This window comes from Streptococcus troglodytae (genome assembly GCF_002355215.1).
Taxonomy (GTDB): domain Bacteria; phylum Bacillota; class Bacilli; order Lactobacillales; family Streptococcaceae; genus Streptococcus; species Streptococcus troglodytae.
In genome coordinates this window covers 1,038,084-1,095,754 of record NZ_AP014612.1, presented here as the reverse complement: position 1 = coordinate 1,095,754, position 57,671 = coordinate 1,038,084, and the positions used below count along the sequence as shown (strand labels likewise).

42 protein-coding genes and 4 pseudogenes (2 of these 46 cut by a window edge) are annotated in these 57,671 nt (G+C 32.4%); all 46 read left to right on the top strand.

Features of this window, described 5'->3' with window-relative positions:
- Positions 1–721: pseudogene (locus SRT_RS11340) on the top strand (KR domain-containing protein); it begins 722 nt to the left of the window's first position.
- 10 nt (positions 722–731) lie between these two features.
- Positions 732–1,897 (top strand): annotated as a pseudogene (locus SRT_RS11335) (beta-ketoacyl synthase N-terminal-like domain-containing protein); the annotation flags it as partial.
- Positions 1,898–1,921: 24 nt separating this feature from the next.
- A complete protein-coding gene (locus tag SRT_RS10495; protein ID WP_197702783.1) occupies positions 1,922–2,380 on the top strand; it encodes a ketoacyl-synthetase C-terminal extension domain-containing protein in 459 nt (152 codons plus the stop codon).
- The gene (locus tag SRT_RS05350; protein WP_128833317.1) at positions 2,365–2,763 is read left to right on the top strand and encodes a KS-MAT linker domain-containing protein; all 399 of its coding nucleotides are present in this window, start codon (positions 2,365–2,367) and stop codon (positions 2,761–2,763) included. Before SRT_RS10495 ends, SRT_RS05350 begins: the two co-directional genes overlap by 16 nt.
- Positions 2,760–3,887, top strand: coding sequence for a polyketide synthase (locus tag SRT_RS05345; protein ID WP_128833316.1), 1,128 nt, complete (start codon positions 2,760–2,762; stop codon positions 3,885–3,887). Before SRT_RS05350 ends, SRT_RS05345 begins: the two co-directional genes overlap by 4 nt.
- An 84-nt stretch (positions 3,888–3,971) precedes the next feature.
- Positions 3,972–6,389 carry a beta-ketoacyl synthase N-terminal-like domain-containing protein gene (locus SRT_RS05340; RefSeq protein WP_223213910.1) on the top strand — a complete coding sequence of 806 codons (2,418 nt, stop codon included), beginning with the start codon at positions 3,972–3,974 and terminating at the stop codon, positions 6,387–6,389.
- Positions 6,390–6,451: 62 nt separating this feature from the next.
- Positions 6,452–9,673 carry an SDR family NAD(P)-dependent oxidoreductase gene (locus SRT_RS10750; RefSeq protein ID WP_223213909.1) on the top strand — a complete coding sequence of 1,074 codons (3,222 nt, stop codon included), beginning with the start codon at positions 6,452–6,454 and terminating at the stop codon, positions 9,671–9,673.
- The gene (locus SRT_RS10745; RefSeq protein ID WP_308417629.1) at positions 9,670–12,783 is read left to right on the top strand and encodes a beta-ketoacyl synthase N-terminal-like domain-containing protein; all 3,114 of its coding nucleotides are present in this window, start codon (positions 9,670–9,672) and stop codon (positions 12,781–12,783) included. The genes SRT_RS10750 and SRT_RS10745 overlap by 4 nt, the downstream gene beginning before the upstream one ends.
- A 26-nt stretch (positions 12,784–12,809) precedes the next feature.
- Positions 12,810–13,718, top strand: a complete 909-nt coding sequence (locus SRT_RS10740; protein WP_223213908.1) for an acyl carrier protein — start codon at positions 12,810–12,812, stop codon at positions 13,716–13,718.
- A gap of 39 nt (positions 13,719–13,757) precedes the next feature.
- On the top strand, positions 13,758–14,459 hold the full coding sequence (locus SRT_RS10735; RefSeq protein ID WP_223213907.1) for a beta-ketoacyl [acyl carrier protein] synthase domain-containing protein: 702 nt from the start codon (positions 13,758–13,760) through the stop codon (positions 14,457–14,459).
- Between the two features lie 68 nt (positions 14,460–14,527).
- The gene (locus SRT_RS11035; RefSeq protein ID WP_252120203.1) at positions 14,528–15,886 is read left to right on the top strand and encodes a CurL C-terminal domain-containing protein; all 1,359 of its coding nucleotides are present in this window, start codon (positions 14,528–14,530) and stop codon (positions 15,884–15,886) included.
- 20 nt (positions 15,887–15,906) lie between these two features.
- Positions 15,907–16,491: a polyketide synthase dehydratase domain-containing protein gene (locus SRT_RS11115; protein WP_252120202.1), complete on the top strand. Its 585-nt coding sequence runs from the start codon at positions 15,907–15,909 to the stop codon at positions 16,489–16,491.
- Positions 16,481–16,690 carry an acyl carrier protein gene (locus SRT_RS10725; protein ID WP_223213906.1) on the top strand — a complete coding sequence of 70 codons (210 nt, stop codon included), beginning with the start codon at positions 16,481–16,483 and terminating at the stop codon, positions 16,688–16,690. The genes SRT_RS11115 and SRT_RS10725 overlap by 11 nt, the downstream gene beginning before the upstream one ends.
- 202 nt (positions 16,691–16,892) lie before the next feature.
- Positions 16,893–19,979 carry a type I polyketide synthase gene (locus tag SRT_RS10720; RefSeq protein WP_230401475.1) on the top strand — a complete coding sequence of 1,029 codons (3,087 nt, stop codon included), beginning with the start codon at positions 16,893–16,895 and terminating at the stop codon, positions 19,977–19,979.
- 65 nt (positions 19,980–20,044) lie between these two features.
- Positions 20,045–20,863: an SDR family NAD(P)-dependent oxidoreductase gene (locus SRT_RS10715; protein WP_223213905.1), complete on the top strand. Its 819-nt coding sequence runs from the start codon at positions 20,045–20,047 to the stop codon at positions 20,861–20,863.
- Complete coding sequence (locus SRT_RS10710; RefSeq protein ID WP_223213904.1) at positions 20,833–23,943, top strand: beta-ketoacyl synthase N-terminal-like domain-containing protein; 3,111 nt, start codon at positions 20,833–20,835, stop codon at positions 23,941–23,943. Before SRT_RS10715 ends, SRT_RS10710 begins: the two co-directional genes overlap by 31 nt.
- Before the next feature lie 17 nt (positions 23,944–23,960).
- Complete coding sequence (locus tag SRT_RS10705) at positions 23,961–26,183, top strand: type I polyketide synthase (RefSeq protein WP_230401474.1); 2,223 nt, start codon at positions 23,961–23,963, stop codon at positions 26,181–26,183.
- A gap of 59 nt (positions 26,184–26,242) precedes the next feature.
- Positions 26,243–27,241, top strand: coding sequence for an acyl carrier protein (locus SRT_RS11030; protein ID WP_230401473.1), 999 nt, complete (start codon positions 26,243–26,245; stop codon positions 27,239–27,241).
- A gap of 135 nt (positions 27,242–27,376) precedes the next feature.
- The gene (locus SRT_RS10695; protein ID WP_223213902.1) at positions 27,377–27,715 is read left to right on the top strand and encodes a hypothetical protein; all 339 of its coding nucleotides are present in this window, start codon (positions 27,377–27,379) and stop codon (positions 27,713–27,715) included.
- Positions 27,658–28,749, top strand: a complete 1,092-nt coding sequence (locus SRT_RS10690; RefSeq protein ID WP_323130067.1) for an SDR family NAD(P)-dependent oxidoreductase — start codon at positions 27,658–27,660, stop codon at positions 28,747–28,749. Before SRT_RS10695 ends, SRT_RS10690 begins: the two co-directional genes overlap by 58 nt.
- Positions 28,750–28,781: 32 nt before the next feature.
- A complete protein-coding gene (locus tag SRT_RS10685) occupies positions 28,782–29,252 on the top strand; it encodes an acyl carrier protein (protein ID WP_223213900.1) in 471 nt (156 codons plus the stop codon).
- Complete coding sequence (locus SRT_RS10680) at positions 29,204–30,658, top strand: type I polyketide synthase (RefSeq protein ID WP_223213899.1); 1,455 nt, start codon at positions 29,204–29,206, stop codon at positions 30,656–30,658. Before SRT_RS10685 ends, SRT_RS10680 begins: the two co-directional genes overlap by 49 nt.
- Before the next feature lie 26 nt (positions 30,659–30,684).
- Entirely contained in the window at positions 30,685–32,139 is a 1,455-nt protein-coding gene (locus tag SRT_RS10675; protein ID WP_223213898.1) for a polyketide synthase dehydratase domain-containing protein, read from the top strand.
- A complete protein-coding gene (locus tag SRT_RS10670) occupies positions 32,132–33,610 on the top strand; it encodes an SDR family NAD(P)-dependent oxidoreductase (RefSeq protein ID WP_223213897.1) in 1,479 nt (492 codons plus the stop codon). The genes SRT_RS10675 and SRT_RS10670 overlap by 8 nt, the downstream gene beginning before the upstream one ends.
- Positions 33,611–33,642: 32 nt before the next feature.
- On the top strand, positions 33,643–35,544 hold the full coding sequence (locus SRT_RS10665) for a type I polyketide synthase (protein WP_223213896.1): 1,902 nt from the start codon (positions 33,643–33,645) through the stop codon (positions 35,542–35,544).
- An 8-nt stretch (positions 35,545–35,552) separates the two neighbouring features.
- Positions 35,553–37,268, top strand: coding sequence for a KS-MAT linker domain-containing protein (locus SRT_RS10660; RefSeq protein WP_223213895.1), 1,716 nt, complete (start codon positions 35,553–35,555; stop codon positions 37,266–37,268).
- Positions 37,268–38,650, top strand: a complete 1,383-nt coding sequence (locus SRT_RS10655) for an SDR family NAD(P)-dependent oxidoreductase (protein WP_223213894.1) — start codon at positions 37,268–37,270, stop codon at positions 38,648–38,650. Before SRT_RS10660 ends, SRT_RS10655 begins: the two co-directional genes overlap by 1 nt.
- A gap of 20 nt (positions 38,651–38,670) precedes the next feature.
- A complete protein-coding gene (locus SRT_RS10650) occupies positions 38,671–40,527 on the top strand; it encodes a beta-ketoacyl synthase N-terminal-like domain-containing protein (protein WP_230401472.1) in 1,857 nt (618 codons plus the stop codon).
- A gap of 19 nt (positions 40,528–40,546) precedes the next feature.
- Complete coding sequence (locus SRT_RS10645) at positions 40,547–41,278, top strand: polyketide synthase dehydratase domain-containing protein (RefSeq protein WP_223213892.1); 732 nt, start codon at positions 40,547–40,549, stop codon at positions 41,276–41,278.
- Positions 41,275–42,093 (top strand): phosphopantetheine-binding protein, encoded by an 819-nt coding sequence (locus SRT_RS10640; RefSeq protein WP_223213891.1) that lies wholly within the window; start codon positions 41,275–41,277, stop codon positions 42,091–42,093. The genes SRT_RS10645 and SRT_RS10640 overlap by 4 nt, the downstream gene beginning before the upstream one ends.
- Before the next feature lie 86 nt (positions 42,094–42,179).
- Positions 42,180–42,821, top strand: a complete 642-nt coding sequence (locus tag SRT_RS10635) for a Rossmann-fold NAD(P)-binding domain-containing protein (RefSeq protein WP_223213890.1) — start codon at positions 42,180–42,182, stop codon at positions 42,819–42,821.
- Positions 42,815–45,658, top strand: a complete 2,844-nt coding sequence (locus SRT_RS10630) for an alpha/beta fold hydrolase (RefSeq protein ID WP_223213994.1) — start codon at positions 42,815–42,817, stop codon at positions 45,656–45,658. Before SRT_RS10635 ends, SRT_RS10630 begins: the two co-directional genes overlap by 7 nt.
- Before the next feature lie 195 nt (positions 45,659–45,853).
- Entirely contained in the window at positions 45,854–46,084 is a 231-nt protein-coding gene (locus SRT_RS11110; protein ID WP_252120201.1) for an ATP-binding cassette domain-containing protein, read from the top strand.
- Between the two features lie 79 nt (positions 46,085–46,163).
- On the top strand, positions 46,164–47,426 hold the full coding sequence (locus SRT_RS11105; protein ID WP_252120211.1) for an ABC transporter ATP-binding protein/permease: 1,263 nt from the start codon (positions 46,164–46,166) through the stop codon (positions 47,424–47,426).
- Complete coding sequence (locus tag SRT_RS11100; RefSeq protein WP_252120210.1) at positions 47,390–47,914, top strand: ABC transporter permease; 525 nt, start codon at positions 47,390–47,392, stop codon at positions 47,912–47,914. The genes SRT_RS11105 and SRT_RS11100 overlap by 37 nt, the downstream gene beginning before the upstream one ends.
- A 209-nt stretch (positions 47,915–48,123) precedes the next feature.
- Complete coding sequence (locus SRT_RS05295) at positions 48,124–49,002, top strand: ABC transporter permease (protein WP_223213980.1); 879 nt, start codon at positions 48,124–48,126, stop codon at positions 49,000–49,002.
- 1,094 nt (positions 49,003–50,096) lie between these two features.
- Positions 50,097–50,948 (top strand): ribosome biogenesis GTPase YlqF, encoded by an 852-nt coding sequence (ylqF, locus tag SRT_RS05290; RefSeq protein ID WP_128833314.1) that lies wholly within the window; start codon positions 50,097–50,099, stop codon positions 50,946–50,948.
- The gene (gene rnhB / locus SRT_RS05285; RefSeq protein WP_128833313.1) at positions 50,935–51,717 is read left to right on the top strand and encodes a ribonuclease HII; all 783 of its coding nucleotides are present in this window, start codon (positions 50,935–50,937) and stop codon (positions 51,715–51,717) included. The genes ylqF and rnhB overlap by 14 nt, the downstream gene beginning before the upstream one ends.
- Before the next feature lie 225 nt (positions 51,718–51,942).
- Positions 51,943–52,881, top strand: coding sequence for an ABC transporter permease (locus SRT_RS05280; RefSeq protein ID WP_128833312.1), 939 nt, complete (start codon positions 51,943–51,945; stop codon positions 52,879–52,881).
- Positions 52,878–53,849, top strand: a complete 972-nt coding sequence (locus SRT_RS05275) for an iron chelate uptake ABC transporter family permease subunit (protein ID WP_128833311.1) — start codon at positions 52,878–52,880, stop codon at positions 53,847–53,849. The genes SRT_RS05280 and SRT_RS05275 overlap by 4 nt, the downstream gene beginning before the upstream one ends.
- The gene (locus tag SRT_RS05270) at positions 53,846–54,652 is read left to right on the top strand and encodes an iron ABC transporter ATP-binding protein (RefSeq protein ID WP_128833310.1); all 807 of its coding nucleotides are present in this window, start codon (positions 53,846–53,848) and stop codon (positions 54,650–54,652) included. The genes SRT_RS05275 and SRT_RS05270 overlap by 4 nt, the downstream gene beginning before the upstream one ends.
- Before the next feature lie 47 nt (positions 54,653–54,699).
- Positions 54,700–55,708, top strand: a pseudogene (locus tag SRT_RS05265) (siderophore ABC transporter substrate-binding protein); the annotation flags it as partial.
- 76 nt (positions 55,709–55,784) lie between these two features.
- Positions 55,785–56,066, top strand: a complete 282-nt coding sequence (locus SRT_RS05260; protein ID WP_128833309.1) for a hypothetical protein — start codon at positions 55,785–55,787, stop codon at positions 56,064–56,066.
- Between the two features lies 1 nt (position 56,067).
- The gene (locus tag SRT_RS05255; protein ID WP_128833308.1) at positions 56,068–56,619 is read left to right on the top strand and encodes a sugar O-acetyltransferase; all 552 of its coding nucleotides are present in this window, start codon (positions 56,068–56,070) and stop codon (positions 56,617–56,619) included.
- A gap of 3 nt (positions 56,620–56,622) precedes the next feature.
- Positions 56,623–57,585: an ROK family protein gene (locus tag SRT_RS05250; protein ID WP_128833307.1), complete on the top strand. Its 963-nt coding sequence runs from the start codon at positions 56,623–56,625 to the stop codon at positions 57,583–57,585.
- Between the two features lie 67 nt (positions 57,586–57,652).
- Positions 57,653–57,671, top strand: a pseudogene (gene dprA, locus SRT_RS05245) (DNA-processing protein DprA) (it continues 823 nt past the right edge of the window).

The following is a 57,671-nucleotide window of genomic DNA, read 5'->3' as shown; positions in this document are numbered from 1 at the left end:
ATACAACCTAAAATAAAAGGTGTAATTAATCTGGATGAATTAACGAAAGAAGATAATTTGGAATTTTTGTTTGTTTTTCAGCAATTGCATCAGTATTTGGAAATGTGGGACAATGTGATTACTCATATGCGAACAGCTTTTTGGACTATTTTATGGAAGAGAGAAAATCTCTTGTAAACAGAGGTAAGAGAAAGGGAACTTCAGTTTCAATAAATTGGCCTTTATGGGAAACTGGTGGAATGAAAATTGATAATGATACGAAAAAAAGGCTTTTACAACACCTTGGAATGTTAGCGTTAGATTCGAGTGATGGTTTTCAATTCTTTGAGTATTTACTAAATACACAAGGAGGTCAGTTTATGATTATGAATGGCATAAATGAAGCAATTAGAAACAACGTTAAAGTTGTAAACAATGAAAATCGGACTCAGGATATTTCTAATGAGAACGAGGACATAGAGAGTGATTTCTATGAATTCAGAAATAGGGTTGAAAAATACTTTATTAATATTATTTCAAAAGTAATTAAAGTGTCTGCTGAAAGAATTAAGCCAGAAGTTGATTTTGATAAATATGGAATTGATTCACTCATTATTATTAATATTAACGAGGAATTAGAAAAAGTATTTGGCAAATTATCGAGTTCATTGTTATTTGAATACAGCAATATACGAAAGCTATGCGCTTATTTCATGGAAGATTACAGAGAAAAATTAGTTGAATTAATTAGGATGAATAAAAAGAATAGTCAGAGCGATGAACAAAATTCTGAACCAGATATCAGAATAAGTAAAGGAAGAATTGATTCAATAGAGTATCAGGAGTCAGTGGATCACAATGATGATATTGCTATTATCGGAATAAGTGGAAAGTACCCAATGGCAGAAAATATTGAAGAGTTCTGGGAAAATCTAAAACAAGGAAAAGATTGTATAGAAGAGATTCCAAAAGAACGTTGGGATTATCGCAAGTATTTTAATCCAGATAAAAATAATAAAGGAACAACATATTCAAAATGGGGTGGATTTATTAAGGATGTTGATAAGTTTGATCCATTATTCTTTAATATATCACCAAAAGAAGCTGAATTAATGGATCCTCAAGAACGCTTATTTTTAGAGACGGTTTGGAACTGTCTGGAAGGATCGGGTTATCCTAAAGATAGGCTTGCAGGAAAAGATGTAGGTGTATTCGTAGGCGTAATGTACGGAGGGTATCAACTATATGGAATTGACGAGTGTAATAAAGGAAATATGATTGCGTTAAATTCATCATTTGCATCAATTGCAAATCGTATTTCTTATTACTTTGATTTGCACGGAACAAGCTTATCAATAGATACGATGTGTTCCTCTACGCTTACTGCATTACATCTGGCATGTGAGGATATTCAAAAAGGAAAGAATCATATGGCTTTAGTTGGAGGTGTGAATTTAATTTTGCACCCAAATAAGTATTTATTGTTAAGCCAAGGTAAATTTATATCAATAGATGGAAGATGCAAAACATTTGGTGAAGGTGGAGATGGATACGTACCAAGTGAAGGTGTGGGTGTTATTCTGTTAAAACTTTTAAGTGAGGCAGAAAGAGACGGAGATCAGATCTATGCAGTTATTAAGGGAACAGCACTAAATCATGGAGGAAAAACAAATGGCTATACAGTACCAAATCCGAATGCACAAGCAAAAGTAATTGAAAAGGCATTAAAAAAACAGGGATTGATCCTAGAACTATTAGTTATGTAGAAGCGCATGGAACGGGGACATCTCTGGGAGATCCAATTGAGATAACGGGACTCACTAAAGCATATCAATTATTTACAGATAGTAAACAATATTGTTCAATTGGTTCAGTAAAATCAAATATTGGACATTCTGAATCAGCAGCTGGGATTGCCGCACTTACAAAAGTAATTATGCAAATGAAAAATAAAACATTAGTTCCATCCATTCATTCTGATATAATAAATTCAAAGATTGACTTTAAAAATTCACCTTTTTATATTCAACATACGACTGAAAAATGGAATCGACCCAAAGTTATGATTGATGGGGAGCATGTTGAAATTCCAAGAAGAGCAGCAATTAGTTCGTTTGGAGCAGGAGGAACGAATGCACATGCTATTCTTGAAGAATATACGAAAAAGGATACAAAGCGTGATGAAGTAATTAGTGATGATCCTGTAATTATTATTATTTCTGCAAGAAATGAGCAGAGATTAAAGCTATATGTAAAATCTATTAGTGATTGGCTAGAGAATAAGAAAAATACTAAAGAAGATAATAAGTTCTTCTTTGCTGAGTTTAAGGAAACGTTGTTGAGAGAGCTTGCTGAATTATTAGGTGTAGAAGATAAACAAATTGATTGTGCAGAAAAATAAAAGGATACGGCGCAGGAAAGGTTGAAATAAATCATTTTATTGAAAAATTAAATAAGATTTATAGTATTAATATTGATCCGGAAATGTGCAGTGTTGAAGATTCGATTGACAGTATCACGGATTATTTATGGGAGAATAGGAAGAAAGATATTGTGATTCAATTGAATGATGCGAATCAAATAAGTGAAGATGAGTATCGATGCACACTTAGTAACATTGCTTATACATTAGCAGTAGGAAGAGAGGAAATGGAAGAAAGAATTGCTTTTTTAGCAGAGAGTATATCTGAATTAAAACAAAAATTAGATGAGTATAACAACGGCACTTATTCCAAAGAGGATATATATCATAGCAATACGAAGAAAAACAGCCTGATACAATGATTTTTGATAATAAAGATAGTCAGGAATTTTTAAGAACTATAGTAGAGGAAAAGAATCTTTCTCAAATTGCTAAGTTATGGGTTCAAGGAGCAAAATTCGATTGGACAAAACTGTTTAATGAGACACAATCGAGAATTATTAATGTTCCAACACATCCGTTTGTTAATAAAAGATATTGGATTGGAAGTTATAACCATGGAGAAATAGCTGAGAAAGAGAGCAAAAAGGTGATACCTACTCAAACAATAGAAAGAGTAGATACAGAATTATCTCAAGTTCCTTCAGAATGGTTAGATAATATAAAGGAAAGAGTGCGTTTATGGGAGAAAAAAAGTGAATCTTATGATGGAGATGAAGTCTGTCTGAATATTATTGAAGATGCTATAGCAGTTGTGACCTTAACCGATCGGGAGAATACAAATACATTCTCAGACAAATTGGTTATGAGTCTGGTAAATAAGTTTAATAAAATCAATACAAATCCAAATATTAAAGCAGTCATAGTAACTGGTTATGACAATGTTTTCTGTATGGGAGGGACACAGAAACAACTTATTGATATATCAAATCAGAAAAGTAAATTTACAGATACACCATTTATGTTCCTTGGTTTATTACAATGCAATGTACCGGTAATTTCAGCGATACAGGGACATGCATCAGGAGGTGGATTATTATTTGGATTATATGGAGATATTGTTGTCATGTCCAAAGAAGGTGTCTATAATGCTGTGTTTACAAAATATGGATTCACACCAGGAATGGGTGCAACGTTTATATTAAAAGAAAAACTTGGTGGAAATTTGGCAACAGAGATGATGTACACAGCAAAATCTTTTAGAGGTGAAGAATTAGAAGAGAGAGGTGCTTCGGTTATCTTCCGTCCTCAAGAGGAAGTATTAAATAGTGCCATTAGAATAGCAAAATTAATAGTAGATAAACCGATACATTCGTTAAAGATCTTGAAGAAAGAATTGGCTACACATATTAAAGAACAGCTATTGAAATATATTTATAAAGAAGAAAAGATGCATGATCTTACCTTCAACCAGCCAGTTGTAAAGGAAAGAATTATGCGTTATTACAAAATCGGTAAGACAACAGAAAATACAAAAATAAATTAACCTTAAAGAAAATGCAAGGTAAAACAAACAAAATAATGATGTAGTGGTTAATCAGATAATGACGGTAATCCAAAAATCTTACATTTGGAAGAGGATTCTTTGGATATCAATATGGGATTTAAAGATATGGGAGTAGATTCAATAAGTGGACTCGAAATTGTTAGAGAAATCAATAAAGTCTTTAAACTTGAACTTGATTCAATTATTATTTATGATTACCCAACTATTGGTGAATTAGCTAATTATATTGAAGAAATAGTAAATAAAGAAGTACTGGCATCCTTACCGAAGAATTTGAAAGCAGATAGTCATGTCTGGGGAATAAAGAAGAAAAGTCTCTCATTGAAAAAAGATAGCAAACATAATGATAACGAAATAGTTGATAAGAAGATTGAGACAGAGTACAATAGTCAATCAATAGTTGAGAGTGTTACTAATATTGCAAAAGAAATTCTCCACATAAGTCAGGATAAAATTGAAACAGAAATTGGGTTTAAGGATTTAGGTGTAGATTCCATTAGCGGTCTTGAAATTATTAGAGAAATCAATAAAGTCTTTAAACTTGAACTTGATTCAATTATTATTTATGATTACCCAACTATTGGTGAATTAGCTAATTATATCGCAGGATTATTAGATCACGAAGAAATAGTAATTAAAGATGCAACACAGACTCAAGACAAGCCTAAAGAAAAGACGCATGGAGTTTGGGAGATTAACAAGAAAGGGCAACAATTTGTACAAAAAATTCAAGATCGTGAGTCGATTAAACAAAGGATTAGGAGTATTGTGGGGAAGATTCTGAATATTCCTTTAGATGAAACTATTGCAGATTCGCAGTTTAAAGAATTGGGCGTAGATTCTATCAGTGGCATTGAGATTATTCATGATATTAATAGACAATTTAAAATTGATTTAGATACAATTATTATTTATAATTATCCAACGATCGAAGATTTATCTGAATATATCGCAAATAACTGTAATGTATTACAGTTAAAAACCCCTGTAGAGAAAGTAAAAGAGGAACACAATTTAGTGAGAGCTAAGATGGTCTTGGTGAAAAAGGAAAGTAAAAAAGTTGTTATGGAAGAGAAATCCCCTAATAAAATTGGATTGAAACTAAAGAAAAAAGCAATAGTTCAACCTGAAAAGAAAGAAGGTATAGATGTAAAGAAAACAGAAAACAATAATTCTAAGGAAAGAGATGGTATCGCAGTAATTGGAATGTCTGGGCGATTTCCAGGTGCAAAAAATTTAAGTGAGTTCTGGGATAATTTATGTCAGGGAGTATGCAGCATTAGTGAAATACCAAAAGAGAGATGGGATAATAGCAAGTATTATGAAACTGATATTACAGTCCCAAACAAAACATATTGTAATCGAGGTGGCTTTCTTACCGGTATAGATGAATTTGATCCTTTATTCTTTAATATATCACCTTTGGAAGCTGAATACATGGATCCTCAGCAAAGAATATTCTTAGAGGAGTCATGGAAAGCATTGGAGAATGCTGGATATGCAGGAGATTCGCTCTCCAATATAAAATGTGGAGTTTTTGTAGGTACAACACAAGGCGACTATAGTAAAAAAATGAGTGAAGTAAACCAAAACAATACTGCTGAAGCATTTGCAGGGATGTCATCGTCTATTCTTGCTGCAAGAATTTCTTATTTCTTGAATTTAAAAGGGCCAAGTATTTCTATAGATACAGCTTGTTCGTCCTCATTGGTTGCTATACATCAGGCGTGTCAGAGTATAATAAATGGCGAAAGTGATATGACATTAGTCGGAGGCATAAGGATTATGCTTACACCGGAACTCTTTTTGCAAACAAGCAAGATGCAAATGTTATCTAAATCAGGAGTATGCAGACCATTTGATAGAGATGCAGATGGGACAATACTTAGTGAAGGTGTTGGAATAATTGTATTAAAATCATTACAGAAAGCAATAGAAGATGGAGACTATATTTATGGAGTAATCAAAAATTCTGGTATAAATCAAGATGGAAAGACAAACGGTATCACTGCTCCAAGTGCACAATCTCAAACAGATCTGGAGTTAGAGGTTTATAAAAAAGGAAATATAGATCCTAAAGATATTACATTTATTGAGACACATGGAACAGGAACGAAACTGGGGGATCCGATTGAAGTAAAAGCATTGACAGAATCATTTAGAAAATATACATTGAAAAGACAATTTTGTGCCATTGGTTCAGTAAAGTCTAATATTGGCCATACAACAATGTGCGCAGGAGTAGCGAGTATGATAAAGATGCTGTTATGCCTTCAACATAAAAAGATAGTTCCTACGGTTAATTTTGAGATATCAAATAACTTGATTAATTTTAAAGACTCGCCGTTTTATGTCGCAGATAAATTACAAGATTGGAAAGTGTCGGAAAATGAGAAGAGAATAGGTGCAGTTAGTGCGTTTGGTATGAGTGGAACGAATTGTCATATTGTAGTTGAGGAGGCACCAAAACAGGAGTATTAAGAAAAGAATATTGTAACGAAAATATTTAAATGATACGGTAAATTAATTAGGGAGGAAAATACATGAAGCAACAAAAGGAAGACAATATTTGGTATTTAATAACGATATCAGCTAAGACAGAAGAAGCTTTACATGCTAATAGGAAAAAACTATTAGCATGGTTTAAAACAGAAGGTCTTCAATATAATATGCAAAATATTCAATATACATTTTTGATTGGAAGGAGTCATTTCCAAAAGAGATGTGCTTTTGTTGTAAGAGATCAAGCGGATATCGTAAATAAGTTAGAGGAGTTGTCTAGAAATAAACAGGTTGAAGGGTATTATTGTAGTAATGACAATGAAAAAGTAACAGAAGAAAGAGAAGTGGGTGAAAAGCTTCTATCAAGAATTGAAGAAAAACATAAAAAAGGAATTGAGGTGGAAAAGGAAGAATTACTTTCACTGGCAGAGCTATATGTTCGTGGTTATGATATTGTAAAAGAGAAGATTTCTAATGGAGTTAAATGGAGGCGTGTACCAGTTCCGACTTATGTGTTTTCAAAAGAAAAATATTGGATCAAGGAAAATAAAAATACCAAGAAGGAGACTAAAGGAAAGCTTCATCCCTTGGTAGATTGTAATTGTTCTACATTTGAAGAAGAGGCATTTTCAAAAACTTTTACAGGTAATGAATTCTTTCTACGGGATCATCGTCTAGGAAGAGAAATGGTTCTGCCTGGAGTAGCTTATTTAGAAATGGTACGTGTGACAGCAGAGCTTGCAAGAAATGATATAGAGGTTATTTCAATAGAGAATATAGTATGGTTAGAACCAATCCAATTCCAAAAAGATGCGAATAATAAAGTTAAACTTACTTTATATCCAATTAAAGATGAACAGAACAAAGCTAGGTTTATAGTGACAAGTAGTAGTGAAGCGGGAAAAGAAAGGCTTCATTCTCAAGGTGAAGTAACATACGGCGAAAAGCAACTGTATGGAAGTGATAATTACTTGGATATACAGAATGTATACGAAAGATGTAATAATAGAATAACAAAGGAAGAATGTTATCGGCAGTTTGCAAGTAGAGGATTAAATTTAGGAAACACATTTCAATCGATTCTTGAAATTCAAAGTATTGATGATACAGAGGCCATTTCAAGGATATGTTTGCCGAATGAGTTAAGTAATACAAAGGACATGTTTTTGCTCCATCCATCTTTACTAGATGGCTCATTACAGACAGTCATTTCTCTTACAGGTACACTAGATGCCAGCGAGCAGGAATTATCACTACCGTATGCTATTGGCAAAATTAGAATTTTACGTCCTTTCACGGCAAGATGTTATGCTCATGTAACGTCAAGTGATATTGAGGATAATGCAAAAGATAAGGTTAAGAAGTACAATATAGATATCGTAGATGAGAACGGGAATCTATTAATACAGATTAGTAATTTTTCATTAAAAGTACTACAAACACAGCAGGTATCCAATGAAAAATATATTGAGGATTTATATTATATCCCAGAGTGGAAAGAAGAAATAATTCAAAAGAAGAGTACAGGTATTGAGAAAGATAAAGTAATTCTTCTTTTTGATAATAATACCGCTTTAAGAGAAGAAATGAAGAATAAAGGATATAAAGTTATTCTAGTAATGCAGGGAGATGCGTATAGAGAAATTGCATTAGATCAATATGAGATCGGATTGGATAATGAAAACGAGTATAAAACGTTAATGAAGAGCTTTAAAAATAGAGGTATTGTACCTGCACATATTATTTATAATCATGGATTCTATAAAGCTAAATTAAATATAGAGTCTAAAGACAATGAAGTTTCTGGAATAATTAAATCTGTACTCTTTTTGACAAAAGGCTTAATTCAAAAATATTCAAATATAAAAATTAAATTTTTATATTTATATGAAAAATCACAAAAAACAAAAATGGTAGCAGAAGCTACAGGTGCATTATTAAAAACAATTTGCCGTGAAAATCCATCATATCGTTTTAGTTCCCTTGGTTTATCCAAAAACTTAACACTTTGCGAGAAAGTAGAGATTGTAAATAATGAGTTTGGTGAAATGCAATCGGCAAGTTTAGAAGTTGTATATGATAAAGAAAAACGTTATTGTAAGACGCTTATTGAAACGAAATTAGCAGAAAACGACAATGGAGAGTATTTAAGAGATAATGGAGTTTATATCATTACAGGCGGTATGGGTGCATTAGGCCAGAAAATAGTAAGTTCATTTATGAGAAAGAAAAATGTGAAGCTCTATTTATTGGGAAGAACAAAGAAAAATAAAGCAATCGAAACACGCATAGATGAATTGTGTACGAATGGCGGGGAAATAAAGTATTTGTCAGTGGATTTAAGCAATAGTGAGAGTGTGAAAGCATGTATTAGGATAATAAAAGAACAAATCAGTACAATTAATGGTGTTGTATACTGTGCTGGCATTAATCAAGATGCGATGATACAGAATAAAACAAGTAAACAAATTGATTCTGTATTAAAAGCAAAAGTATATGGTGTTATGAATTTAGATAGAGCATTAAAAGCAGAACCACTTGATTTCTTCTGTATGTTTTCTTCTATTGCAGCTATATTTGGGAATCCGGGTCAGGCGGATTATGCATTTGCAAATGGATATATGAATGGGTATGCTTGCTTTAGAAATAGCTTAGTAGATAACGGAGAAAGATTTGGTAAAACCTGCTCAATCAATTGGCCATTATGGAAAAATGGCGGAATAACGGTTGGTGAAGAAATAAGAAAATATTTTGAAAATACAATAGGAATTCAAACATTAGAAGATAATATTGCGATGCAAATGTTTGAAAAATGTATGCGAAATATGAAGGAAATTGTTTTGATTATTCGTGGAGAACGCCAGCAATTCAAAAATATTATGTCAATGATTTTTCCATATGATCAGAAAGAAGATATAGAAAACAATAATAATATAGATGTATCCATAATCATTAAGGATGCGTTATGTGATTTATTACAGAAATTGCTAAAGGTTAAGAAAAAAGATATCCATCTAAAAACGAAATTAAGTGAGTATGGATTTAATTCATTGACTTTTACTGAGTTTGCAAATATTCTAAATTCCGAATATGATCTGAATCTTACACCAGCCCTGTTCTTTGAACATTCTACATTAGAGTCATTGAAAAATTATTTATATAACAATTATAAAGAAAAATTTTCAGAGAAAATAAAGGAAAGCAAAAAAGTTGAAATTAACAACGATGTGGTAAAGAAAAAAAGTTTACTTTCAATAGACTGAAAAATATCGAACAAGAAGTAGAACCACAGAAAAAGGAAATAACACAGGAAGATGAAATTGCAATTGTTGGTGTCAGTGGAATTTTTCCGAAATCAGATGACTTAGATGAACTATGGGATAACTTGGTTGACGGAAAAGATTTAGTCTCTGAGATCCCACAGGACAGGTGGGACTGGAAGAAATATATTGTAAATTCAAGTACTAGCGAAGAAATGTTGTGTACAAAATGGGGGGGATTTATGAATGATATCAAAGGATTTGATTCATCATTTTTTGGAATTGTTGCTCGTGAGGCTGAAAAAATGGATCCTCAGCAAAAATTATTTCTTGAAACAGTTTGGAATACAATTGAAGATGCCGGTTATAAACCATCTGATTTCTTGGGCAGTAAGACAGGTGTCTATGTTGGGGTAGCAACATCTGACTATAACGAAGTACTTAGAGATAACTGTGAGGAAATAGATTCATATACTTCAACAGGATTATCACACTGTATTCTTGTGAATCGAGTATCTTATTTACTGAATTTAAAGGGACCAAGTATTCCGATTGATACAGCATGTTCAAGTTCTTTGATTGCAATTCATCAAGCAGTACAGGGAATTCGCAATGGTGATTGTGATATGGCTATAGCAGGTGGTGTAAATGTAATTTCATCTCCTATGTTGCATGTATCATTTGGAAAAGCAGGAATGTTATCTGAAGATGGAAGTTGTAAGAGTTTTGATAAAGATGCCAATGGATATGTTCGCGGTGAAGGAGTGGGTGCAATTCTACTTAAAAATTTAAGACAGGCAAAGAAAGATAAAGATCATATTTATGCCGTAATTAAGGCAACAGCAGTTAATCATGGCGGATATGCAAACACATTGACGACACCGAACCCAAAGGCACAAACAGAAGTGCTTGTTAATGCATACGAGAAGGCAAATGTTGATCCGACAACGATATCCTATATTGAAACACATGGAACAGGTACAAAATTAGGAGATCCAATAGAAATAAATGCTCTTAAAAATGCGTTTGGAATATTATGTTCAAAATGGAATAAGAAAGTTAAAACGTGTCATTGCGGACTTGGAACCATCAAGAGTAATATGGGACATTTAGAAGCAGCAGCAGGAATAGCAAGCACTATAAAAGTTTTATTAGCCATGAAAAACGCTAAAATACCTGCAAATTTACATTTCAATCAGCTTAATCCTTATATAGAGCTACAAAAAAGTCCTTTTTACATTGTAGATAAGAACATGGTTTGGAATAATCATTTCGATGAATCTGGAAATAAAATACCAAAGCGCTCAGGTATAAGTTCGTTCGGTTTTGGCGGTGTAAATGCGCATATTGTATTAGAAGAGTATATGGAGGAAGAACAGGAAGAAAATTTAAAGAATGAAGTAATTATTGTATTGTCTGCGAAGAATAATTATATGTTAAAGAAATACGCGGAGAAGATAAATTATTTTATCACGAATAAAACAAACCATAGTATTAGCGATGTATTAACAGAGCAATTATTAGAAATTGTAGCAGATTTATTAAAAGTTGATGTAAAAGATGTAGGAAAGAATATAAAGTTTCAAGAGTATGGTGTAGACTATGCATGTTTAGCAGATATACGCGAAAAAGTAAATCAATTATTCAAAATAGATGTTAATTTATCTAATGTTTTACAGAGTAATTCCATTATCGAATTATCAACTCACTTGTATAACGACTTTGAAGATAATATAAAAGAATATTATAAACAAAGTTCTAAAATAGGTGAGATATCACTTAGAAATTTTGCATACACATTGCAAATAGGTCGTGAAGAGTATAAATATAGAATTGCATTTACTGCAAAAAGCTTTGATGACGTAAAACGAGCGTTGACACAATATACGACAAATACCGATTTCGGTAAAAATATACATTATGGAGTTGTAGAAATGCATACTGAAGATGATAATCAGGAAGAAGTCGGTATATTGAAAGAGACTAATCCGGAGAATATTATTAATCTTTGGATTAAGGGAAAAGAAATAGATTGGTCTTCATTATATAGTGAACATAAACCCAAAAGAATAGCTTTGCCACCCTATCCATTTGATAATCAGTATTATTGGTTTGACCGTTTCAAGAAGAAACAGAAAACAGCATATAAGGAATCTGCAACTGGTATTATGGAGTGGGAACCGATAGAAGAAAAATCAAAATTGGCAACATCAATTGAGATGAATGCAAAAAATTATAATGGAAATGAAGTTACATTAGATATTGTAAATGATGAAATTGCTATTGTGACAATGTGTGATATTGAGAACAGAAATATGTTTAGTAATCAATTAGTTTATGGATTGATATCTAAATTTAATGCAATAAATAATAATAGCAATATTAAGGTAGTAATAATAACGGGGAGCAACGGTATATTCAGTATGGGTGGTACACAAGAACAGCTATCGGGAATTGCAAATAAAACAAATAAGTTTTCAGATATACCATTTTTATATAGAGGACTATTAGAATGTAAAGTGCCTGTTATAGCAGCAATACAAGGACATGCTTCTGGTGGAGGAATGTTATTTGGATTGTATGCAGACATCATTATAATGTCTGAAGAAGGTATATATTCAGCTTCTTTTACCAAATATGGATTTACTCCAGGAATGGGAGCAACGTGCATATTAAGAGAACGTTTTGGCGTAAGTTTTTCGACAGAGATGATGTTTACTGCAAAGTCATATAAGGGATCTGAGTTAAGAAATCGAGGAGCTTCTGTGCTATTTACTAAGAAAGAAGAGGTTTTGAATGAAGCATTATCACTTGCATTCATACTTTGTGAGAAGCCAAGAGAAACCTTGATTACTTTGAAAGAAGAATTAGCATCAAAGATTTTGGAACAGTTACCTAATGTAATAAAGAGAGAAGAAACAATGCATCGAAAAACGTTTGTTCAACCTGAGGTCAAAAAAAGGATAGAAAAGTATTACAAAAATAACAAGGTGGAAGATAATAATAAAAATGAAGAAGAAATAAAGCTTGAGATTACTTCGATAGATGAATTACTTCGGGCAATCAGTGAGGGGAAAATATCGCCAGAGGAAGCAGTTCAATATCACTTCTAATAAGGTTATAGGAAGATGGTGTAGAAATGAAATTAAATGAAATTGAGATTTATCAAAAACTTGCATCAAAGGAAATATCATATGATGAGGCAAAAGAATTTCTTAGATTATTACATAAAGGTTCAGAAACTGTCAGTAAAAATGAGAATAAGCTAGAAGAAATAAAGCAACAGATAATTGATATTATGAGACAATTACTTCATATTGAAAAAAGTGAATTAAATATCAACGAAAATTTGAAAGAACTTGGAGTAGACTCAATTAATGCTGCAGAAATCGTTTATGAAATGAATAGAGTATTCGGAACAAATCTTGATACGACAGTGATTTATGATTATGTTACAATTGCAGCTTTGTCAGATTATATATACAGCCTTCAATCTAATCGATTTAAACAAAATGGGGAAAGGGTTTACGAAAAGGATGTGACTTGTAAAGAAGAAAGTCCTATAAAAAAGGATACTATGGAAATAATTAAGAACGAAATTGTTGAAATTGTTGGAAAAGTGCTACATATTGAACCAGAGAAGATAGATATAAATATGAGTTTTAATGATCTTGGAATTGATTCAATTAATGGGGTTGAAATTGTAAAAGCAATAAATGACAGCTTTAAAACTAATTTAGATACAGTTACACTTTACGATTATTCAACTATAATCGACTTGTCAAAACATTTGATTATGGAAATTGACAGAAATAGTAAGATTCTGAATTCTAAGGATATGGTACAGTCGAAAACAAAAGCGGTAAAAGGAATTGAAGGAAACTTGAGAAAAAGAAAGACTCCTCCCTTTCAATTAAAGACAGTGAGAAAACAAACAATTCCACATATTGCAGCAAATTCTGCAACAAATAGAATTGTTTTAAAACAAAAGCAGTCATCTGAAGAACAAGCAATTTCATTAGAAGATACATTAAGAAAACACAAATAAAAAAATCTCAAATGGAAGATATTGGTGATATTGCGGTAATTGGTATTGCAGGTAAGTACCCTGAAGCAAACAATACAGAAGAACTATGGAAAATTTAAAAATGGGGAAAACTGTATAAGTAAAATTTCTGAAAATAGGTGGAAGGAAGAGAAAAATAGTGAGCCCTATTATGGAGGCTTTATGAGTGGTATCGATAAATTTGATCCATTATTCTTCCACATTACGCCAATGGAAGCTGAATTAATGGATCCGCAACAAAGAATATTCATGCAGCAAGCATATGCAGCATTAGAAGATGCCGGCTATTCAGAAAGAGCATTATCGAAATTGAAATGTGGAATATATGTGGGTGCTACGCAGGGCGATTATGCCAATCTGTTAAAAAAATCTAACCAATACAATTCTGCATATGCGTTTACAGGATTAAATACATTTATTTTAACAGGTAGATTATCTTATTATCTTGATCTCATTGGGCCTAATATGTCAATTGATACGGCATGTTCTTCTTCTTTAGTGGCGATAAAACAAGCATGTGATAGTCTCAGACTTAACGAATGCGATATGGCAGTTGCTGGAGGAATACGTTTAATGGTAACTTCAGATTTGCATAAACAACTTGAAGAACTTGGGATGTTAGCGGAAGATGGAAAGTGCTATGCACTTGATGAAAAGGCATCGGGAATGGTACTTGGAGAAGGTGTTGGTGTTATAGTATTAAAAGAAAAAGTGATGCATTAAGAGATGGTGATCATATTTATGGTGTTATAAAAAATTATGCTGTTAATCAGGACGGAAAAACAAATGGCATGCTTTCTCCAAGTGTACAGTCTCAATTTGAACTAGAAAATGAGGTGTATGATAAGTCAAAAATAAATCCTGAATCAATAGGATATATTGAGGCGAGCTGTACCGGAACAAAGATGGGAGATGCAATTGAATTAAAGGCATTAAATAGAGTATTTAAACAATATACCAATAAAGAAGGCTATTGTGCCATTGGAAGTATAAAGGCGAATATTGGTCATACAACAATGGCTTCCGGAGTCATAAGTATTATAAAAGTATTATTGATGCTAAAGCATAAGCAATTGATTCCACAAATCAATTTCAATGAATTGAATACACAAATCGACTTATCTAGTAGTCCATTTTATATTAATACAAAAATTAGAGAATGGGAGACAAACGGAAATCAACCAAGAAGGGCAGCAGTAAGTTCTTTTGGCATTAGTGGAACAAATTGCCATATGGTATTTGAGGAGAATCTAACGCCTTCACGAAAGAGTACTCGGATGTTACCCTTCTATTTGGTTGTTTTATCAGCAAAAACAAAAACCGCATTGGAGCGAAAGAAAGAAGATTTAAAAGCTTGGTTAAGAAACGATGGAAAAGACGAGAAACTATGCGATGTTGCATTTACATTGTTAAATGGACGAAGTTTTTTTGAAGAAAGAGAAACTTATGTTGTGTCCAATATAAATGAATTATTGAATAAGTTAGAAAAGAATAATAAAATCATAAACGATAATGATGTTAAGACAACAGAATTGGGCAACCAACTAATAGAAGAACTAAGTAATTATAACAAGCAAAACGATGTTTATAAGAGGAAACTGGAAAAATTAGCAGAATACTTTGTACTTGGGTACGAAGTAAATTGGGATAAGCTATATGAAGATTGCGGGTATTGTAAACTTTCATTGCCTACGTATCCATTTGATGAATCTGTATACTGGGTAAGTTGCGAAGCAGAAGAGAAAAATGAGGTTAGAGTTTCTGTAAATAATTATTTACATCCTATGATACATAGAAATACTTCAACAATATATGAGCAGAGGTTCTATAGTATGTTTACAAGAGAAACAAGTTTCTTACGGGATCATATGATTAATGGAAAGATGGTTTTACCAGCAGTGTCCTATTTAGAAATGGCAAGAGCTGCAGGATCTTTTAGTCTAGAAAAAGAAGTAACCACTATAAAAGATTTAATTTGGTCCAGTCCTTTTATCCTTGACAAAGAGAAGAAAGAAATAGAAGTCTCGATTTCTCCATCAGATGATATAGATGATATATTAGAATTTGAGATTTCGAGTGTAAATAATGATGAAAGTTCGACAGATATTTATTGTCAAGGAAGAATTGTAACTGAGTCAGAAAAACATTAGAAGAGTCAGGCAGATACTCTATGAATGATTTGCTAAAAAAATGTACCAAATCAATCACCGGAAATCAATTCTATAGCGATTTTTTGGGGGAAGCATTATATTTAGGTGAAACAATGCATTCAATTCAAAGAATAGACTACAATTCCCATGAAGCATTACTAGAGCTTGAAATAAATGAGAATAAACATATTCAAAATGAATATATACTACACCCTTCACTAATTAATGGAATTGTGGAATGTACGATTGTATTAATTAAAGAAAATGAATTTATGGAGAATGCAGTGTACATGCCATTTGCACTTGAGAAATTAACTATTCTTAATACAATACCGAATCGATGCTATGCATATTTAAGATACGAAAATGATAAAAAAGGAGATTATCTGTTTAATATTGATATACTTAATTCTAATGGAGATATCATTGCAATATTTAGTCAATTATGGATTCGTGTAATGCCAATGCAAAAATATAAAAGAATTACCAATAAAAGTCAAAACAATCAAGAGGAAATCAAATTAATGCTAAAACGTCTTGTTTTAGGTGAAATTGATGTTGATAGAGTAGCTAATTATATTGGGGGGTTGTTGGATGAAACGTAATGAACTTAAGGAGTATGTAAAGAAGTATTTAGTCAACTTAATTGTTAGTGTTACTAAACTACCAGAAGAGAATGTATTACCTAATTTGAGCTTTGAATTATTTGGGATTGATTCAATGATGATTTTAGAGTTAAATAAAAGGTTTGCTAAAGATTTTGGACAACTTTCAAAAACACTTTTTTTGAGTATGAGAATATAGATAGTTTGGCTGACTATTTTGTTGAAAATCATTATGTTCAAATCCTGTCATTGATGAATGCAGAATCTACAAAACAAAAACTATCTCTAAACCAAAACAACGTTTTTTAAAAAAGTCAGTATCTAAAAGACATCAAGAAATACACGATCAGAAAAGTGATGATGATTACATAGCTATCATCGGAGTCGGTGGAAAATACCCTATGGCCGATACATTGGATCAGTTTTGGAACAATCTGAAAGAAGGCAAAGATTGTATTACTGAGATACCAAAAGAACGTTGGGATTATAATGACTTTTATGATAAAGATAAAAGTCGAAAAGATAAGGTATATACAAAGTGGGGCGGATTTATAAGTGATGTTGATAAGTTTGATTTAACGTACTTTAATATGTCAAAAAGAGAAAGCATAATGATTGATCCGGCAGAACGCTTGTTTTTAGAGGCGAGTGTTCATACTTTTGATGATGCAGGATATTCAAAACAAAAAATATCTAATACAAAGACTGGTGTGTTTGTCGGCGTGATGTATGGACAATATCAGATGTACGTAAATAATATTGATCGAAAATCAATTGGACCTACTTCTTCTTATGCATCTGTTGCTAACAGAGTATCTTATTTCTTTAATCTGCATGGTCCAAGTATGGCTGTGGATACTATGTGTTCATCATCGCTAACAGCATTTCATTTAGCATGTGAAAGCATAAAACGTGGAGAATGTGAACAGGCGATTGTAGGGGGTGTAAACGTATGTATACATCCTGCAAAATACATTATTCTAAGCCAGCAAAGATATGCATCTACGGATGGAAAGTGTAGGACATTTGGTGAAGGCGGAGATGGATATGTTCCAGGAGAAGGTGTAGGAGCAGTTCTGTTAAAACCATTAAAAAAGGCAAAACAGGATAAAAATCAAATATATGCAGTAGTAAAATCTTCTACAATTAATCATGATGGTAAGACGAATGGCTATACAGTTCCTAATCCAAATGCACAGGCGGATTTGGTATCAGAGGCATTAGAGAAGGCAGATATTAATTCAGAGACGATTAGTTATATCGAAGCACATGGAACAGGAACCGCACTGGGAGATCCAATTGAAATAACAGGTCTTGTAAAGGCATTTGCAAAGTCAGATAAAAAATTACATCAATATTGTGCGATTGGATCAGTAAAATCCAATATTGGACATTGTGAAGCGGCTGCGGGTATAGCGGCAATCACAAAAGTTATATTACAGATGAAATATAAAACTTTAGTACCATCTTTAAATTCAGATAAATTAAACAGTAATATTGATTTTCAGGCTACTCCATTTTATGTTCAGCATGAAATGAAACCATGGAAACGTCCAGTAATAAACAATAAGGTTTATCCCAGATGTGCAGGAATTAGTGCATTTGGAGCCGGTGGAAATAATGTACATGTTATTTTAGAGGAATATGATCATCAATTGAACAAGGAGAGCTTTGAAAAAGAACAACTTATTATTCTGTCTGATCATAGTGAAGAAAGATTACAGACAAAAATTAAGCAGATGCTTGAAGTACTGAAATGTCAAAATGAATTAATTGATAAAAACCAAATGACATTGGAAAATATCGCGTATACTTTACAAGTAGGACGTGAAGAAATGGAATATAGAGTAGCATTTACCTGTTCCGATATTCAGAACTTGCTCATTCTTTTGGAACAATGCCATCAAAAAGATTATAAAGGAGTTTCATATTACAATGCATCTGAGAATATCAGAAAAATAGAACAATTGCTTTTGAATAATAAGGGGAATGTAAAAAAAGTAGAAGAGGCTGTGAAAAATCGAAATTTGTCGGTGCTTAAAGAACTCTGGGTTCAAGGATATCCTGTTGATTTTAAAAAATTAAATGAAAATTCCTCAGCATGTATTATATCGCTTCCTAGTTATGAGTTTATAAAAGAGAGATGTTGGGTTGATTGTAAAAGAAGTGCAACTGAGATTTTACTTAATCAACAAGAAAAAGAAGCAGTACTTCATCCTTTTATTGATTATAATCTTTCTACAATTCATCAGCAAAAATACAGAAAAGTGTATAGTTTTAAAGAACAGGTGATTAGAGAGCACGTTGTTTTACAACAAAATATTGTAGCAGGAGCGGTACTACTGGAGACTGCAAGAGCCGCAGGCACACTTGCTTATGAAAAAACAATAAAAATACTGCAAGATGTTATGTGGGCTCAGCCTGTAGTATTGAAAGAGAATAGAAAGACAGTAGATATAAGCATTACCGAGGAAAATACCGGTTTAGCATATAACATAAGTAATTCTGATAACGATAAGAAAGCTATTTATGTCAGCGGGAAGCTGATAACAGAAGAACCAACTCCTGCAAATAGGAGATATTCATTAGAATCAATACGACGACGTTGTAAGGATATTCATTCAAGAAAAGAGATTGAAAAGAAATTACAAGAATTAGGATTCAATTATGGTCCATCTTATTTACTAACAGAAACATTATATTGCGGAGAATGGGAATCATTAGCAGAACTGAATATTCCCGAGAAGTTACTGGAAAATCAAGAGAACGTTTTATTTCAGCCAATGATTCTAGACTGTGTATTGCGTTCAGCACTGGGTATTAAAGGTGAACTATTTAGTGATAACGCAGAGTTACGTGTACCATATAGACTTGAAAAGATTGAAATATTAAGGACGATACCTAAGAAGTGTACAGTATATGCATATATTCCTGATGATGAGAGAAGTGAATGGGGAGAAAATATCAAGAGCAATTTCGTTGTATTAGATGAGAATGGCGACGAGGTTGTCAGAATTTTAGGGTTTCAGGCTAGAAGATTTAAACATAAGAATACGGATACGAACGATGATTTACTTTATTATTCTTCTAAATGGGAAGAAGAGTCGTTTATCGAAGAAAAGAACTGTTCTGGGGGAAAGAATGTATTAGTATTATGCAATGATGAACAGATTATTGAAAAATTAAACGCGGATGGTAGGAATAATTATATATTTGTCATACAAGGAGAGAAATTTGAAAAGCAAGCCAATGGTATTTATAAAATTAAAGCTACGAATCTAGAACATATCGATCAGGTACTAAAAGATTGTATCAATGTTTACGGAAAAATATCCTATATATTAAATATGTGGAATTATAACTTTAACTTTGAAGTGGCTTTAGAATGTTTAGATCTTCAGGAGAGAAATACATATATTAAAAAGCAGTTAAATAGTGGTCTATATACAGGTATACATTTATTTAAGCTATTTACAAAAGAAAAATAAATGAAAAAGTTCGTTATATTGCTTTATTTAAGGAAGATGAATATAGCAGTGTTCCAACAGAATCTATGTTTGCTGCAGCATCAAAGTCAGTTCTGCCAATTAATAATAAATTCATTATAAAAACGGTACAAGTAGTGAAATCACTAATGGATAACAGACTATGTGAAACAATAGAACGCATAATAGCACAGTATGATTTATTAGCGAATGAAAGTCGTTTTACAGAAAATAAAATTTATGGAAAAGAACTATATGCTATTTCAGATGAAGGGTTATCAAACCATTCCAGTGCTATTAAATCTAATGGAACTTATGTTATTACAGGAGGTCTAGGTGGTTTAGGATATATCTTTTCAACCTATATAGCAAAAAAATATCAGTCAAGATTAATACTTCTGGGAAGAAGTGAGCTATCTAAAGAAAGTGAAATGAAGATAACAGAATTAAGGGGATATGGTAGTCAAGTCACTTATTATGCTTGCGATGTATGTGATTTTAATAAAGTAGATCAAGTGGTTCGCAATATTGGTGAAATTACAGGGATTATACATTGTGCAGGAATAATTAATCAGACTTCGATCATGAGTGACAATATGACTGAGATTGAGGCTGTAATTGCACCTAAACTATATGGAACAATGAATTTGGATATTGCAACCAAAGATCATGATTTAGATTTTATAGTTTTGTTTTCTTCGATATCCGCTATTGTTGGAGATTATGGATGTGTAAGCTATGCATCGGCCAATAAGTTTATGGATGAATTTTCTAATTTAAGAGAAGAGTTACGTAAGAGACATAAAAGAAACGGAAAACAATCTGTATTAACTGGCCATTATGGAATAATGGTGGTATGCAGTTATCAGATGGCGATATTTCTGTAATGTATTATCAATATTCAGGTATGGAGAGAATTGATGAGGAAGCTGGTCTGAAGGGATTTGAAAATAGTTTAAAGACTGAATATTGTAACGTAATGATTCTAAGAGGCAACAAGGAAAAGATTGAAAAGGCTTTAAAAATAGACAATGTAAAAGAAATTGCATACTCAAAAAATGAATTTTATGAAAGCCCGCTTTTAAAAAACGAAGATAAACAAATCAAGGATCTACAAAAAAAGATAGTAGTATATTTAAAAAATATACTAGCGAAAGTATTAGAAACAGATCCTTCTAATATTGATGAGAATAGCGATTTAGAGCGTTATGGTATTGATTCAATTATCGTTATGGATATCAGTACAATATTGGAGAAAGATTTTGGACAGCTTCCTAAAACTCTTTTCTTTGAGTTTGGAACACTGAATAAAGTAGGCAAGTATTTTATTGAGAATCACAAAGAAAGAGTAATAGAATTATTCGGCCTCCTAGTTGAGAAAGAGGAGATCAATCAGAAAGTTATAAAGAGACAACATGAGGTAGCAAAAATGAATGATCCTAAGGCTACAGATTTAGAGTCAGACGATATTGCTATTATTGGTGTGAGCGCAAGATTTCCTGAATCTGAGACAATTGAACAGTTTTGGGAGAATTTAAGGGATGGTAAGGATTGCATTAGTTTAATTCCTAAAACACGATGGGATAATAATCTGTACTATAGTGAGGATAATAAGAAAAAAGGTGGTATCTATACTCAATGGGGGGGATTTATTAAAGATATTGATAAATTTGATCCTATTTTCTTCAATATAGCACCTAGAGAGGCTGAGGCTATGGATCCTCAGGAACGTATCTTTTTGGAAGAAGCATATCATGCTGTTGAAAATGCGGGATATTCTAAAAGATCACTTTATGGTAAGAAAGTGGGCGTTTTTGTTGGTGCAATGTATGCCCAATATCAGTTATTTGGAATTAAGGAGAAGAAAGGAGAGTTCGTTCTTCCTGAATCCTTTTTTTCCAATATCGCTAATCGTTTATCGTATTTTATGAATTTTTCCGGGCCAAGTTTGACCCTTGATACAGCATGCTCTTCATCACTTGAAACGATTAGACAGGCCTGTTTAAACATCCAGAATAATGAATGCGAAATGGCAATTGCTGGTGGAGTTAATTTGTCACTTCATCCTAGAAAGTATCAATTTTTATGTGGAGCTAATTTTCTTTCTACAGATGGACGATGCAGAAGTTTTGGCGAAGGCGGCGATGGGTATGTACCCGGTGAAGGAGTTGGTGCGGTCTTATTAAAACCGCTTAGAAAAGCCAGAAGAGATGGAGATTATATTTATGGAGTTATTAAAGGATATGCTACAAATCATGGAGGAAAAACAAATGGATATTCTGTACCAAATCCAAATGCACAAGAAGCGGTAATCGTTGAGGCTGTTAGAAAAGCCAACATACCATTGGAGACAATTAGTTACATTGAGTGTCATGGAACAGGAACTTCATTAGGTGATCCAATTGAAATTCTTGGACTGGATAAAGCTTTCGCAAATGTAAAATTTAACAACGGGGTATGTGCTATTGGTTCTGTTAAATCGAATATTGGTCATTTGGAATCTGCAGCAGGCATATCTGGAGTGGTTAAAATTCTATTACAAATGCAACATAAAAAACTGGTTAAATCATTACACTCAGAAAGATTAAATCCATATATTCATCTTGATGAGTCACGATTTAAAGTGCAACAAAGTTACGAGGATTGGAAAGTAATAGCAGGAGATAAGAGACGTGCTTTAATTAGTGCGTTTGGTGCCGGAGGTACGAATGTTAGCTTGATACTTGAAGAATATAAGAATACTTTGGATATAAAAGAGAAAAATAACATTCCAAATGTAATTTTGTTATCTGCAAAAAATAAAGATCGCCTTAGAGAGTATGCATCCAATCTTTATGTGTATCTCACTAAAGTGCTTACTCAGAAGAAGAAAAGTAGAAACTACATTTCAATTCAAAACCTTGCGTATACTTTACAGCATAGAGAAAATGAAATGAATGAAAGATTAGCATTTTTTGCTCCAAGTTTAGAAGATGTAACAAGAAAATTGAGCCAGTATTTAGATGGAAACTATTCAGACAATGAGATATTTGTTGGAACATATAATAAAAATAGGGAAGAGATGAATAATCTGTTAGATGATGAAGAAAGAAATGTATATTTTGAACAGCTAATTAATAACAGAAAAGTTGAAAAGTTGGCAAAACTATGGGTACGTGGCTTTCATGTTTCCTGGTCAGAATTTTACGAAATAAATTGTGGAAAGAAAATTCCATTGCCAGGTTATCCGTTTGCAAAAGAAAGGTATTGGATCAATGAGGTGGAAGAACCTAATAAAATTACTCCAAGTTCTGTAAAGAACGAAATGAGCAGCAAATTGTGTTTGTATGGTATGAAATGGAAAGAATATGAATATGTTGCTAAAAAAATTGATATAACTAAAAGGATACTGATTGTCAATGATAGTCAACAAGATGCTAAAAATGATCTGAAAATTTTAAGAAACTTTGGAATAATGGAAGATTATTGTATTAATATAGTTTATGGAAAAGAATTCTGTAGGACAGAAAGAAATTATTTCGTTATTAATAAGAACAATAGCCAGGATTTCGTAAAGTTATTTGAAATACTAAAGAAAGAGTGCAATTTACCAGAAATAATTTTGTTTTTAAACCATGAGGTCAAGATAGAAGAAACAGAATATATGAATGATTTCACTGGAAAAGATAACATATATTCTATCTTTAGTATGATAAAAGCAATAGCAAGTGAAAATGTTAAGAACAAGATTAAGATGGTGTATGTACATGGTGTGTTGGAAGATGAAGTAAATCCGTATGCAGAGTCCATATTTGGATATAGCTTGTCACTGAAACAGGCTAATAAGAATATTGATTTCCTTACAATTCTTAAGAGTAAAGATCAAAATGAAATATCTTTATTAGATAACAACTTATTGAATTTGATTTATAGTAATGATATTTATCAATGCAAAATATTGAAGATTGAAAAAATAAGTTCTACATAAGAGAATATAGTGAATTAATGGAAGAGCAGTCATCCGATTCTTTAAATATGACGGAAAAAGTGTGGGTAATTACTGGTGGATTTGGAAGTTTGGGATTAGCTATGGCAAGACACTTATCTAATAAGTATCAGGCAAAGATCGCATTACTTGGGCGTTCTCCATTAAATGATGAGAATCTGAATAAACTTAAATCATTAAAAAAGGAAGGAATGGATATCATCTATACCCCAGCAGATGTCTCTAACCAGAATAGTGTAAGAAATGCAATAGTTCAGATTAAAGAAACATTTGGAGGAATAAATGCTGTAATCCATGCAGCTGGAATTTACAACAATCAGATGATTGTTGATAAAGAATTGACCGATATCAAAAAGTGTTTATCACCTAAAATTCAAGGAAGTATGATTTTAGAACAAGAACTTGCTAGAGAGAATTTGGATGTATTTATCATGTTTTCATCTTTAAGTGCTGTTTTGGGTGATTTCGGACAATGTGATTATTCTATTGGAAATTGTTTTCTTTTAGGTATGGCCAGATACAGAGAGCGTTTAAGAAGACAAGGACTAAGAAATGGTAAGACGATTACGATTAATTGGCCTTTATGGCGTGATGGAGGAATGCACGGTAGTAGTGATTCTGAAAAGCTATATCTTAAAACTTCCGGAATGTCTTATTTAGATACAGAGAATGGTATGAAAGCATTTGATAAGTGCCTAGAAAGCAATCAGACAGATATAACGGTTATAGTAGGAGAAAAGAATAAAGCTGATAATATTTTGAATACTGTATCACACAAAAAGACATCTAAAGCGATAAAGAGCAATCAGGTAGTACTTAATCACACGACTCAGAATACTGAGTCGGTAGAAGAAACTCTTTTAAGTAATCTTAAAGAGATGGCAGCTCAAATTATTCATTTAGATCAAGATAGGCTGAATGAATATGAGAATTTTGGTGAATATGGATTTGATTCTATAAGCTTAAAAGAATTCTCTGAGGCAATTGAAAGTGGATTAGGAGTTGAAGTTCTGCCAACAGTATTTTATGCTCATAGTAATTTAAAAGATTTGTCGAAGTATCTTATGGAAGAATACAGGGAAAAAATCAAGGAAGTATGTAGCCTTCATGAAACGACAGGTACAGTAGAAAAAATTCAGGAAATATCAGATATTACAAGTAATGAAGAACCTGAAGTGGAGAAAGGATACACGGAAGAGAGCATACCATATATTGCAATTATTGGAGCTGATGGTGTATTTCCACAGTCAGATAGTATTGAAGAGTTTTGGGAAAATTTAATAAACGAAAAAGATATGGTAACAGAAATTCCAAAAAATCGATGGAACTTTGAAAATATGTATAGTCCCGAAAAAGGCGCAAAAAATAAATCAATCTCTAAGTGGGGAGGGTTTATAAATGATGTAGACAAGTTCGATGCACAATTTTTCAATATCTCTCCAAAGGAAGCAGAGCTAATGGATCCACAACAACGTCTGTTTCTTCAATCATCATGGAAAGTAATAGAAGATGCTGGTTATAAGGCTTCATCGTTATCGGGTAAAAATATAGGTGTATTTGTAGGCGCAAGTTTTAATGATTACCAAAATATGATATGGGATGAGTTAGGAGAGTCTAGAGTACAAATACCTGTTGGAAATATGCTTGCAATGTTGAGTAACCGTGTATCATATTTTATGAATTTTAAAGGACCAAGTGAAGTAGTTAATACTGCATGTTCAAGTAGTATGGTTGCGATTCATAGAGCAGTAACTGCAATTAATAATGGTGAATGTGAGATGGCCATTGCAGGAGGAGTAAGTTTATCATTGTCTCCAATGAATTATATAATAGCGAGTAAACTTGAGATATTATCACCAGATGGAAAGTGTAAGGTATTTGACGAGAGTGCAAATGGCTTTGTAAAGGGCGAAGGTGTGGGCAGTATCCTGTTAAAACCATTGAATAAAGCAATAGAAGATCATGATCATATTTATGCAGTTATTTGTGCAACAAATGAAAAACATGGAGGGAAAGCGTCATCTATTACTGCACCGGATTCTGAATCACAAGCTGAGTTAATAATAGAAACGCATGAAAAGGCATTGGTCAATCCTAATTCAATTTCATATATTGAGACGCATGGAACGGGTACAGAATTAGGAGATCCAATAGAAGTAGACGGTTTAAAAAAGCTTTTCATCTGTAAAAACAAACTAATTATTGTGGTCTGGGTTCAGTGAAATCGAACATAGGGCATCTTGAACCAGCAGCTGGAATAGCAAGTGTGATAAAAGTACTTATGGCAATGAAATATGAAGTACTACCAACTAGTTTATACGTGAAGAAAATAAATCCATATATTAAGTTAGAAAACTCTCCATTCTATATTGTAAATAAGATGAAAAAGTGGGGGTATTTAAAGGATATTGATGGAAATGAAATGCCATTAAGAGCTGGAATAAGTTCTTTCGGTTTTGGAGGAACAAATGTATATATGATTCTAGAAAAGATGAAACAATATCATGTAAAATCACATTGTAATAACAGACCATTTATATTCGTTTTCTCAGCAAAAAATCAAAAACGTTTGTTTGAGTATTCAGCGAAATTTAGAGATTTCTTAGCGAAAAGGTTAAGGTATACAACGACTCAAACATCGTTTAATAATTCGGAAGTATATAAGTTAGCAGCAGGTGTATTGCAAGTTGAAAGTAATGCAATAGATGGAAATGACAGTTTACTTGATATTGGTTTTGAACCATTCTTAATCAGCAAGTTGCTTACAAAGATTGAGCAAAGGTATAGCATTGTACTGAATATTAGTGATGTGACAAGTGTATGTACATTAAATGAAATCATAGAATTGATAAAAGATCATATAGGTCTGGAACATAGAATTGTAGACGCTGAGATGATGGATGTTAATGATGTTGCATATACACTTCAAATCGGGCGAGAAGAAATGAATGAGAGATTAGCTATCATAGCTGATAATCTGGAAGATTTGTATATACAATTGAAGAAGTATGTGGAGGGAGAACAATCAGACCAAATATATACATGCAATACGAAAGATATAAATTTAACAAGGACAGAAGTACGGCAGTACGGAGAAGTATTAAAACAAGAGATGCTGGAAGGCAACTACAGTGTAGAACATGTAGCAAAAGAATGGACGAAAGGAATCAGTATAGATTGGACATTATTCTATGACACATTACCATATAAAGTCTCACTACCAACATATTCATTTGCAAAAAAAGACATTGGATTAAAAAGAAATCACCTGATCTTTTAGAGATATTAGATCAATTGCAAAGAAATAACATTAGTATTGAGGAGGCAGATAACTTAATTATGCAACAAGCCTCACAAATAAATAAGGAAGGAGAAGTATAATAGTAGTTTTTTTAATATTATACAATGAGAGAATATGAATTCTAATTTGATGAAACGCAATCAGATATTGGAGAAGGTTCATGATAATAAACTTTCCATTTATGAGGCAGAGAAAATGCTAAAAGATTTAATAACAGGACAATTGCAAGAAGCAAAGGAAGATAAGTCTTTTCTAATGTACTTTCAACAGGAGTGGGTTCAGATTGATTCTGAACCTCTTCAAAGTACAAATAATTATTGCTATTTAATACTGGATACAGATCGTAGTCTGTATAACGAACTCGAAAAAAGTGCGAACATACAGGAGAGAAAGTCATTCTTGCCAAAAGAGGTGAGTGCTTTCAAAAGATTACTGATACAGAGTATATTATGAATCCAAGCAGTTTTAGCGATTATGAAGAGTTGCTTCAACAAGTAGCGAATGAAATAAGCGTGCCAGACAGAATTATTAATTTATGGGGAGAAAAACAGCCAGAGAATAATTGTTACATTTTGCTATATCTGTGTCAGGCTCTTCTAAAGATAAGAGACAAGAAAATACAGATCATAAATCCATTTAAAGAAACAGATACAGTATCTGACTCCTATAACAGAGCAGTAAGTGCAATTGCAAAAACAGTGAACATAGAATGTAATAAGTTGTACATAAAAACTTTGATATATGAGAATGATAGTAGCCTTTTCAATGAAATATGGGAAGAGATACATTCGCAAGAGGAAATATGCGAAATAAAATATCAGAATAAGTTACGTTATATCAGGAAACTTAAAGAAAATAAGCGAAATACTGAAAATCAAGGTAAGAGTTTACTTAGAGAAAATGGGGTTTATATTATTACTGGTGGTGCAGGAAAAATTGGTACTATAATTGCATATTATCTTGCAAAAAAATATCATGCATCATTAGTATTAGTTGGAAGAACAAAGAATAATAACTTTATTGAGAAAAAAATTAGTCGTATTGCTGAATTGGGAGTATCAGTACAGTATTTAAGCGCAGACGTTACAAATATCGAAGACGTAAAAAGAGTAGTGTTGAAAACGAAGAATCAATTCCATAAAATAAATGGAATTATTCAATGTGCAGGAATTATAAAAGACAGTTATATTAGTAATAAGAAAATACAGGATTTTAAACAGGTTATAGATGTTAAAGTAAAAGGTACACTCAATATGGATAAGGTCACTAAAAATGAAAATTTAGACTTTATGGCTTATTTTTCATCTGTATCAGCAGTCACAGGAAATGTTGGACAGATTGATTATTCATATGCAAATAGCTTTATGGATAATTTTGCGGAATATAGAAATAAGAGAGTGAGAAAAAGGAGTGTTCAGGAAAGACAATTTCAATTAACTGGCCTTTTTGGAAAGATGGTGGGATGGAGCTATCTAATAACCTTTTAAGAGATTATCAGATAGACTTTGGAATGAAAGCCATGTCAAATGAAAGTGCTATAACTGTTTTGGAACATACATTAAGGGACAAAATAGAAGAAAACCAAGCTATTGTCATGTATGGATCAGAAAAATTACGAAGCAAATTGAATCAAATGAATAGGAGTGACAAAAAGAATAACAATAATTGCACCAATCAATCGGCGGTAACAGATAATAATCGCTTGATAGAGAAGACAGAGACGTTTTTTGTTGAACTGTTTTCTGATTTACTAAGTATTTCAGTGGATGAACTGGATATGGATATAAGATTTCAAGAATATGGTGTTGATTCATTCATTGTAAAGGAATTTAATGAAATCATTGAAAAGAAATTAGTCAGACTATCCAAGACCATTTTATTTGAATATCAAACAATTAGAGAACTTGCTAATTATGTAGCTCAAGAATATAAAGAACAACTATGCCATATTTTTCTTTTGAAGATACAGCAATACAAGCGGAAAAAGTAGAAAATGAGCCTAAATTATTTGAACGAGAAAAGCAGATAATATCCATTAACCAAGATGATATCGCGATAATCGGTGTTAATATACGTTTCCCAAAGGCGAATAATCTGGATGAGCTTTGGAGTTTGCTTGCTAATGAAGAAAGTGCAATAACCAAAGTTCCTGAAGAACGTTGGAATAATGAAGCTTATTATGATAGCGATAATATTAAAGTAAAACAAGGAAAGTATTACTGCCCATGGGGAGGATTCTTAAAAGATATCAGTGATTTTGATCCATTATTTTTTGGAATAACACCAAAGGAGGCAGAATTAATGGATCCACAGGAAAGATTACTTTTAGAATCAGTGTGGCATGTTATGGAGGATTCAGGATATACAAAAGAAGTATTGAGCCACCAATATACTGAGAAGTCAAAACAGAATGTTGGGGTATTTATTGGTTGCACAAGTTATACGTATAATTTGATTGGCATTGACGAATGGAATAAGGGGAATTATGTAACACCGAATTCGCTTCCTTGGTCCTTAGCAAACAGAATATCATTTCTTTTCAATTTTAACGGACCAAGTGTGACATTAGATACTGCGTGTTCTTCATCCTTGACGGCATTACACATAGCTTGTCAAAGTCTAAAAAATGGTGATTGTAGCACTGCAATTGTTGGTGGTGTTAATCTATATACCCATCCAAATAAATATGTATTATTTTCTCAGTTGCATATGCTTTCGCCAACAGGAAAATGTCATGCATTTAGTATAGATGCAGATGGCTTTGTTCCAGGAGAAGGAGTTGCCTCCTTGTTGTTAAAGCCATTAAAAGAAGCAAAAAAAAGTAAAGACCATATTTATGGTATTGTAAAGGGAAGTTCAATAAATCATGGCGGTCAAACCAACGGGTACACAGTCCCTAATCCGAAAGAACAATGTAATCTTATCTGTAATGCATTAAATGATGCAAATATTTCACCTGAAGAAATAGGTTATATAGAGACGCATGGAACAGGTACGATTCTGGGAGATCCAATTGAAGTAACAGGTATAACTAAGGCATATAAAAAGTATACAGATAAGAAAATGTTTTGTCCAATAGGATCAGTAAAGTCTAATATTGGTCATCAGGAGGGTGTGGCCGGATTGGCTGGAATCGCAAAAATTTTAGCACAGCTAAAATATAAAAAGCTCGCTCCATCATTATACACCAATGAACTTAATCCTAATATCAAATTTGAAGAGACCCCTCTTTTTGTTCAACAAAAACTTGAAGATTGGAGAACAATAATGATAGAGAAAGGGAATCAGCTTATAGAATCACCACGAAAAGCAGCAATTAGCGGATTTGGTGCAGGTGGAGCAAATGCACATGTAATTATTGAAGAGTATAAAGAAGATAGAAAAAAACAAAAGTAAATAACGGACTCAAAAACTTATTCTTATTGTCGGCAAATTCAGAGGAGGGAGTAAAGCAAATTGCAAAGGAACTTGCTATGTATATAAAGTTCAGCAGATACGAGAACGATAGTGATGTAGATATCTTTCTGGAAGAAATAGCATATGTTCTTCAATGCGGTAGAAATACAAAAGATGTAAGAGTGGCTATTTATGTTGAGACATTAACAGATTTAAAAGATACATTAGAAAGGATTTGTGTAGCAGAAAATTTAAAAGAGATAAGTAGTGATACTGTTATTACGTCACTCGAAACATATAATATGAATCAGAAAGAGACTAACTTAAGTGAAAATACATTTTTCGATAAACATCAATTAATTTATTTAGCAAAAATATGGGTTAAGGGTCAGAAAAGTAATTGGGATAAGCTGTATCACGGAAACTATCCTTTTAAAAGATCAATCCCAACTTACCCATTTGAAAAAGAGCATTATTGGGTACCAATTGTTAACAGCATAGGTAAGGTAGATAAATTACATCCTATGGTTGATAACAATAAGTCAGATTTTAATGAACAGTATTATTGCAAAGAATTTTCATCCAAGGACTTATATATTAGAGATCATAGAATTGATGGTGAAATGATTCTTCCGGGGGCTGCCTATCTGGAACTGGTGCGTTTTTGTGCACAAGATGCAATCAAAGAAGAGGATATTACAGTATTAGAGAATGTTTACTGGACTAAGCCGTTACAGCTCACTGATTCTTTAGTAACATGTAAGATTGTCTTGAAACCAACAGAAGAAAATATTAAATTTGAGGTGAAGACAATACAGGATGATATAGATACGATGCATTGCTATGGGCAGATCATATATGATCCAATTGATAAATTATGCGCAGAGATTTTTGATATAGAATTAATAAAATCCAGATGTACAAAAGAAACTGATGGCGAAAAATGTTATGAAAAGTTCCAAGAATATGGTTTTGCATATGGTCCATATATGCAATCGATCAAGACAGTTTATAGTAATAGTAATGAGGTATTAACTCGGATACATATTCCGAATAAATATAAAGAGGATAGTAAATTTTATGTACTTCATCCATCAATAATTGATGGTGCTTTTCAATCAGTAATGGCAGTCAATAAAAGCGTTGAAATCAAAGGAAATATGTATTTACCACATAAAATTGATAAAATAGAGATATTCAATAGAGTACCTGAAAGGTGTTTTGCATATATAATGGAGTCCAAAGAACAGGAATTACAAAAGAACCAATTTAGATTTGAGATCTATATTTTAAATGATGAGGGAAGAGTATTAGTAAAAGTGAGTGGATATACTGTAAAAAAGGTAAGAAGTTCTGAAATCCAAAATCACAAACTTTCAGATGAGACTGTATTACATATTTTTGAGAATATACAAAATGGAAACGCTAAACAGGAAGAAATTGAATACTTATTAAATGGAGGGAACTATGACTATGAATAAAGTAGAAGATATAGTGAACAGACTGAAGAACGGTGAGATAACAGCAACAGACGCAGCTAAGTTATATAAAAGTAGTCAGAGTAAAGATAATATTGATGATTCAAAAGTAATCTTTTGCAACCTCGAATGGAAAAAGATAAATGCTACCCAGAAACCTGATCGGGAAAGAAAGTCGGAGTCTACAGTATATATTGGATCTTCTGAAGAGATGTATAAAATACTGAAAGAAAGAACTAACGGCAAAGTATTGCAGGCTACAGCTGAAAATTATAAAGAAGTATTCGCTAAAATTATTGAAAAGAAAATTCCTATTAATGACGTAGTGATTAGTTCAGCTTTTCTGGACGAAGACATAAATACGTTAGTAATAAAAGATCTGAAACTTGTATTAGATACAGTACAATGGATTTCAAAGTTATCAGTATCAATGAATAAGATGATCTATTATTGTTATCCATTATCTGATGATAAAGCTACTATACACAGTTCATGTATAGCGGCATTTCTACAATCAGTACATTTGGAAAATCAATCCATTTGCTATAAGGTAATTGGGTTGGATGACTCAGAACAGAAACTAAAAGAGCATTTATTGACTGAGTTAGAACAATCTACTTCGGATCGAAATGAAGTCATGATAAAAGAAAGCATACATTATTATAAGCAACTTAATGAATACCCCCCTACTCCCTTGGATGATAATCCAAACAAGATGTTAAAAAAACAAGGGGTATATGTAATTACTGGAGGTGCTGGTAAGTTAGGAGGGAAAATAGCGTACTATATTGCAACTCATTATAAAAAATCAAAAATTATCTTAGTAGGTAGAAGTAAGATATGTAAGGATAGCGAACTTATTGGTAAGCTTAATGCCACCAAGAGTTATGCAGAGTACTATTCCGCAGATATTTCAGATAGAGATAGCGTTGTTGGCTTAGTCTCATATGTTAAATCTAAGTATGGACATATTGACGGAGTAATTCATTTTGCAGGATTAGTAAAGGATATGCTTTATGTAAATAAAAAAATGATAGATATTGTACATACCTTGGAGTCTAAAGTATTCGGAATAAATAATTTTGATGAAGTTCTAAGGAATGAACCATTAGATTTCATGATACTTAATTCATCAACAACTTCTATTATAGGGAATGTTGGACAATGTGATTATGCGTACGCAAACCGTTATCTGGATGAATTTGCTGCTAATAGAAATAGAAAAGTGGCAGCTGGGAAAAGATATGGGAAAACGATAGCTATTGATTGGCCATTATGGGACAAAGGTGGAATGAAAGCTAATGAGAGTACAAAGGAATGGATGAAGAAGAAGATTGGTTTTGAGCCAATTAGTGATGGCAGTGGGTTAAAGATATTTGAAACAAGTATTAAATTTCCATATTCTCAAGTAGGAGTAATGTATGGTGATGTCAATAAAATTAGAGAAAATATATTTCAGAAAGAAAAAAAATAACTAGGGCAGACAAAAGTGTTTCAAATGTAAGTTTGGAAACGATCCATGATCAGACAATTAAGCTGTTAAAAAAAGTTTTATCAGATGAGATAAAGCTTCTGGAAGAAAAGATAACAGAAGAAAAATCATTCGGTGAATATGGTCTTGATTCCGTAACAACAGTAAATATGACGAGAAGTTTAGAAGAAAAATTTGGTGAATTGCCAAAAACTTTATTTTATGAATATCAGAATATCAATGATTTGAGTGCTTATTTTATATCTCAGCATCAGAACACTTTGATAAAACTCTTTCAGTTAGATAAAGTGGATAATGATAAGCAGCAGATGAAAAGTAAGAAAGATATTGTTCAGAACAGTAAGTTCTCGAATCGTTTTACACAACCGAAACAGAAAATACAGGGTGCTAAAATTGTAACAAATGTAATGGATAGCAATATTCCCGAAGAGGAAATTGCAATTATTGGTGTAAGCGGAAGATATCCAATGGCTACTAATTTGGATGAATATTGGGAGAATTTGAAATCTGGAAGGGATTGTATATCGAAGATTCCTTTAGAACGTTGGGATTATAAAAAATATTATCAGCCGGAAAAAGGCGTTAAAGGTAAATCTAATGGTAAATGGGGTGGATTTATTGATGATGTTGATAAATTCGATGCTCTATTTTTCCATATGACCCCTTTGGAGGCGCAACATTTAGATCCGCAAGAGCGTTTATTCCTCCAAACAGCATGGCATACAATTGAAGATTCAGGATATAAAGTGGATAAACTGTGTAATGGCAATGTTGGTGTGTTTGTCGGAGTCATGTATGGAGAGTATCAATTTTATGGAATTGAGGAAACACTGAAAGGAAATTCTATTGCATTAGGTTCTTCCTATGCATCTATAGCAAATCGTGTTTCCTATACTTTTAATTTTTGTGGGCCAAGTATGGCAATTGATACAATGTGTTCCTCGTCATTAACTTCCATTCATCTGGCATGTGAGAGTATTCGTAAAGGTGAATGTGAAGCTGCGATAGCAGGAGGTGTAAACGTAAGCATTCATCCTAATAAATACATGTTATTAGGGCAAACTAAGTTTTTGGATAGTACAGGCAGATGCCATACGTTTGGTAATGGAGGAGATGGCTATATCCCAGGAGAAGGTGTTGGTGCTGTACTATTGAAGCCGCTGAGTAAAGCTAAAAAGAATAAAGATCACATTTACGCAATTATAAAAGCGAGTGAAATTAATCATGGTGGAAAGACAAGCGGATTCACCGTACCTAATCCAGTTCAACAGGGAAGAGTGATTTCGAATGCTTTAAAGCATAGTAAAATCAATCCACGTACATTAAGTTATATAGAAGCACATGGAACAGGTACAGCATTAGGCGATCCAATTGAGATTGCTGGTTTAAATAAAGCTTTTCGCAAATATACTGATGATAAGCAATTTTGTGCAATAGGCTCAGTAAAGTCTAATATTGGACATTTAGAATCTGCAGCGGGAATTGCTGCAATTACAAAAGTAATTCTTCAAATGAAATATAAGAAACTGGTTCCTTCAATTCATTCAGAAGAATTAAATAGTAATATTGATTTTAATAATTCACCATTTTTTGTACAACATGACTTAGAAAATTGGGAAAGACCAGTTGTAGTAGAGAATAATGAAAAGAAAATCTATAAACGAAGAGCTGGTGTAAGTTCATTTGGAGCAGGTGGCTCTAATGCTCATATTATTTTAGAGGAATATGAGGAAGACGAATCTGAAGTGATGAGAGATAACGAGAAGGAGTTAATCATTATTTCGGCAAAAGATCAGAATAAACTTAAAGAATATGCCAGTGAGATACATCAATTTATAAAAATACCTACTATGATATTTATACTGATACGGGAAACAGTACAAATGAAAAAAATATTAATCTTGATAAGATTATAGATGAAGTATTGCAAGTCATTGTCAATATAATACATATTGATAAAAGCAGTATCAACATAAATGATACACTTGAGGAATGTGGAATTGATAGAATAAATTTATCAGAATTATTGGATAAATTGAGCCATCGTTATTCTATAGAATATACGGCAGAGTTCTATGAAGATACAATATCACTTCGAAAAATTTCCGAGTATTTATATCAACAGATTCGACTAAAAGATGCTCCTAAAAATGATAATCAAACAGAAATAATTAAACAACCGAGCCTAAGACAAATCGCTTATACACTTCAGAATGGTAGAATAAGTATGGAAGAACGACTCGCCATTGTTACGAATAGTATTGACGATTTATATAAGAAGTTAGATTTATATGTAAATAGTGAAAAATGTGATGAGGGTGTATTCTATGGAAACGCCGAAAATAATAAGATGCATGATGTTAATAAGCTTCTGAAAGGTGAGAGCGGAAAAAGTTTTATTAATGCTATGATCGTAAATCGTGAGTTAGATAAATTGGCGCAATTATATATAAGTGGAATTGTGATTGACTGGGGTACTTTATATGAAACTGACGTCCCGTTTAAAGTATCATTACCGTTATATCCATTTGCAAAGGAAAGGTGTTGGTATGAAAAAACAAAAGTATTGCAAAAAGACCTAAATGAAAAAGAAGTGAGACCTTTAAGTGCATTTCTCGATAAAAATATTTCAAGTTTTACAGAACAAAAATATGAAACAATTTTCAGATTAGAGGAAAATAAAATTTCTTCACTTTTCTTAAATAAACAGATGGTTCTAATGCCGAGTATTTTATTGGAGATGGCTTGGGAAGCAGCGGAAGATGCTTTATTTGGTGAAAAAGTGCAGAGAATTAAAAAAGTTGAGTTTAATAGTCCAGTCGTATTTTCATCTGATGAAAAGGTATTGTTTGTTAATTTAAAGAGAGAGAACCAAAATTTTATATATGAGATAAGTTCTGATTATGGGGAAAATAATAAAATAATTTATTCAAAAGGTGTATTGGAAGTTGTCAAGGATTTAGGTGTTGCTAATATGAGAATAGATATTGATAAACTTCAGAAAGTGTGTAGGCAATACTATTCAAAACAAAAGTGCTATGAAGTATTAGATAAGGTAGGATATGAATATACGCCAACTCAGCAATTTATAGAATCTTTAAAGATTGTAGAGAATAAAAAGATCCTATGTGAAATATCGGATTTATCCATGATAGATGATATGAACCAGATTGTTGAAATTAATCCATATGTTTTAGAAACTATATTTCAATCAATCTTTATAGCAATAAATATGAATCAAACATCTCATGAAGTTAATATGGTTTTTCAAATTAAGGAAATCTGTAGGTTTCGTCCAGTAGCAAATGCAAAGTGGATTTATATTGATGGAGAGGAAAGCTATGTCTTAGATGGTTATGGAAACGTGCTTCTGAAATTAGAGGGAGTAATGACGGAACAAGTAGAAGTTAGATATTCAGAGAAGAATACACCTGTTGAAAGAATATTTACAAAAGGCTATAAGCAGGTACCGGAACCTGAAGATATAGAAGAGGAATTAAATAAAACAGTAGTACTTCTTGCAAATGATTATTCAATTAGTATTGCAGAAAAGTTAGCAATTCAATTTAGAAAGAGTCAAACTGTAATAACTGTTAAAAACGGAGAAGAGTTTGCTAAGCAAAAAATAATTATTACATAATGAATTTCGTTGATGAGGAGCAAGGAGAACAGTTTATTAATGTTGTGACAAATGAATTTGGTGAAATAGCCACTATTGTTGATTTATCTGATATACATAAAAATCAAGTTTCATCAATTAGGGTTCAATATGGAAAGATTAGATTGTTGCAAAGATTTGTGAAGCATATATCAGGAAACAGAGGATACATTGTACATATTACTAATGGCTTACAACAATTCAAAAACAATCAATCTACACTTTTAGGTGCTGATATTGCTGGATTTGTTAAAATGCTTGGATCAGAATATGGAAAGATACTATCAAAGACAGTTGATATTGACATTGAATTAGATAGAATTCAGGATATTGCAGATATTGTTTATTATGAAGTAGGACATTTCGGGTTAGCAACGGAAATCTGTTACCGTGAGGGAAAACGCTATGTAACATACATGAAAGAGTTAGACTCTGCAAAATCAAAGGGATTTGCTGGAATTAGAGTAAGTAAAGATAAAGTTGTTGTGATTACTGGTGGAACACATGGTATTGGTGCATTACTCGCAAATAAATTAGTGGAAAAAGGTTTTCGTAAGTTAGTTTTAATGGGACGACAGTTGATCCCTTCAAAAAAAGAATGGAGTAGCGCGCTTAATTCGAATGAGATATCAAATGCTATAAAAACAAGAATTCGATTGATTCAAGATCTTGAAGAAAAAGGTGCTGAAATTAGAATTTATTCGGGTTCTCTATTAGACAAGGAAAAGGTGGCAAATTATTTTACAGAAATAAGAAACACATTTGGAGAGATTTATGGTGTTATTCATTGTGCCGGTGTTTCAAATATTGAGAACCCAGCATTTATAAATAAGTCAGTTGCAGATATGAAGAAAGTTTTTGAACCTAAGATTTTAGGAGTACAGGTTTTACATGATATATTTGTAGAAGATCAACTTCAATTCTTTGTTTTGTTTTCTTCAATATCAGGAGTTATTCCGTCCCTTGCTGTTGGAAATAGTGATTATGCAGCTGCAAATGATTTCCTGAATGCGTATGCAAGATATCAAAATCAGAATGGATATACATATTACAAAACAATCAGTTGGCCAAGCTGGAAAAGTGTGGGTATGGGAACGATTAAGAGTTCAGTATATAAAAATCTTGGATTTATATCAATTGATAATAAACAGGGACTCTCTTTATTCAGACGTTCATTGAAATACGAAGCTGTGGATAATGTTATACCTTTAGTAGTAAAAGAAGATTTTAAGACTTCCGATCTTTTAGATAACAAGGTTAAGTTGAATACAGACCGATTGAATAACGACAATACACAGATTGTAAAGAAAAAAGAACTGCGGAAAGTTTATCAAAACAAGAGACAGCTATACTTATTAAGTTAAAGAATGTGTTTTCCTCAAAATTGGGAATCCCTATAGATCAACTGAAAAATAATATTGCGTTTAATGATTTTGGTGTTGATTCTATTATCATAGCTGAGATTATGAAAGAGATTGAGGATGCATTTGATATAAAAATCGAGCCATCAATATTAATTGAATATTCGACACTAGTTTCTTTATCAAAATTCTTAGAAAATAGTATATCTTTAGAAAGTGTTCTTGAAGATAAATCAATAGTAAAAGAAATTACTATTGATGATAAAGAAGAAAAGGATCAAGTTTTATCACTGGAGTTTGTAAATAAAACATTAGTGATAAAGTCTAAAGCGGAGAATAGTACAAAGAACCGTAGAGTATCTCAGAATAATAGTGATAAGATTGCAGTTATAGGTATGGCATGTGATTTTCCTAAAGCAAAGAATATTAGTGAGTTTTGGAATAACTTAAATCAAGGATTAGATTGCATAACAGAAGTTCCAAAAGATAGGTGGAGCATAGAACGGTTATTTAGCACAGAACGAAAACAAGGAAAAACGTATAGTAAGTGGGGTGGATTTATAGATGGTTTTGAGTATTTTGATGCAGACTATTTTAAAGTAAGAAGTGACGAAGCACAGTATTTGCATCCATTATGTCGACTTGTTCTTGAAAATAGTATACAAACGCTAAGAGATGCAGGATATAGGAATGAGGAAGTTTCAGGTAAAAAAGTAGGTATTTTTATGGGAGCACGAATGCTAGAAAATTATGCCTCAAGGAATAACAAAATTGTAAAAACGAGTGTTACCGGAAGTGCTCAGAATTTTATTGCAGCATATTTATCACAGTTTTTAAATGTTACTGGCCCTAGTCTTGTCGTTGATACAGCATGTTCGTCATCATTAGTTAGCATTTATTTAGCTTGCCAAAGTTTAATAACAGAAGAATCAGAGATGGCGATTGCTGGTGGTGTAGAATTATTATTGGACGAAAAATCATTCTTATTGCTAAGTGAATCACAGGCACTATCGCCAGATGGAAAATGTCATACATTTGATGAAAAGGCAAATGGATTTGCTTTAGGCGAAGGTTGTGGTTGTGTCATGTTGAAACGGTTAGATAAAGCGATTCAAGATAAAGATCATATTTATGCAGTTATTGAGGCAGCAACAGTGAATAATGATGGTAATACAATGGGATTGACAACACCAAATCCGAAAGCTCAACAGGCTGTTATCTTAAACGCTATGGAAAAGGCTAATGTAAGTGCAGATTCTATCAGTATGATTGAAGCTCATGGAACTGGAACTATGATTGGAGATCCAATTGAATTAAGAGCATTAACAAACGCATTTAAAAAGCATACTAGTGAAACACAATATTGTGGTATTGGAAGTGTAAAGACAAATATAGGGCATTTATTGAGTGCAGCAGGTGTTGCAAGTTTTATAAAGACTGTTTTATGTGTATACAATAAAAAAATGGTCCCAACTTTGAATTGTGAAACACCGAATCCAAGATTGCATTTTGAAGAATCTCCATTCTATCCTATCAAAGAGGTAATGAATTGGAAACCTCGTAAAGGAGTATGTCGCGCCGGTATTAGTTCTCTCGGATTTGGAGGAACAAATGCACATATCATAGTTAGTGATGAGGAAGTAGAACGTATTAATGCAGAAAATAATATTAGAACAGCGTTATTACCGCAGCAGTTTAATAAAAAAAGATATTGGCTTGAAAAGAAGGGGCAGGATAATTTTGTAATAGAAAAAAAAGCTTCGAATCAAGAATTTTTTAGACTTAGACCTATGTTAGATATTGAAGAAACAGAGAACATGGAACAAGATAAGTTTAGGTGTATGTTAGAGATTGTTGATGAGTCTAAAGAGGAATACTAAGTAAAGGAGGGAAAAGACTATGTTTAAAGATAGATATAAGTTTTCTTTAATAGTTTCAAATGAAGATTATATAGTAAGAGATCATAGACTGCACGGAGTATGTGCAGTCCCAGGCGTAACATTTTTAGATGTAATAATACGTTTCGCAAAAATGAAGGGATTTAATCCGGCAAATGTAGAAGTAAGGAAACTACTATTTCTTCAGCCGATAGTAACATCAGAAGAGTATGATAAAAAAGTTTTTATTAATTTGGAAAGAGGTGATCATCAAGACTATTGGGAATTTACAATTAAAAGCCAAAAATATAAAGATGGAAAAATCATTGATGAGAAAATTTTTAACAATGCAAAAGGAGAAATGCATTTATGCAAGGATGGGTTAAGCAATAAAATTAATATAAATTCCTTAAAAGCACAAGCTGAAAAAGTGTATGATATGGACGATGCGTATGCGTTTTCAAGAAAAGGAGAATTATTTCATTACAAATTTATGAAGCTGTTAGGTAATGTGTATGTGTCGAAAGATTATCTTCTTGGAGAATTGCACTTATCAAAATTAGCAGAAAAGTACCTAGATAATTTTTATCTGCATCCCGCATATCTGGATGGGTGTTTATCGGTAACTTCTATACTAGTATCAGAACATCCTGAGATTCAGAGTGAAGAAGCTAAACCATTTATACCAATATTTGTGGACTCATTTAAGGCAAGTGCCAGATTTAAAAAAAGATTTATGTCTATGTTAAAATGAATGAGATATCTGTTGCTCACTCTAAAGATATTATGTATATAAACTTAGAGATATATGATGAGAACGGAAAACAGCTTGCTTTCTATAATCGTTTTGCTGCAAAGCGTGTTCGAAACGATAACATTAAGAAATTAAGAGATGAAGTACCGTTTGAACAAGGTGAAAAATCAAGTAAGCAGATAAACAGTTCACAAAAACAAGAAGGTGTGTTCAAATTAAGAGGATACATTGAAAATGAATTACGTCAGTTTATTGCTTTGACTATAAATAAATTACCAAATGAGGTAGATATAAATGCTAATTTTTATAATCTCGGCATGGATTCAACTCAATTAATGCAAATAGTTAACAAGTTAGAGAACAAGCATAATATAGTGTTATATCCAACACTTTTATTTGAATATCCATCGATTTATAAACTCGCTAAATATTTAGAGGCTGAATATAAGGAGACATACCAGAATATTTATTCCAATGTTCAGATGAGACCGGAAGAAAATTCTGAGAAGGTTAAGGTTTATGGTACTGATAAAAATGAAGTTGTAAGGGAATTGCTTCGAATAATTGGTTCCTATTGTAATATGGATATAAAAGAAAGTGATATTAACAAAGGCTTTTATGATATAGGACTGGATTCATCTGTACTTCTTGAGTTATCTAAGAATATTGAAATGATATTCAACATTGCAATGTATCCAACTATTATGTTTGAGTATAATACTATTTCAAAGTTAGCAGATTATTTAAAAAATCAGAATATAGAGATCGTCAAAGTTAAAACAAAAGAGAAGATTAAAAAGAAAATACTGCTATAGAGTCATCCACAGAGACTATAAAAAAAACAAATATTGATTTTTGCTATAGAACTGAGTGGGAAGAGAATCCCATTGTAGAACAGAAAGTGAAAACAAGCCCCAATATTCTAATTATTCATACCAAAGAAAGTACCCAACTAGTCGAAGTGTTCTGTCAGTACTATAATAATAAAGTCATTCAAAAAATCGAGCTAGAAAGCGAGGATAATGTAGAAGAGAGTTTAAAGAAATATAATATTAGTTTAGATATCTATTATATTGCAGTTGCACAGTTAAATGTCCATGATCAAGATGAATTAGATGAAATAAACAGAAGTGAAGATCAGGGTGTTTTAACATTGTTCCGATTAATAAAAGAAATCTCTGTTTTAAATAAACAATTACGAGTAAATAGCATAAAGATTATTACGAATAATATTTTTAAGATTACAAAGAATGAAAATGTTAGTCCAAATTATTCAGCAATATTAGGATTTTATAAATCAATGATGAAAGAATATCCTAATATTTCTATGAACTATTTTGACATAGACTTAGCAGAAATTCGGTTAGGATATTCACATATTGTGAATAATATTATTAAACCAATAGAACATAATCAAACTGATGGAAAAGGAAATGAAGTTGCAATACGTAAAGGAAAACAATATGTGAAAAAATTAAAATATGTTAATCTTCCTAAAATAGAAAAAATCCATTCCGTGAAAAAGGTACTTATGTCATTTTAGGTGGTGCAGGAGGAATCGGAACAGAATTGGCAAAATATATTTCTAAGAACTCACATGGCAACATAGCACTTATTGGAAGAAGAGAATATAATCAAAGCATTGAAGAGAAAATTAAGGCTATTAATTCATTAGGCGGTCGAGCTATTTATTTACAAGCAGATATAACAGAAGAAGCACAATTTGTTAAAACAGTAAAAGAAATCAATGATATATTTGGAGAAATTCATGGTGCTATTCATTCAGCTATTGTTTTGCAAGATCATACGATTGCCACTATGCAAGAAGAAGATTTGAAGGCTGTATTGGCTCCAAAGGTACAAGGAAGTGTAATATTTTATCATGCCATGAAAAATCAGCCATTAGATTTTATGTTATTTTTCTCTTCTACCCAATCTTATATTGGTAATATTGGACAAGCTAATTATGCTGCAGCATGTACATTTAAGGATTCCTATGCACAATATATTGAGAATCGCGAGGATTTTAAAGTTCATGTGATTAACTGGGGATACTGGGGTAGTGTCGGAATTGTATCAACAAAGGAATATAATGAACAGTTGAAAAAGGTAGGTTCAAAATCAATTGAACCATTAGAAGGTATGGAGATAATAGTTCGAGTACTGGGAAATAATGTTAATAATGTGATTGCTATGAAAGTTGAAGATTATATTTTAGATGGTATTGGAATAACAAAGAAAGAAAAAGATAAACTTTATCCTGTAAGTATACCATCAGTAGAAAACGATATTATCTCAGATACTATAAAAGAGGTTGAAGACTTTAAAATAATAGCAGATGAAAAATCATTTGAAGAATTTATTAAATTTGGAAGAATGTTACTACTAAGCAAATTTCAGAAAATGGGAGTATTTGTTAAAAAAGAAGAAATCTGGAGTTACACTGAACTAAAATATAGATTAGGCATTGTATCAAAATACGAGAAGATGCTTCATGCATTGCTAAACATTATGAAATTAGCAGGATTTATTCAAATTAAAGATGATAAGATTCAAGTTACTGATAAAATAGAAAATGAAGATACTCTTACATATATTAGTAATGTAGAGAAGATTAAAGACAAGCTTATGTATAGGTACCCAGATATTGCTGATCATATTAACCTTATATGGGTCTGCGTAAATGCTTACGACAAGGTATTGAGCGGAAAAGAAAATTATTTATCTGTTATGTTCCCAAAGGGATCAATGAAATTAGTAGAAAAAATTTATGGGGGCAATGAACTAACAAATTATTTCAATCGGCTAGTTGCAAAAACACTAAAATTTTATTTAGTACATAGATTGGCAACTGAGTCAGATGGATATGTTAACATATTAGAATTAGGAGCTGGAACTGGTGGAACAAGTAAATTTGTATTGAAAGAAATTGAACAATATGCAAAAAATATTATGTATATGTATACAGATAAGTCAATTCAGTTCTGTTTAGAAAGTCAACAACACTTTAGTAGTCAATACCCATTTGTGAAATTCAACTCATTAGATATTGAGAAAAATCCTCTGAAGCAGGGATACAAAGAAGGAGGATATGATTTTATTTTTGCCAGTAATGTTTTACATGCAACAAAATCTATTATAACAACTGTGGTGAATGCAAAGAAACTATTAAAGAAACGTGGAATACTTGTTATTAATGAAACCACGGAATTTCAGGATTTTACAACATTAACTTTTGGTATTACAGATGGTTGGTGGAGATTTGAGGACGGGAAGTTAAGAATCAGTGATTCACCATTATTGAGTCTCGAAAGTTGGGAAAAGGTTTTAATTGAAGCGGGCTTTGTAAATGTTAAATATATAGGATTACCATCTAAGGAAGAGAGAAAATCAGGACAGCATGTTATTATTGCTGAGAGCAACGGATATAATCGATACAAACCAATTAATGTGATTCAATCAGAGGACGATAATTCAGATGAAAATAAGGAAACTTGGATTGAACTAATTAATGTCTATCAGAATAGTGAAGACGAGAGATTTACTTATTTCTGGAAAAATTATAAAGATAATAAGTATAATAGTTTAAAGACGGAAAGAATTCAGTTCCGAAAGAAATACAGAAACTTAAACAAAAACGAAATAATGCACATGCTCGTTGATATAGAAGAAAATACTAAGATCGAAGTTGTTGTTGCAGGTAAAGGAAAACCAATTTTATTAATTAGTGGATTTGGTTTCTCAGCTTTTCAGTGGAAAGAGCAGTTTAACTACCTGTCAGAGGAATATATGTTAATAAACATTAATTATCCAGGTATGGGTTTGAGTGATTCTATCAGTGATTTTACATATGAAGGAATTAGTAAAGTGTTTATAGAAGTTCTGAATTTGTTAGGAATCCAATCTGAGATTAGTGTTGTAGGATCTTCATGGGGAGGGATTATAGCTCAAACAATAGCGAAAGAATATTCTGATAAAGTCAAGAAGTTAATTTTAGTTGGTGCATTTAGTGAATATATGCAAAGTCGGGAAAATTCATTACGAGATAGCCTTAAGAAGGATTTTACGAATATAGGTGAAATAGAACGTTACGAAAAATTACAACTTAACCAATATATGGATATGGATATCAGCACTAAGTACAATATATTTTCCAAGAATAATTTTTCAACTGAGAATATTTCGCCATATGTAACAGTTCCTACAACAATGATTAAAGGTACAGAGGATTTGGTAGTCAGTAAAGAGAACAGCCAACGCTTATTAGAATTATTACCGAATGCAGAACTTTTTAACATAAAAAATGCAGGACATCTACCTAATTACACTAATTTTGAGGAATTCAATGATTTTTTAAAAAAATATGTTAAAATGTACTAAATTTCAATTATTAACAGCATTCTTAAATAAAAAATGAGGATAATTGATAGGGTAAAAAAGAATAATAATTATGAAGCAGATTTCTATTTCTTACGTATTTTTGGGGTAGCAGTGCTTCGTTCATTAGTAAAAGCTGTTTTTTAGTAAAAGTAGTCTAGTCTGTTATTTACGTGCGAGAACTGAGAGGAGATTTTGATGATAGTAGATATTAAAAAACTTGTAAAAAAGTACGGAAACAAGGTTGTAATTAATAACTTGAATTTATCAATTGCAGAGGGTGAAATATATGGATTATTAGGTTCTAATGGAGCTGGAAAAACGACATTGATAAATTCTATCATTGGTATTACAGCAATTGAATCGGGAGAAATAAACATTTTTGGTAAGCAAATGAATAAAGCAAAAAGTGAAATAAAAAACATATAGGTGTTGTTCCTCAAAATATTGCTTTATTCACAGAGTTTTCAGCATATGAAAACGTAAAGTTTTTGGAAAGCTTTATGGATTGAAAGGTAAAGAGCTTACAGATGGTGTAAAAGAAGCTTTAGATTTTGTAGAATTATGGGATCGTAAAAATGATTTACCAGGAAAGTATTCTGGAGGAATGCAAAGAAGATTAAACATAGCCTGTGCTATTGTACACAAACCCCAATTGATTATTATGGATGAACCAACCGTTGGTATTGATCCCCACTCGAGAAATCACATCATGGAATCGATTAAACGACTAAATAAGTTGGGATCAACCATAATTTATACATCGCACTATATGGAAGAAGTAGAAGCTCTATGCGATAAAGTGGCGATTATAAACTATGGTAAGATCGTAATTGAAGGGACTAAAGATGAGATAAAACATTATGTTAAAGAGGATAAGACACTTGAGGTAGTATTGGATAAGATTGAGCCCCAGAGTATCGATCAAATAAACAAGATAAACTCAGTTAAAAGCTGTTCTTATGAAGAAAATAGGCTAGTTATCGTAATATCGAAAACATGTGACGATATTTCCGAAATTATTAAAGTTCTAAGTAGATGTAATATTAAGATTAATCATATTAACATGAAAGAGAAGCATCTAGAAGACATTTTCTTGTCAGTCACAGAAAAAATATTAAAGAATAGTGGAGGAAGTGTAATGAATATATTAATCATTGCAAAGCAAGAACTTATTCGAAATTTAAAAGATATTAAAATGATTGCTATTCTTATTTTATTTCCAATTTTGACAATATTCATTTTAGGAAATGTACAGCCGGATACATCGAAGATTACTATTTCGGTTGGGTATGTTAATTTAGACACAGGTAATGAAATCGGTACAGCTTTGGATCACTTTCTAGATAGTAAGGACATCAAAGATAAGGTGGATATTGTAAAATGTAAATCATTAAACCAAGTTAATAAAAAACTCAATAATGGATATATTTCTTGTTACATCTATCTTCCAAAAAACTTATCTGAAGAAATACGAAATGGAAACAAAGGGGAAATAACAGTTGGCGGAAACAGCAATGTTGATTTTATTGATACCATTATTAATACATTTACATCAAATTTGAAAACAATAGCAACAAGTCGTGTAATTGGGAGATCGAATATCAACATTAGCTCTGATTCCTTTAATATTCATAGAATTTCTACAAAAGAAGGAAAAGGTCAACCAGACACAATAGACTATTACTCAGTGGTAATGCTATTAGAAATGTTAATCATCGGTGCTATTTTGGTGTGTTTATTTCTACGTCGCCACAGGAATCTGACATAAATGTTAGATTATATTCCTTACCAGTTGGAAAGGTTAAATTGATGATAGGAAGAACACTAGGAAGTATAGGGTGTTTATTTCTTTCCGCATCAACAACACTGTTATTTTCTAAATATGTTTATGGAGCGAACTGGAGTGGAAATATACTTTTAATATTAGGGGTAATATTTATCTATAGTGCAATTATAGTAGGATTAGGTATGATTATTGGTAGATTCGTATCTTCTTATACAACGGCACTAATAATTGTAATGCTATTGATGATTATATTTGGAATTATTTCAGGAGCAGTTACACCAGAAAGTAGTATTCCAGGTTTAAATTATTTTATTCCTAATTATCATGCTCAACTATTAATATTTGGAACAATTTATAGTTATCCTAAGGAAGTTATAATCGAAAGTGGAATAGGTCTTTTTGCATTCCTTATAGGAGTATACGGTATTCTAATAGGAATTATAAGGAGGGATAAGAATGCTCATATTTAAACAGGCAATAAAAAGAATTATGATTAATAAAGCAAGAATAATAATAATGTTGCTTATGCCGATTATTTTATTCTTGCATTCGCTGGACGTGACCAAAATGAGATTACAATAGGGATTGTTGATAAAAATCAATCAAAAATGTCAGGTGAATTAATCAATCAGATTGCAGATATGAGTAAAGTAAAATTAAAAAGCTTAATTACGATAGTATGATTACACAAACAATTAAAGGAAAAGTAGATTATGCTGTTGTAATTAATAAAGATTTTCAGAGTAAGGTTATTGCTGGAAAGCATATTACGTTAGATGAGTATTATAATCAGGAAAAAGATAAGATTCACTATATTAGACTCTTTATGAAAACGTACATACAAGATATGCAATACCTAGCCCAAAATGCTGGTAATCAAAAGAAAGTTTTTGAAAAAGCATTAGCAATATATAAGGCAAATAGACTAAGAATTGATAATCAAACTGTTGAAAATGACAGTATAGCACAATCAAGAAGTGCAATGGGCTTTTTAGTTCAGTTTATGCTTTATATGTCTGTAATTACAGCAATATTGATTATTGAAGATAAAACTAGTGGAGTATTCTTTAGAATATGTTCGTCACCAATGAAACTGCGTTCATACATTCTTCAATATATGTTAGCGTTTTTAATGATTGGTATTATGCAAGAAGCAATAATTCTTGTTTTAATTAAAGTATTGTTTAATATGTCATTAGGAACCGCACCTATTCTAATGTTTATTCTGTTTGCTGTATTTTCATTGGTATGTGTATCCCTTGGTATTCTCTTAGTTTCTGTTTTGAAAAAAGCAATTCACGCATATATTGCAATTATCCTTTTAACAACACCAATGGTGATGTTAGGGGGATGTTATTGGGAGAGCAATCTTATGCCAGAGTTTATGCAGAAAATTGCTTTGTTTATTCCAACCACTTGGGTGATGAAAGAAGTAGATAATTTACTTATTGGTTCATGGAGTTGTGTAGAAGTATGCAAGAGTATCGGAATATTACTTATTTTTTCTATAGTGTTCTTAATCATAGGAATGATGAAAAAAGTGGAGATTGGAAAGTAGTATGAGGTATACACCTAATTCTATCACTTGATAGTAGTTAGTGAAAAAGCAAAATTTTGGCTTATCGTTAACTGTAGTGCTGAACATTTAGAGAAAGATTAATTGAGAGATCGCTGAGAAGTCATCAAATGATGACTTTTTTGCTATACTAGAGTTGAGATAAGTTTATGCTTGATAATCGGTTGACTTTAGATGTCAGTCCTTATTCTAGTTTGTATGATATTGTTCAAAGATACATTATTTATTAGTAGTGATGTTCTCCTTGAAAATGTTATACCTCTATTTGTTCAAAATTGTCTTTTTAAGTAATAAGAAGAAACTCGTGGTGCTAGTTAATTTCAAATAGCTTAAAATTATAAGCTAATATCATTTGTTCGATTCATAGTTGCAGGCTAGATAAGTCCCCTTAGCTAATGTTTGTTCAATAGTAAATAAATAGAGCACAAAGTTCAGAAAAACGGGATTCAATTATTCATCTCATAGCCATTAATTTCCAATTGTTGTGTTTATTTTGGAGTAGAGGTGCTCATAGGGTTATACTCTTTCTGTCTTAATGCTTCTTTAAATTCCTGACTAAGATAACCTAAATCCACTAGAATAAAAATTTGTTTACACCTATTTTACGTAAGATGTTTAAGTTGGTGGCAGTTGTCTTATTTAATAAGGTCTGATTATAATCTTCACGATAGATAAACAACATCTAACAACCAATGATAGCTTTCAATACCTCAATACCCTCGTACACAATGTGCAAATAATTTAGCATTGGGGTTGAAGCTGAAAATGCTGTGTAGAAAAATATGGGTTTGAATAGACTAAAAATGCAGTTTCCCATAGCTTTAGGCATATCCATATTACAAAGAAACGATCCTAATGTTCCCTTAAAAGAGGTTTAACCTTAACCTCTCGTGTAGGACATGTAGATGCAAAAGTAACAAATAGCTACATGTATTTGATGAATGTTAATCAAGAAAGGTCAGTTGAAGCAATTTCTGATTTCATGAATAATATTAATATTCAAGATATTGCCCAAAATATCAAAAATATAATTAAGTAGGCTGTATAAAGCTTATAAAATAAGGAGAAAACATACTATGACAACTATTCAATGGTTTCCTGGGCATATGTCAAAAGCCCGCAGACAAGTGCAGGAAAATCTCAAATTTGTGGATTTTGTTACGATTTTGGTAGATGCTCGTTTACCTCTGTCAAGTCAAAATCCTATGTTAACTAAGATTATTGGTGATAAGCCAAAGCTGATAATCTTAAATAAAGTAGATTTAGCAGATAGTACCTGCACAGCAGAATGGTGTAACTTTTTTGAGAAGCAGGGGATTAAGGCGTTGGCTGTTAATTCTAAAGAGCAGTCAGCAGTCAAAAAGGTGACTGAAGCGGCTAAAGGATTAATGACCGATAAGCTTGTCAAACTCCGTGAACGTGGTATTCAGAAGGAGACCTTACGAACCATGATTGTTGGCATTCCCAATGTTGGCAAATCAACCTTAATGAATCGTTTGGCTGGTAAAAAAATCGCTATTGTGGGAAACAAACCCGGTGTCACTAAGGGACAACAGTGGTTGAAATCTAATAAAAATTTGGAAATTTTAGATACACCGGGTATTCTTTGGCCTAAATTTGAAGAGGAAGCAGTTGGACTCAAATTGGCCATGACCGGAGCTATTAAAGATAATCTACTGCCTATGGATGAGGTAACGATTTTTGGTCTTGATTTTTTTAAGCGATACTATCCAGAACGTTTATTAGAACGTTACAAAGGCATTGATTTGGAAGAGGAAGCGCCTGAAATCATTATGAGCATGACACAAAAATTAGGCTTTCGCGATGATTATGATCGTTTTTATCAAGTTTTTATCAAGGATGTACGTGATGGCCGTTTGGGATGTTATACATTGGATAGATTGGTAGAATTAGATGGCAACGATTAAGGAAATTAAAGAGCAGCTGGCGGCCATTTCTGACCTCTTAGATCCACATTGGACAGAGTTTGAGGCAGATGCCCGTTCAGGCGTTCAGGCAGCTGTTAGGCGGCGTAAAAAAACCATTCAAGCAGATTTAGACGAAGAGGTACGTTTGGAAAACATGCTGCGCTATGAAAAAGATCTGTATTTGCAAGGCTACCAAGCTATTGCAGGTATTGATGAAGTTGGCAGGGGTCCCTTAGCAGGTCCTGTTGTGGCAGCTTGTGTTATTCTGCCTAGAAACTGTAAAATAAGACATCTTAATGATTCTAAAAAAATTCCTAAAAAGAAGCATGAAGAGATATACAAACAGGTCGTAAAAGCTGCCCTAGCTATTGGTATTGGTCGTACTTCTAGTGAAATAATTGATCAAGTCAACATTTATGAAGCAACCAAAATGGCTATGTTGCAGGCTATTGACGATTTGCAAGGTCTAGTTAGCCGACCGGATTATCTCTTAATTGATGCTATGAAGCTTGGTATTTCAATTCCTCAGTCTTCCATTATCAAAGGAGATGCTCATTCGCTTTCGATAGCAGCAGCCTCTATTGTTGCTAAGGTAACGCGAGATAGGATGATGATTGAATATGATGAGATCTATCCTGGTTATGGTTTTGCTCACAATGTAGGTTATGGTACTAAACAACACTTAGAAGGCTTAGAATCCTTGGGCGTAACCCCTCTTCATCGAAGAACTTTTGAACCGATTAAGTCAATGTTAAAAGAAAAGAACTAAAAGGCTGTATGAACTGCACCCCAAAAGTTAGACGAAAAATCTAACGATTGGGGTTCTTTTTTATGAAAATGTTTAATCAATATTATATTACAGTTTTCTATCGGATTTCAAAAATAAGGTGAATTTTTTAGACTTTATGATAAAATGGTTTTGTAAGCTAATTAAGCTTACTTTAATTAATCATTTTTCGAGAGGAATGTTTATGAAAAAGTACTTACTGTTCCAGTGCTGGGTGCAGTTACATTCTTTCTTTCTCTCGTTTCAATATTTATCGGTGTTAAGAGTCTATCGCTTTTTGAACTGGGCTCTTTAGACGATTCACAACTTAACATTTTATTATCTAGTCGCATTCCTAGAACGGTTAGTATTTTAATTGCTGGCTCTAGTTTAGCCGTTTGTGGTTTAATTATGCAGCAATTAACGCAAAATAAATTTGTCTCTCCGACAACGGCTGGGACGATGGATTGGGCAAAGCTAGGTGTTGTTGTCACTATTATCTTTTTTAATAAATCTTCTTTACTATTGCAGTTGATTATTTCATCGATCTTTGTCATTTTTGGGTCTTTGTTTTTTATCTATCTTTTAAGGGTTATTAAATTTAAGAATGAAGTTTTCATTCCTTTAGTAGGTTTGATGTTGGGGAAAGTTGTATCTGCAATCAGTACTTTTTTAGGAGTACAGTTTCAGATATTGCAGTCTGTCAATAGTTGGTTGGAAGGTAATTTTTCCATCATGACTTCTCATCGATATGAGATTTTATTTTTGGTATTGCCTTGTTTGCTATTAATTTACCTTTATGCTTATCAGTTTACTATAGCTGGCTTGGGAGAAGATTTTTCTAAAAATCTAGGTTTGAATTATCAATTTATTATTAATTTAGGCTTGGTTATTGTTTCGGTTATGACAGCTATCATTGTAACAGTTGTTGGCAGTCTTCCTTTTTTAGGTTTGATTGTTCCTAATTTGATTTCCACCATCAAGGGCGATAATATGAAGAGCAACTTAATATTAACCTCTTTTTTAGGTGCTGTTATTGTGCTTATTTGTGATATTCTTGGACGTCTTATTATTTTTCCATATGAAGTTTCTATTGGATTGACTATGGGAATAATAGGAAGTATCTTTTTCCTTTATTTTTTAATGAAGGGAAGAAAGTGTTCATGATATTAACTTTCAAACAAAAATTATGGTTAATCTTAGTTCTAGTTATTACTTTATCAGCTCTTTACCTACTTTATGGCATCGGTCCAGATGTTAATAAATTTTTAATAATCTATATGGTCAATTCACGTTATAAGCGGTTATTAGCAATTTTACTGACAGCTGCATGTATTGGTGTTTCAACGCTTATCTTTCAAACGATTAGTAGCAATCGCATCTTAACACCAAGTATTATTGGTTTAGATAGTGTTTATGTCTTTATTCAGACAATTGTGCTGTTTTTCTTGGGAAGTCAGCAGGCTCTTAAAATGTCGGCATTGTCAAATTATTGCTTATCGTTATTGATTATGGTGGGCTTTGCATTTTTCCTGTTTAAGATCCTATTTAAACAGCAGGAGTATTCTATTTATTTTGTACTTCTTTGTGGTTTAATCTTAAATACCCTTTTTAGTTCTTTGTCATCTTTTTTTCAGATGCTCATTGATCCCAATGATTTTTTGATTTTGCAAACCAATTTGTTTGCTAGTTTTAATGCCATTAATACAAAATTATTGTGGATATCTCTTATTATAGTTGTTTTTGTGCTTTTAATTAGTTGGACTTCCTTGCGGAAATTGGATGTACTTTTATTGGGAAAAGATGTGGCGATTAGTTTGGGCTTGGATTATGATCTTCTGGTCATGAAATTTTTTATCTTAATATCTATTTTGATTGCAGTTTCGACAGCACTTGTCGGTCCAATTACCTTTCTTGGCCTTTTAGTGGTCAATCTCGCCTATCATATTTTTCCAACTTATCGGCATAGTATTTTGCTGCCAGCTAGCATTTTGATCGGTATGGTAGCATTGGTAGGTGGTCAAATTATTGTTCAGTATATCCTAACTTTAGAAACACAGCTGAGTGTTATTTTAAACTTTATTGGAGGAATTTACTTTATCCTCATTTTACTGAAAGAGAGTAAAGATAAATGATTTCTGTTAAAAACATTATCAAACGTTATCAACAAAAGCCTGTTCTTAACGATTTAACTTTGGATATTGAAAAAGGAAAAATCACAGCTGTCATCGGACCAAATGGTTCAGGGAAAAGTACATTTCTATCTGTTATTAGCCGTTTGATTGAGCAAGACAGTGGCCAAGTCCTATTAGAGGAAAAAGCATTAAAATCGTTTCGTAATAATGATTTAGCTAAAAGACTGGCTATTTTAAGGCAGACAAACTATATTAATCTCAAAATTACGGTAGCAGAATTAGTTGCTTTTGGAAGGTTCCCTCATCATCAAGGAAGATTGGCCCAAAACGATCAAGATAAAATAACACAAGCGCTTGCTTATATGGAACTTGACGGGCTCAAGGATCGCTTTCTTGATGAATTAAGTGGCGGTCAAGTACAACGAGCCTTTATTGCTATGATACTAGCTCAGGATACAGATTATATTTTACTAGATGAACCTTTAAATAATCTGGATATGAAACACTCTGTTCAGATTATGCAGATACTAAGGCGTTTGGTAAAAGATTTTAATAAAACAATTATACTTGTGATTCACGATATTAACTTTGCTTCTTGCTATGCTGACAATATTGTCGCTTTAAAAGAAGGAAAAATTATTGCCGATGGAAATGTGGATGAAGTGGTCAAAGAAGAAGTCTTGTCTAAAATCTACGATATGCCAATAAAAATTGAAACTTATCAAGGAAGAAAGATTTGTAACTATTTTGACCCTCAGGAGCAAACACATTGCGAAACAGCACATAAATTATTAAGCAAATAGCTGCTCTTTTTTCACGAAGCTTACTAGTTCAAAATAAGGAGATGAAAATGAAACGATTTAAAAACTTATTTGCAGCATTTTTACTTGTTACTTTTGCTTTTACTTTTACATCTAAGGCCTTTGCGGCTGATAAAACTGTAAAAGTGGAAAATAATTATGCCATAAAATCAGAAGATAAAAAATCAAATCCCAAAATGGTCAATGAGACGGTTACTGTTAAAAAGAATCCTCAAAAGGTTGTCGTTTACGATTTAGGAGCCTTGGATACTATCACCGCCTTAGGAAAAGAAAAAATGTTGTTGCTATTCCAAAATCTCAACATGGCCTTAATATGTTGAATAAAGATATGAAGAAAATTTATTCAGCTAAGAAATATCAAAATGCAGGTTCACTTTTTGAACCTGACTTTGAAACGATTGCAAAACTTCAACCAGACTTAATTGTTATCAGCGGGCGTTCCGCGACATCTAAAAATATCGAAGAGCTGAAAAAAGCAGCTCCAAAGGCTGCTATTGTTTACGGTTCAGCATCTATGGATGCTAATCTTATTACTGGCGTTAAAAAAAAGCAATAACCTTTGGTAAAATTTTCGGTAAGGAAAAGAAGGCTAAAGCATATAATAAAGAGCTTGATCAGTCTCTTAAAAAATTGAAAGCAAAAGTGAATCATTTAAAAAATCCATCAGCATTATTCGTTATTGCTAACAGTGGTGAGTTGTTAAGTCAATCGCCTAAAGGACGTTTTGGCTGGATTTTTAAGGAATTGGGATTTAAAGCGGTTAACGAGGGAGATAAAGTAAGCACCCATGGCTCGCCAGTTTCTTACGAGTATATTTCAGAAAAGAACCCTCAGTATCTCTTTGTTTTAGATAGAGGAGCAACAATTGGTCAGGATGCTTCTGCAGATAAGATTTTGCAGAATGATGTGATTAAGGATACAAATGCTATCAAAAACAAGCATGTTCTTCAAGTTAATGGTAAAAACTGGTATCTTAACACAGGCGGTATTAGAACAACTCAAACGATGATTAAAGAAGTGCAATCATTTATTAATAAAAATAAGAAAAAGCGTTCGATTTCCCGATTAATCGAACGCTTTCATGTTATAATGGAGCAAAAAGGAGGGCAAGACTATGTCTAATATGCTATCTAGAAAAATTGCTAATAAAGCAGTAGATTCTTTGAATAAGACAAAACATCGAGATCTTTATTATATTCTAATCAGTTTTGGTTTAGGTTTACTGTTTACTTTGGTCGGAATTTATAACATTTTTACAGAGGCTGCTAAAGACGTTACTACACGAATCATTGGTGTTATTTTATGCTTGGTATTGGGAATGCTGTTTTTATTTTTGGGAGCTGCTCTGCTTAGAATTAAATTTAAACAAAGTGAATCAGAAGATGGGAATAAATAGTATGACAAGCGAAAAAGAAAAAATGTTAGCTGGACAATTATATAATGCAGCTGATGCAGAACTACGTCAGTTGAGAGAAAAGGCCCGCCAGAATATAATGCTTTTTAATAATGAATTGGATCGTCAAAAAGCAAGTCATCTTTTGAAAGCTTGGTTCGGTGCTACTGGGGAAAATATTACAATTAATCCTCAATTCACCTGTGATTATGGAAGCAACATTTATGTTGGTGACCATTTTTATGCTAATGCCAATTGTACCTTTCTTGATGTTTGTGAAATTCGTATTGGTGATAATGCTATGATTGGACCTAACACCCAACTCTTAACCCCTCTTCATCCTTTAAATGCAAAAGAACGCGTTTCTGGTTTGGAATACGGCGCTCCAATTATCATAGGTGATAATCTTTGGATAGGTGGCGGCGTAACCATTTTACCAGGTGTTACTTTGGGTAATAATGTAGTGGTAGGAGCAGGATCTGTAGTAACCAAATCTTTTGGAGACAACCTTGTTTTAGCTGGTAACCCTGCTAAAATCATCAAAAAATTGGATTGATTCATGAAGACTTATCTTGTGATTGATATTGGCGGTAGCTTTATTAAATCGGCTTTAATTAATGAAGATCGGCAGTTATCTCAAAAGTCAAAGTATCCAACACCTAACAATATGACGGACTTTTTAGCTGTTTTGCAAAAGCTTATCACAGACCAAAGCCGGCTTATTTCAGGACTTGCTCTTGCTTGTCCTGGAGAAATCAATAGTAAAACAGGTTTTGTTTTTCATGGAGGGCTCATCCCTTATTTAAAAAATTTTCCTCTTGGCAGTTATTTCTCTAAGCAGTTCTCGCTCCCGACAACTGTAATCAATGATGCTGATGCGGCAGGTTTAGCGGAGGCTAGGTATGGAGTTTTGAGAAATCTTAATTGTGGTGCTATTCTTGTCCTTGGAACAGGTGTTGGTGTGTCTATTGTTTCAAAAAATAATCTGATTAGTTTGATAACTAATAATGTTCGGACAAAAAAGCCAAAAGATCGTTTGTTAGATTTTAGAAATCCTGATAGTCAAGCTTGGCCCCGTATTCGCCAATTATTTGATATACATCGTCGCGGTCTAGAAAATTTATTAACTAATACCGGCTCCGCAGTTCAATTTGTCAAAAAGGCTAGTGAAATCTTAAATTTGGTGGACGCAAATGGTCAGGCAGTTTTTCAAGCTTTAGAAACAAGTCCATCAGCAGCTTTAAAGGAATTATTTGAAAATTATAGCCAAGATATCGCCTATCTTATTCTTAATTTACAAAGTATTTTTCAGTTGGAAAAATTGGCCATTGGTGGCGGTATTAGTAGCCAGCCATCTTTGCTTACGGAAATTAATCGCCAATATGAACAGCTTATTTTATCAGAAAAATTTATCCAATCGTTTCCTCACATCCCAATTGTAGCTAGCCGTTTTCGTAATGAAGCCAATTTGATAGGAGCTTACTGTCATTTTCAAATACAGTCTTTTTATAATTTTTTCTAAATAATGTAATGAAACTCTGTCAATTGATAGAGTTTTTTTCGAATAGTTTAGATGGTGAGGTATAAAAATGGATAATTTTCAACTAT

Coding starts and splice junctions, on each gene's coding strand:
- SRT_RS10705 (WP_230401474.1), top strand. CDS start 23,961: ATGGAAGAGCAGTCATCCGATTCTTTAAATATGACGGAAAAAGTGTGG.
- SRT_RS05275 (WP_128833311.1), top strand. CDS start 52,878: ATGATATTAACTTTCAAACAAAAATTATGGTTAATCTTAGTTCTAGTT.
- SRT_RS11115 (WP_252120202.1), top strand. CDS start 15,907: ATGAATGATTTGCTAAAAAAATGTACCAAATCAATCACCGGAAATCAA.
- SRT_RS10740 (WP_223213908.1), top strand. CDS start 12,810: ATGAAATTAAATGAAATTGAGATTTATCAAAAACTTGCATCAAAGGAA.
- SRT_RS10710 (WP_223213904.1), top strand. CDS start 20,833: ATGCAGTTATCAGATGGCGATATTTCTGTAATGTATTATCAATATTCA.
- SRT_RS10640 (WP_223213891.1), top strand. CDS start 41,275: ATGAATGAGATATCTGTTGCTCACTCTAAAGATATTATGTATATAAAC.
- SRT_RS10680 (WP_223213899.1), top strand. CDS start 29,204: ATGCCATATTTTTCTTTTGAAGATACAGCAATACAAGCGGAAAAAGTA.
- SRT_RS10725 (WP_223213906.1), top strand. CDS start 16,481: ATGAAACGTAATGAACTTAAGGAGTATGTAAAGAAGTATTTAGTCAAC.
- SRT_RS05295 (WP_223213980.1), top strand. CDS start 48,124: ATGATTACACAAACAATTAAAGGAAAAGTAGATTATGCTGTTGTAATT.
- SRT_RS10750 (WP_223213909.1), top strand. CDS start 6,452: ATGAAGCAACAAAAGGAAGACAATATTTGGTATTTAATAACGATATCA.
- SRT_RS10655 (WP_223213894.1), top strand. CDS start 37,268: ATGAATTTCGTTGATGAGGAGCAAGGAGAACAGTTTATTAATGTTGTG.
- SRT_RS05260 (WP_128833309.1), top strand. CDS start 55,785: ATGTCTAATATGCTATCTAGAAAAATTGCTAATAAAGCAGTAGATTCT.
- SRT_RS05250 (WP_128833307.1), top strand. CDS start 56,623: ATGAAGACTTATCTTGTGATTGATATTGGCGGTAGCTTTATTAAATCG.
- SRT_RS10715 (WP_223213905.1), top strand. CDS start 20,045: ATGTTTGCTGCAGCATCAAAGTCAGTTCTGCCAATTAATAATAAATTC.
- SRT_RS10645 (WP_223213892.1), top strand. CDS start 40,547: ATGTTTAAAGATAGATATAAGTTTTCTTTAATAGTTTCAAATGAAGAT.
- SRT_RS11035 (WP_252120203.1), top strand. CDS start 14,528: ATGCTTTCTCCAAGTGTACAGTCTCAATTTGAACTAGAAAATGAGGTG.
- SRT_RS10720 (WP_230401475.1), top strand. CDS start 16,893: ATGGCCGATACATTGGATCAGTTTTGGAACAATCTGAAAGAAGGCAAA.
- SRT_RS11030 (WP_230401473.1), top strand. CDS start 26,243: ATGGCAATGAAATATGAAGTACTACCAACTAGTTTATACGTGAAGAAA.
- SRT_RS10685 (WP_223213900.1), top strand. CDS start 28,782: ATGTCAAATGAAAGTGCTATAACTGTTTTGGAACATACATTAAGGGAC.
- SRT_RS05345 (WP_128833316.1), top strand. CDS start 2,760: ATGATTTTTGATAATAAAGATAGTCAGGAATTTTTAAGAACTATAGTA.
- ylqF (WP_128833314.1), top strand. CDS start 50,097: ATGACAACTATTCAATGGTTTCCTGGGCATATGTCAAAAGCCCGCAGA.
- SRT_RS05255 (WP_128833308.1), top strand. CDS start 56,068: ATGACAAGCGAAAAAGAAAAAATGTTAGCTGGACAATTATATAATGCA.
- SRT_RS05270 (WP_128833310.1), top strand. CDS start 53,846: ATGATTTCTGTTAAAAACATTATCAAACGTTATCAACAAAAGCCTGTT.
- rnhB (WP_128833313.1), top strand. CDS start 50,935: ATGGCAACGATTAAGGAAATTAAAGAGCAGCTGGCGGCCATTTCTGAC.
- SRT_RS10670 (WP_223213897.1), top strand. CDS start 32,132: ATGAATAAAGTAGAAGATATAGTGAACAGACTGAAGAACGGTGAGATA.
- SRT_RS10695 (WP_223213902.1), top strand. CDS start 27,377: ATGAATTCTAATTTGATGAAACGCAATCAGATATTGGAGAAGGTTCAT.
- SRT_RS11110 (WP_252120201.1), top strand. CDS start 45,854: ATGATAGTAGATATTAAAAAACTTGTAAAAAAGTACGGAAACAAGGTT.
- SRT_RS10495 (WP_197702783.1), top strand. CDS start 1,922: ATGAAAAATAAAACATTAGTTCCATCCATTCATTCTGATATAATAAAT.